31 protein-coding genes are annotated in these 45339 nt (G+C 37.8%); 25 read left to right on the forward strand and 6 right to left on the reverse strand.

Annotation, left to right across the window (positions count from 1 at the left end):
• The first annotated feature begins 231 nt into the window (after nt 1-231).
• The 10 genes from ACRD7B_RS18305 (at nt 232) to ACRD7B_RS18350 (ending at nt 17758) form a co-directional block, all read left to right on the forward strand.
• Nucleotides 232-2409, forward strand: a complete 2178-nt coding sequence (locus tag ACRD7B_RS18305; protein WP_430826074.1) for a glucosidase family protein — start codon at nt 232-234, stop codon at nt 2407-2409.
• A 202-nt stretch (nt 2410-2611) separates the two neighbouring features.
• Nucleotides 2612-3340 carry a GntR family transcriptional regulator gene (locus ACRD7B_RS18310; protein ID WP_430826076.1) on the forward strand — a complete coding sequence of 243 codons (729 nt, stop codon included), beginning with the start codon at nt 2612-2614 and terminating at the stop codon, nt 3338-3340.
• Between the two features lie 101 nt (nt 3341-3441).
• Nucleotides 3442-4377: an ROK family protein gene (locus ACRD7B_RS18315; RefSeq protein WP_430826077.1), complete on the forward strand. Its 936-nt coding sequence runs from the start codon at nt 3442-3444 to the stop codon at nt 4375-4377.
• Between the two features lie 11 nt (nt 4378-4388).
• Nucleotides 4389-5540 (forward strand): MFS transporter, encoded by a 1152-nt coding sequence (locus ACRD7B_RS18320; RefSeq protein WP_430826078.1) that lies wholly within the window; start codon nt 4389-4391, stop codon nt 5538-5540.
• Nucleotides 5541-5545: 5 nt separating this feature from the next.
• The gene (locus ACRD7B_RS18325; RefSeq protein ID WP_430826080.1) at nt 5546-7945 is read left to right on the forward strand and encodes a GH92 family glycosyl hydrolase; all 2400 of its coding nucleotides are present in this window, start codon (nt 5546-5548) and stop codon (nt 7943-7945) included.
• 10 nt (nt 7946-7955) lie between these two features.
• Nucleotides 7956-9251 (forward strand): GH36-type glycosyl hydrolase domain-containing protein, encoded by a 1296-nt coding sequence (locus ACRD7B_RS18330; RefSeq protein WP_430826081.1) that lies wholly within the window; start codon nt 7956-7958, stop codon nt 9249-9251.
• 1 nt (nt 9252) lies between these two features.
• On the forward strand, nt 9253-11013 hold the full coding sequence (locus ACRD7B_RS18335) for a class I mannose-6-phosphate isomerase (protein WP_430826082.1): 1761 nt from the start codon (nt 9253-9255) through the stop codon (nt 11011-11013).
• Nucleotides 11014-11046: 33 nt separating this feature from the next.
• On the forward strand, nt 11047-14175 hold the full coding sequence (locus ACRD7B_RS18340) for a GH92 family glycosyl hydrolase (protein WP_430826083.1): 3129 nt from the start codon (nt 11047-11049) through the stop codon (nt 14173-14175).
• Nucleotides 14176-14358: 183 nt separating this feature from the next.
• The gene (locus tag ACRD7B_RS18345; RefSeq protein WP_430826085.1) at nt 14359-17016 is read left to right on the forward strand and encodes a glycoside hydrolase family 3 N-terminal domain-containing protein; all 2658 of its coding nucleotides are present in this window, start codon (nt 14359-14361) and stop codon (nt 17014-17016) included.
• Between the two features lie 166 nt (nt 17017-17182).
• On the forward strand, nt 17183-17758 hold the full coding sequence (locus tag ACRD7B_RS18350; protein ID WP_430826108.1) for a glycoside hydrolase domain-containing protein: 576 nt from the start codon (nt 17183-17185) through the stop codon (nt 17756-17758).
• A gap of 6 nt (nt 17759-17764) precedes the next feature.
• Here the strand turns inward: ACRD7B_RS18350 and ACRD7B_RS18355 are convergent, their stop codons facing one another.
• Entirely contained in the window at nt 17765-18655 is an 891-nt protein-coding gene (locus ACRD7B_RS18355) for an AraC family transcriptional regulator (RefSeq protein WP_430826086.1), read from the reverse strand.
• Nucleotides 18656-19008: 353 nt separating this feature from the next.
• On the opposite strand from ACRD7B_RS18355, the gene ACRD7B_RS18360 reads away from it, so the two are divergent.
• The 11 genes from ACRD7B_RS18360 to ACRD7B_RS18410 all read left to right on the forward strand — a co-directional run bounded on the left by ACRD7B_RS18360 (nt 19009) and on the right by ACRD7B_RS18410 (nt 35533).
• A complete protein-coding gene (locus tag ACRD7B_RS18360; RefSeq protein ID WP_430826087.1) occupies nt 19009-21315 on the forward strand; it encodes a GH92 family glycosyl hydrolase in 2307 nt (768 codons plus the stop codon).
• A 6-nt stretch (nt 21316-21321) separates the two neighbouring features.
• Nucleotides 21322-23559, forward strand: a complete 2238-nt coding sequence (locus ACRD7B_RS18365) for a GH92 family glycosyl hydrolase (protein WP_430826089.1) — start codon at nt 21322-21324, stop codon at nt 23557-23559.
• On the forward strand, nt 23560-24843 hold the full coding sequence (locus ACRD7B_RS18370) for an MFS transporter (protein WP_430826090.1): 1284 nt from the start codon (nt 23560-23562) through the stop codon (nt 24841-24843). It abuts the gene before it with no gap.
• A 9-nt stretch (nt 24844-24852) separates the two neighbouring features.
• Nucleotides 24853-25827: a glycoside hydrolase family 130 protein gene (locus ACRD7B_RS18375; RefSeq protein WP_430826091.1), complete on the forward strand. Its 975-nt coding sequence runs from the start codon at nt 24853-24855 to the stop codon at nt 25825-25827.
• A gap of 5 nt (nt 25828-25832) precedes the next feature.
• Nucleotides 25833-28052 carry a GH92 family glycosyl hydrolase gene (locus ACRD7B_RS18380; RefSeq protein WP_430826092.1) on the forward strand — a complete coding sequence of 740 codons (2220 nt, stop codon included), beginning with the start codon at nt 25833-25835 and terminating at the stop codon, nt 28050-28052.
• Between the two features lie 509 nt (nt 28053-28561).
• Entirely contained in the window at nt 28562-29137 is a 576-nt protein-coding gene (locus tag ACRD7B_RS18385; RefSeq protein WP_430826093.1) for a glutamine amidotransferase-related protein, read from the forward strand.
• 1 nt (nt 29138) lies between these two features.
• Complete coding sequence (locus ACRD7B_RS18390) at nt 29139-29984, forward strand: mechanosensitive ion channel family protein (protein WP_430826094.1); 846 nt, start codon at nt 29139-29141, stop codon at nt 29982-29984.
• Between the two features lie 13 nt (nt 29985-29997).
• Entirely contained in the window at nt 29998-32142 is a 2145-nt protein-coding gene (locus tag ACRD7B_RS18395; RefSeq protein WP_430826095.1) for an ATP-grasp domain-containing protein, read from the forward strand.
• A 627-nt stretch (nt 32143-32769) separates the two neighbouring features.
• Nucleotides 32770-33246, forward strand: a complete 477-nt coding sequence (locus ACRD7B_RS18400; protein ID WP_430826096.1) for a hypothetical protein — start codon at nt 32770-32772, stop codon at nt 33244-33246.
• Between the two features lie 79 nt (nt 33247-33325).
• Nucleotides 33326-34258 (forward strand): response regulator transcription factor, encoded by a 933-nt coding sequence (locus ACRD7B_RS18405; RefSeq protein WP_430826097.1) that lies wholly within the window; start codon nt 33326-33328, stop codon nt 34256-34258.
• A gap of 198 nt (nt 34259-34456) precedes the next feature.
• On the forward strand, nt 34457-35533 hold the full coding sequence (locus ACRD7B_RS18410; protein WP_430826098.1) for a M20/M25/M40 family metallo-hydrolase: 1077 nt from the start codon (nt 34457-34459) through the stop codon (nt 35531-35533).
• 62 nt (nt 35534-35595) lie between these two features.
• Here ACRD7B_RS18410 and ACRD7B_RS18415 read toward each other — a convergent pair whose 3' ends face one another.
• The 5 genes from ACRD7B_RS18415 to ACRD7B_RS18435 form a co-directional block, all read right to left on the reverse strand.
• On the reverse strand, nt 35596-36642 hold the full coding sequence (locus ACRD7B_RS18415) for an NAD(P)/FAD-dependent oxidoreductase (protein ID WP_430826099.1): 1047 nt from the start codon (nt 36640-36642) through the stop codon (nt 35596-35598).
• Between the two features lie 181 nt (nt 36643-36823).
• Complete coding sequence (locus tag ACRD7B_RS18420; protein WP_430826100.1) at nt 36824-37249, reverse strand: hypothetical protein; 426 nt, start codon at nt 37247-37249, stop codon at nt 36824-36826.
• A 12-nt stretch (nt 37250-37261) separates the two neighbouring features.
• Entirely contained in the window at nt 37262-39424 is a 2163-nt protein-coding gene (locus ACRD7B_RS18425; RefSeq protein ID WP_430826101.1) for a pyruvate formate lyase family protein, read from the reverse strand.
• Between the two features lie 118 nt (nt 39425-39542).
• Nucleotides 39543-40442, reverse strand: a complete 900-nt coding sequence (locus ACRD7B_RS18430; protein ID WP_430826102.1) for a glycyl-radical enzyme activating protein — start codon at nt 40440-40442, stop codon at nt 39543-39545.
• Between the two features lie 135 nt (nt 40443-40577).
• Nucleotides 40578-41417, reverse strand: coding sequence for an AraC family transcriptional regulator (locus ACRD7B_RS18435; RefSeq protein ID WP_430826103.1), 840 nt, complete (start codon nt 41415-41417; stop codon nt 40578-40580).
• A 453-nt stretch (nt 41418-41870) separates the two neighbouring features.
• Here ACRD7B_RS18435 and ACRD7B_RS18440 point away from each other — a divergent pair, with 453 nt between their 5' ends.
• The 4 genes from ACRD7B_RS18440 (at nt 41871) to ACRD7B_RS18455 (ending at nt 45048) form a co-directional block, all read left to right on the forward strand.
• Nucleotides 41871-42998: a Fic family protein gene (locus ACRD7B_RS18440; RefSeq protein ID WP_430826104.1), complete on the forward strand. Its 1128-nt coding sequence runs from the start codon at nt 41871-41873 to the stop codon at nt 42996-42998.
• A gap of 519 nt (nt 42999-43517) precedes the next feature.
• The gene (locus ACRD7B_RS18445) at nt 43518-43739 is read left to right on the forward strand and encodes a helix-turn-helix domain-containing protein (RefSeq protein WP_430826105.1); all 222 of its coding nucleotides are present in this window, start codon (nt 43518-43520) and stop codon (nt 43737-43739) included.
• Nucleotides 43736-44065 carry a HipA N-terminal domain-containing protein gene (locus ACRD7B_RS18450; RefSeq protein WP_430826106.1) on the forward strand — a complete coding sequence of 110 codons (330 nt, stop codon included), beginning with the start codon at nt 43736-43738 and terminating at the stop codon, nt 44063-44065. Before ACRD7B_RS18445 ends, ACRD7B_RS18450 begins: the two co-directional genes overlap by 4 nt.
• Entirely contained in the window at nt 44062-45048 is a 987-nt protein-coding gene (locus tag ACRD7B_RS18455; RefSeq protein WP_430826107.1) for a type II toxin-antitoxin system HipA family toxin, read from the forward strand. Before ACRD7B_RS18450 ends, ACRD7B_RS18455 begins: the two co-directional genes overlap by 4 nt.
• The last annotated feature ends 291 nt before the right edge of the window (nt 45049-45339 follow it).

The following is a 45339-nucleotide window of genomic DNA, read 5'->3' on the forward strand; positions in this document are numbered from 1 at the left end:
TGATAAATCATTTTGCTAATTACAATGGTTAATGCCGATACAAAAGCACAGATTGATTTTTTTATCAATCGTTTTGGTTTGTAAACGGTATTACTGCTGTGGAATATACAATTAACGAGATAGTGATAAGGCCGTGAATATCCTTATGAATCAACAAAAAGATCCATTATCGGAGCATGAGTACCATCGATTGAAAACAAAGCTTTTAATCATATCATATAACAAGCACAAATGAAAAACACAAAGTTCTTATTTTTAGTTCTTTTAATTAGTATGCTTACAAGCAATATGATGCTTGCGCAAAAAGTTATAACACCTGCCCATCGGGAATACTATGCGATGGACCGAGAGGACATGACTTTTGATGACGAACAGGTTTTATTGGTCAATTATCGCGGTTTTGTTTCGCCAAGGCAACATAGTGTTACTCAATTTACCAATGTATGGTTTCTTCCTATTGGGGCACCGCGTTATGAGTTTAACCTTAACTTTTTTGATAAGGGTACAGGTCGTATTATCGAAGATGATGTACCTACTAAATGGAAATCGTGGATAGACGATGGTGAAAGCTATGATCCTCTGGGGTCTAATTTCCGTCCTAACTCACCTTCAATAATGGTGACTCAGGATGAACGCTGGCAGCCCAACCAATACGAAAGAACGGCTACCTTTCATAAAGAGTATAATCATAAATGGGTCAGTTTCTCGGCTAAGAGTTGGACTAATGTATCGTTTGAGGATGATGAGGTTTTTATAAAACTGGTTTTGAGAAATAGACTCTCCAAAGATTTAGAGATGACTCTTATGCCTAATCAGGTGGCAGAAATAATGGAATGTCATTTTAAAGTGGGCGGTACCAAAGCTGATTCTATTGATGCCTTTACTCATGGTAGTAAAATGGCGCATGCTCGTGTTTCTTCATCCATAAAAAATACAAGTGATAAAGGGTTCGAAATAAATATTGCACCTGGAGAATCTGAAACCTACTATTTTGCAGTTAAGTTTTACGAGCCGCAAAATGGAGCGCCTGAAATATATCAAGCCGACATTAAGCAGCGCATGGAGCGCGCAGATAAAAAAACGCGTGATATGTTGGCTTGGGCTTACGATAAGTTGCCACAATTTAGTAGCAGCAATAAGCAGCTTGAAGAATATTATTACCGCTGCGTATTATCGGTGTTAATGAGTCGTTATGAAAATCCGAATTATATTTCAGATGTATTTTGGGCTGTAGGTACGTGGCCATACACCATTAGTTGGGATAATTCATACACTTCGGATCTTTTGGCAATGTTGGATCCGGAAAGCTTAAAAGGAGCCATATTGACCGATTTTGAGCAGGTACAATTAAAGCGTACTTACGTTGGTTGGAACGGTGCTCACTGGGACATTCTTTATATACAAGAGCCATTTGCTCTTCAAACCATGATTGAAGCTTATATCAGACATACAGGTGATTATTCGATTTTTGATGAAGTAGCAGCAGGCAAAACAGTTTGGGAATGGATGCAAGCTTGGGTAGATGAATTACAAAGCAATTATACCAATAAGCTGGGCTTAATTGATGTTGGATACAATACTGAGAAGATTATTGAAATACGAACCGATGGTTATAATCATGCTGTACCTATTACCAATACGCTTACCATTGATTTGTTATACACAATGGTGGATTGGGCAGATAAACGTGCTGAAAAGAAACTTAAACAAAGCTATTTTAAAGATGCTGAAAAGCTAAAAGGTTTGGTAGATAAATACATGTGGAATGAAAAGTTAGGCTGGTTTGACAATTATTATCCTGATGGAAGCAAAGGAACCATATGGACTTACCATTTATTCGACCTTCTAGGAACAGATTACCTGCCAGATAACCAAGCTTTCAAATTGGTAAGTCATTTACAGGAAGGTGAGTTTTTAGGTAAATATGGTGTCTACTCCATTGCTCGTCGCGATTCAGTGCATTGGGATTTAATTGACTCTGATTGGGGAGGCGGTGGACAGTATGCTGGCATGCCTGGACGTATTTCGCGAAATTTGTATCAGAAAGGTTTTGCCGGTAAAGGCTGGGATGTATTAAAACGAAATATTCGCTATATCGATCATTTCCCATATCTACCACAAAATCCGCGTATTGATGCTCCAGAGCAAGACCGTTCATCCATGCCAGTTCAAATTGCAGCAGGTGCAGGTATGGAAGCTATTGTTTTCGGAACTTTTGGTGTGAAAATAGAAGATGATAAGCTCACTATCAAACCATTTAATCATGAGGATATAGGTGAGGCCACTTTGAAGAATATCAAATACAAAGGGCGTAGTTTTGGAATTCAACTAAAGCGTAAAACCTATTCGGTTTATGAAGATGATAAACTAATTGCCACTAAGTTTTATGGAGAAAAAGTAGAACTGTAGTTATTCTCAAAAGGCATTAATTTTTTAATTAAAGTGCCATCTATATTGTAGGTGACACTTTATTCATTTTACTCTTAAACGGCTAAAAGTTCTCCTAGGACGAGTTTCTGTTAATTGCTCTTATTTAAAGTTTTATTAGGGCGTATATTAGTATGTTCAAACATATGAACATGCAAACCAAGGTTTGTCCAGATATACGCGTATGAATTTAAGAATTGATCATAAAAGTCCGCTTCCTTTGCATGCTCAAGTAGAAGAGCTACTTCGTACTTTGATTGAATTGCCAGAGTATAAAGATGGCGGATTGCTGCCTAAAGAAGTTGATTTAGCTAAGAAATTGGGTATATCCAGAAATACTTTGCGTCAAGCAACTAATAAACTAGAGTACGAGGGTTTATTAATCAGAAAAAAAGGTGTAGGAACAAAAGTTGCGCACAAACAAGTAACCACTCACTTAAACGAATGGCATAGCTTTACGCAGGAGATGAATGATAAAGGAGTTGCTTTTACAAATGTATCCTTGAAAAGCGAGTGGGTGAATGCAAATGAAAAGATAGCTACTTTCTTTGAAATTGAGCCAGATACTCCTGTTTTGAAGTTGAGCCGCTTGCGCGGAGATGAAGATGGCCCCTTTGTCTTTTTCGAAAGCTATTTTCATCCTAAAATTGGACTAACAGAAACAGAGGATTTTACACGACCACTTTACGAAATTCTTGAGAAAGATTATAATGTAACGCCGTCTCTTTCAAACGAAAGGTTAAAGGCACGGCTAGCCTCAGAAATTACTTCGAAACGACTTAAAATCAAAAAGAATGATCCTGTATTGGTTCGAGAACGTTTTGTTTCCGATCCAGGGAATCGTCCACTAGAATATAACATTGGCTTTTACATAGCCGAACGTTTTACATATACGATAAGCATTAAACGATAAGTATGAAACGACCATACAAATTCAATCAATAAAGTTGCAAATAGGGTAAGGATTGAATTTTTAGGGAGTTCCATCTGACTATAAAAAATAAATATAAACAGATGAAAAATATTGCAATAGGAGTTGATGTTGGAGGTAGTCATGTGAGTTGTATGGCTTACGATTTAATTGAGAAAAAGCTACTAACTGAAACTTTATCAGAAGCAGATTTGAATAATCATGGTAAGTCTGATGAGGTGATAGCTGCCTGGGGTGGTGTCATAAAAAAAACAATTGAGTTGGTTGGCTTAGAAAATGTCGGTGGAATTGGATTTGCCATGCCAGGCCCCTTTGATTACGTGAAGGGAATACCTCTATTTAAGGGTGAAAATGGGAAATACGAGAATATATATGGAATAGATGTTCCAGTTTTACTAAGGTCGTTTCTAGGTATTAAAGATGATCTGCCAATTCGTTTCATTAACGATGCAACTGCTTTTGCCATTGGAGAAGACCAAGTAGGGAAAGCAAAAGATTATAATCAATCCTTATCCGTAACCTTAGGAACTGGTTTCGGCTCAGCTTTTATTAAAGGAGGTTTACCTATTGTTGAAGGTGATGAAGTACCTCAAAGTGGATGCTTGTGGCATTTACCTTTCGAAGATGGCATTGCTGACGATTACTTTTCAACGCGTGGTTTGCTAAAACGATACGAACAAGCAACTGGTCAGAAACTATCCGGTGTAAAGCAAATTGCGGATCTCGTTTCAAGCAGCCAAGAAGCTCAAGCACTCTTCAATGATTTTGGTGAGAAAATGGGACAGTTTCTAGCACCATGGATTAAGACATTTAATCTCGAAGTGTTCATCATGGGAGGTAATATTTCCAGAGCCTATAAGTTATTTGGGGATGCATTGAGTGCATACTTAAAACAAGAAGATCTACAGCTAAAAGTGGCGGTTTCAGAATTAAAAGAAACGGCATCGTTTATTGGCGCAGCAACGCTTATTGATGATGCGATTTACCAAAGTATACTTGCCGCTTTAAGAAAAATGTAATACACACACACATGAATCAAAGTAAACTATCAATCAAGTACGTTACACCTGTTCTCATCAGCTTTTTTGCAATGAGTTTTTGCGACCTAGTAGGAATTGGTGTAGATAATGCCAAAGCTGATTTTGAGCTGAGTAATACCTTGGCTCAGCTAATTCCTTTGGCCGTTTTTGCTTGGTTTTTTATACTCTCTGTTCCTGTTGGAATTTTGCAAGATAGAATAGGGAAGAAGAATATGCTTAACATTGGTATGTTGTTTACTTCCCTTGGACTCTTTCTTCCTTTTGTTGTGTATACATTTACAAGTCTTTTAATTGGTTTTGCATTTTTAGGAATTGGCAACACCATCATTCAGGTTTCGGCTAACCCTTTGCTTATTGATGTGGTGCCGTCAAATCGTGGTTCCAGCTTTTTAAGTTTGTCACAATTTATTAAAGCTATTGGCTCAATGATAGCACCTTATTTGGCAGCTTATTTTGCTTCGCATTATGGCGATTGGAAATTAGTTTTGCTTGTATTTGGGGCTATTTCCATCGCATCTGCTCTTTGGCTGCACTTTTCTAAAATTGAAGAAAGTAAAAATGAAGGCGAAAAGGCCAGCCTTGTTTCTTGTCTTAAACTCTTGGGCAACGGTTATATTGCTTTAATGGTGTTAGGTATCTTCTTTTTGGTTGGTATTGATGTAGGTGTTAATGCTTTTTCGGGTCAGTTTTTAATGGATCATATTAGAGTAGACGCTGAACCGGCTAAACTGGGAAGGAGCCTTTACTTCTTTGGTAAAATGCTTGGTACCTTTTTAGGAGCACTTCTATTGTTACGAATAGCGGCGCGCAAGTTTCTGATAATCTCCGCGATCGTTAACTTAATAACTATATTAGCTTTTATATGGTCTCCAAGCCAAACGATAGCACTAGTACTTATGTTTGCAATAGGTTTAGGGGCGTCCAATATATTTCCGCTTATCTTTTCAATTACAATAGATAAAATGCCCAAAAGGGCCAATGAGATTTCAGGGCTCATGATAATGGCTGTTTCGGGTGGAGCTTTTATACCACCTTTAATGGGTAAGGTGGCTGACTATACCAGTATTTTGGAAGCCTTGTTTGTATTAGTGTTTTGCGCCATTTATTTATTGGTTCTTTCTCTATATCCCTCTAAAAAATAAACTCTATGTTAAGACAAATGTTTCAATTCAAAAAAGCTGATGTGTATTTTTCGCTACACATCATTGTTGGCCTGATTACCTTGCACTCATGTCAACCCAAGCCAGAAGTAGAAAAAGAGTTTAACGCCGTTCAGTATGTTGATCCTCAAATAGGATCAGTGCATGCTCGTTGGTTCTTTTACACCCCGGCAGCTTTACCTTTTGGTATGGCTAAGCTGGCACCACATACCAACGCTTATGAGGGGCCCGGAGCGTGGTTGCCCGGAGGCTACGACGATAGACATCATTCCATTGAAGGGTTTGGTCATTTTCATGAATTTCAAATTGGTGGCGTGGTACTAATGCCAACACTTGGTGAATTACAAACAACTCCAGGGTCAATAGAAAATCCGGATGAAGGTTATCGGTCACGCTTTGATAAAAAGGATGAGCATTCCCAGCCAGGTTATTACTCAGTACTATTAAAGGACTATGGAATAAAGGCTGAATTAACCGCAACTGAGCGAGTAGGTTTTCATCGCTATACTTTCCCAAAGTCGGATAGTGCTCATTTCATATTTGATATTGGTCATAAACAAGGTGAAAGCAGTGATGTAACCGAAGCTTATGCCCAATTAACTTCAGAGAATGAGATTGAAGGCTATGTGGAAACCAACCCGGAATATGTTAAGTTTTGCGATCCGGGCAATAGAGTGACAATGTATTTTGTGGCACGACTAAGCAAAGCACCTGAGAGTGTTGGAACTTTTATAAATGATTTGGCAACAGAAGGTAATAGTGAAACTAAAGGAATAGGTAACGGCATTTATGTGAATTTTACAACCGATGACAATGAAGTGATTGAAATGCAGGTTGGTCTTTCGTATTGCAGTGTTGAAAATGCGCGTTTGAATTTACAAACCGAAGCTGAAAACATGACCTTTGACGAGGTTAAAAAGCAAGCTGGTAATCGATGGAACGACATGTTGGGCCGTATTAAGGTTGAAGATGATAACCTTAATAATAAGACTAAATTCTATACAGGCTTGTATCATGCTTTATTAGGCCGAGGTTTGGCAAGTGATGTTAATGGACAATACAAACTAAATGGAGAAGGTCTTGGTCAAATACCCTTAAACGATGCAGGTGTTCCTAATTACCATCATTACAATAGTGATGGTATGTGGGGTGGTTTTTGGAATTTAAGCCAACTGTGGGCTTTGGTTTATCCTGAGTATCTGAATCAATATGTTCAAACCAACATCGATTTCTCAAAGGAAACAGGTTGGCTGCACGATGGCATTGCAGCGGGTGCATTTACCAATGGTGTACAAACAAATTTTCAAGGCCTAATAATGGCCGCCGCCTATAATTGTGGCTTACGAGATTTTGACATTGAAGCGGCATACAATATTGCTCTGAAAAATGAGATTGAATACAGAGGAAGAAACTTGGGTAATGGAAAGTACGATTTAAGCCATTTCATAAGCAAAGGTTATGTGCCTTATAAAGATACAACCATATCCAATGGATGGGTTTTTAACTTCGGAGCGTCACATACGCTTGAATATGCCTTCAGCTCATTTGCTGTAGCTCAAATGGCTAAGGAACTAGGAACACAAGACGAGTATGATCAACTTATGAATCAAGCCAACTATTGGGAAAACATATTTGACGAAGAAACTCGATTTATTCGCCCCAAATTACCCAATAGTGATTTTCTTCTAGCCTTTGATCCAATGAAAGGATGGGATGGTTTTCAGGAAGGAAATGCCTACCAATATACATGGTATGTACCACATAATCCAGCTGGATTGATTAAAAAAATGGGCGTGCAAACCTTTAATGAGCGCTTGGAAAAAACCTTTGTTGAAAGCAGAAAGTCTCTATTTGGTGGAGGTAAAGAAATCGATAGCTTTTCAGGAGTTGCCACTTTATATAATCAAGGCAATCAACCCTGTCTGCATCAGCCTTGGTTGTTTAATTACTCAGGTAAACCTTGGTTAACGCAGTTTTGGACACGTACCATTTGCGATGAGTTTTATGGTGTTGAGCCACTTCATGGTTATGGTTTTGGTCAAGATGAAGATCAGGGTCAATTAGGCGCCTGGTATGTGATGGCTTCACTTGGATTATTTGATGTTCAAGGGCATGCCTCGGCAAACCCAAGTTTTCAGTTTGGAAGCCCTGTTTTCAAAAATGTAAGTATCCAACTTCCTAATGGTAAAACATTAAGCATCGAAACTACAAATAACGGATTGGAAAATAAGTATATACAGAGGGCTGAATTTAATGGAAGCCAAATAGATAACTGCTGGATCAAACGAGGAGACTTGATTAATGGAGGAACCTTAAGCTTTCAAATGGCAGCGGAGCCAAATGAAAATTGGGGAGTGAACATTGCTCCTCCTTCAATGAACAATTAAAACCAACAATATGCGATTATCAATTTTAGCACTTTTAGTTTTTGCTTTTATTGGCTGCACAAGTCAGAAGAGCAAGGATTCGGATCTATATGATCGGATTGAATCCAATGAATATTTTGCATACACCAAAAGCAAGGCTCTTGAGGTAGTCAAAACCGGCTTTAATGCAGGTGATGGCTATGGTGAAGTCTGGATACGTGATTACAGTACTTTTATTGAACTCTCGGCAGAAGTGTATCCCAAAGAGACACTTAAGGAAAATTTACGTGTGTTTTTAAGATTGCAGCGCGACGATGGTAATATCATTGATGGTTTTATTCCTAAAGATAAAGCAGTTCAAACAGAGGGAGGTTACAAGTATACTTTTTCGGATTTGGAACCGAACTATGCAGGCCAAAAAAACAATGTGGAAACCGATCACGAATCATCATTGGTACATGCAGTTTACAAGTATGTAAAGAAAACCGGTGATGCCGAGTTTTTAAACGAAAAAATTGGTGATAAAACAGTAGCTCAACGATTAGAATGGTCGATGGAATTTTTGTTAAACCATCGTTGGAGCGAAGAGCATGGCTTGATCTGGGGTGCAACAACAGCAGATTGGGGCGATGTACAGCATTGTCATCCTTGGGGGGTGTTTTTTACTGAGGATACAAAATATTGTCTGGATATATACGATAACGCCATGATGTTGATAGCTCTTGATAATATGATGGAATTAGTTCCATCAACAAAGGCTAAATGGCTTAGTATAAGAAATAGTATGGCCGAAAACACCATGAAGTATTTGTGGGACGAGCAAAATAATAAGTTTATCCCTCATGTATATCTTGATGGTTCTCCTTTTCCAAATGATTTTGATGAGAATGAAATATACTATCATGGAGGAACAGCTGTTGCTATTGAAGCCGGTTTACTGTCGAAAGAACAGATAAAAATCTCACTGGATAAAATGATAGCGAATGTTAAAGCATCTGGTGCCGGGTCCATAGGTTTAACCCTTTATCCGCCTTATCCCGAAGGATATTACGAGAATAAAGGCATGTATCCTTATGGTTATCAAAATGGAGGCGACTGGACATGGTTTGGTGGCCGCATGATTCAAGAGCTCATCAAAAACGGTTTTGTAGAAGAGGCCTATGACCAGATGCAGCCCATGGTGAAAAGGGTGAAAGATAATGATGGTTTTTATGAGTGGTATACTGTTGAGAATAAACCCGAAGGCTCTGGGACTTTCCGTGGCTCGGCTGGTGTTCTTTACAAAGCAATTTTAATGTTTGAAGAGTACGCCGAAAAACAGAATTAAGATGGAAAAAAGAAAATCAGAACAATATTTACTACCAGCAAAGAAGGAAGAATCAGCTGTAGGGATGTACGATTTATATCCATCTTTAAAGCTTGAAGAAGGAAAAATTGATGAGGGATTAGTTAGTTTGGTGCAACAATTGACTGAATATAAAACCATAATCATAGATGGATACATTGGTGTTTTTTACGATAAGATTCAGGAAGTGATTAATGCTGAGTTCGAGAAGCAAGGAAAGAAAGTAGCCTGGTTTGATATTAATTCAGCTCTAAAGCCAGAAGCAGAAATTGATAAAATGATTGCGCCTTTCCTTGGTGGCGATGATCCGATTTTTGGAACAAGAGCAACTTGTTCGTTATCGGATTTTTACGATAAACAGAAGCTTGCTGCAATGCAGCCTGATGTCAGTGCTGATGTGAACATAATTATTGGTGTAGGTGCTAGCTTAGCAGCTTGGGAAGGAACTTTACTTTACATCGACCTACCCAAGAATGAGCTACAGTTTAGGGCACGCGCAAAAAGTATCCTTAATCTTGGGGCTTCAAAAGCGGATGAGATTAAACCAATGTACAAACGATTTTATTTCGTCGATTGGATTGTATTAAATAAGCACAAACAGCTCTTGCTTAATGACGTTGACTATTTTATTGATGAGCAAAGGATAGATAGCCTAACTTGGATGAGTGGAGACGATGTACGAGATGGTCTTAAAAAGATGGCTTCTAATGTATTTCGCGTACGTCCATGGTTTGAGCCTGGAGCTTGGGGGGGGCAATGGGTAATGGATAAGATTGATGGTCTTAATAAGGATGTTCCAAACTATGCTTGGTCGTTTGAGTTAATTGTACCCGAGAATGGTTTGCTGTTCGAAAGCGATGGTAAGCTATTGGAAATATCGTTCGATTGCTTGATGTTTCAAGAAACAGAAGCGGTTTTGGGAGAACATTCTGCACAGTATGGAAGTGAATTCCCAATTCGCTTCGACTTTCTCGATACCTTCGATGGAGGGAACCTTTCCGTGCAATGTCATCCTCGCCCTGAATATATGAAAGAGCACTTTGGCGAGAATTTTACTCAGGAAGAATGCTATTATATTCTGGATGCTGGTAAAGATGCTACCTGCTATTTAGGATTTCAGGAGGGTATTAATCCCAAAGAATATGAAAAAGATTTACAGCATAGTTTCGAAAATAAGGAAGCAATAGATATCACGAAGCATGTGCAGGTTTTAGATTCCAATAAACATGACTTGTTCCTGATTCCTCCAGGTACTATTCATGGAGCTGGTATTAATAATCTTGTATTGGAAATAAGCTCTACTCCATATATTTTCACCTTTAAAATGTATGATTGGATGCGTTTGGATATGGATGGTAAACCACGTCCGATTAATATTGAGCGTGGAATGGAGAACCTTTACTTCGAACGGAAAGGAGAGTATGTTAAAGAGAAGTTGATTTCGCATCCATATGTACTAGAAGAAGGTAGTGATTGGAAGTTATATCACCTGCCAACACACGAAAAACACTCTTACGATGTACATCGCTTTCATCTAAATACAGAAGTTGAAGTGAAAACAGAAAATCGCTGTCATGTACTTTCCTTGGTTGAAGGTAAAAGCATCTCTATTGTAACTGAAAATGGCATGAAGCAACGCTTTAACTATGCTGAAACATTTGTAATTCCTGCTGCTACTGGTTCATACAGAATAATTAATGAATCAGAAGGTGAAGTAATGCTTGTTAAAGCCTTTATGAAGTAATCACATTTTAAACCAACGAATCAATATATAATCATGATACGAATTGGACTAATAATATTTGTAGGGCTGCTATTGAGCTCCTGTTCTGCAGAGAATAAAACTATTTGGCAAATAGGAAACAGTAATAATAGTGGTTCTGATTTTGCCTTATCAAATAATGAATACGAGCGTTTTATTGAAAAGGATTTTGGCTGGGAAGACAAATATTTCTTGATAGGAACTTCAAACGATAAAACAGATTGGCCCTATATTATTCCAGGTACTAGCGATACTTGGGGAGGAACATGGGGAACTTCCGGATGGCGTTCAAGTACCCTTAATATACTGTTTGGAATCGATAAATTACCTAACAAGGGAGATTGGAAACTGACCATTGATATTTTGGACTGTAACTCGGAAGACTTGCCGCTTTTTAAGGTGACTGTTAATGGCAAATCGTGGAAATATAGATTGCCAATAATTAATGATGGTTCAACTATTGATGGAGCAATACCCGATTCATCAGAGTATCTCATTGAAATTCCTCTGGAGAATACCTTGATGAAAGCAGGCGGTAATGAGATTAACCTGACGACTTTAGAAGGTTCGTGGTTAAAATTCGACCAGATTAAATTGGAAGGCCCAGGCAATGTACGATTAACTGAAAATAACAAAGTATACCTACGTGGTGTAGAAGCTGCTGAGTATGAAATTGAAACAGAGAATGGTAGATCGCAAGCTTTATTGGTTGATGTAGAGCATCTTTCAGATCAACCAGTGCTGGCGGTGAAAATTGATGGAGAAGAGGTTTTTACTGAACGCGTAGAAGATAAACGTTACACCTTTGAAGTTCCAATGCCAGCGGTTAAAAGCAATAACACCAGTAATTACGAAATACTAATTGATGGCAATAGTATTGAGTCGGGAAAAGTCAAACGTGAATCGAAGCAATTGATGACACCTGCTCAGTATATCGACACTAAAATTGGAACGGCCCATTCACGTTGGATGATTGCTCCCGGACCATGGATGCCGTTTAGCATGGTTAAGTTAAGTCCCGATAACCAGAATGACAGTTGGCAAGCAGGTTACGAACCAACTTTTGAATCGGTGGGTTGTTTCTCACATATACATGAATGGACGATTGCAGGATTAGGAACAATGCCTACAAACGGATCTTTGCAAACAGAGGTTGGAGATGAGAAAGATGTGGATAGTGGTTACCGTTCTCGTATAGATAAATCAAGCGAAGAGGCGCCTCTTGGGTATTATAAAGTGCAGCTAACGGATTATGATATTAAAGCAGAATTAACATCTACTACACGCTGTGGATTTCAACGTTATACCTTCCCGAAAGATAGAGAAGGCTCACGAGTCTTGTTGGATTTGGTTATTCCTAACGAGTATACTTATCAATCGATAGAAGCTTATTTTAAACAAACTGATGATTACACCATTGAAGGATACAGTCATCAAATTTGTCCGAACACATGGGCAGGAGGAATAGAGCAAGAGTACATTGTGCACTTTGTTGCTGAGTTTGATCAAGCTATTTCTGATTTTAAAGTATGGACCGAAGAAGGTGTTAAAGAAACCAATGAGTTCAGCATTAAAGGAGCTAAAGATGTTGGTGGTATTGTTGAGTTTGATACAAAAAAGAACAATGTGGTTCAGATGCGAACAGGCATCTCATATGTGAGCATTGCTAATGCCCAAGAAAATCTTCAAACTGAAGTTACTGAGCCTTTCGACTGGGATTTTGATGCTATCCGACAAAATAATGTGGATACCTGGGATGAATTAATGACACGCGTAAAAATAACATCGAATGATGCACGCGAAAAAATGCGTTTCTACAATAACTATTATCGCTCTTTGTGCAGCCGAAATACCTTTAGTGATGTAAATGGCGAATGGCGCGATGCGGATGAGGTGGTTCGTAAAATGGAAGATCCAAGTTCACCGGCATTAGGTTGTGATGCGTTTTGGAATACTTTCTGGAATCTCAATCAGTTTTGGAACCTGGTAACGCCTGAATGGAGCAATCGTTGGGTTAAGTCTCAGTTGGCCATGTACGACGCCGGAGGTTGGTTAGCCAAAGGACCAGCAGCAATGGAATATATCCCGGTGATGGTTGCCGAGCATGAGATACCACTAATTGTTGGGGCATATCAAATGGGCATAAGAGATTATGATGTTGAAAAAGCCTTTGAAGCAGTTAAGAAAATGCAAACTGTTCCGGGGCAAGTTGTGGGTGGCGGTTTTGCTGGAAACCGTGACTTGATTACCTACCTAAAACATGGCTATGTACCTTATGATGAAGGACGATTCTCTAATTCGCTTGAGTATTCATACGATGACTGGACGGTTTCTCAATTGGCTAAGGCTTTAGGCAAAGAGAAAGATTATAAAACATTTCTTAAACGCGGTTACTATTGGAAAAACATTATTGATGAGGAAACAGGATTTGCCCGCATGAAAGATTCAAAAGGAGAGTGGTATCCTGATTTTGATGCCTATAAATCGGGAGCCAATCATCATTATGTGGAAGGTAATGCTTGGCAGTTAACCTACTTTGTACCCCAAGATGTTCCAGCTTTGGCTGATGCCATCGGGCAGGATCGATTTATTGAGCGCCTTGAATGGGGATTTGAAGAAAGCGACAAAACACGTTTCAATGGACTTAATGACCAATATTGGAATTATCCGGTTATGCAAGGTAATCAGCAAAGCATGCATTTTGCCTTCCTGTTTAATTGGGTTGGAAAACCGTGGTCAACACAAAAATGGAGTCGCTCAATAATGGATCGATACTATGGCTATGGAGTGGCTAACGCCTACCTTGGCGACGAGGATCAGGGACAAATGAGTGCTTGGTTTATCATGGCTTCTTTGGGGCTTTTTCAAACAGATGGAGGATGTAGTGTAGAGCCTGTATATGAAATTGCCAGCCCACTATTCGAAAGTGTAGAGATAGATCTTGGAAATAAGTTTGGTAGGGGTGAAACTTTCGTTATTGAAGCTAAAAATGCTTCTCGATTGAATATTTACGTTCAATCGGCCAAGCTAAATGGGAAAGTTCTGCAAGATTTTAAATTTCCTGCAAGTGAATTATTAAAAGGCGGAAAGTTAGAGTTAGAAATGGGAAGTGAACCAAATAAAGAATGGGGAATCTTGAAGTAAACGCCTAATAAATATAAATCAAAAGAGATATAACGCTAAAGTGGAATAAACAGCATCTTAAGAGCAATAACAAATTTTCTTAAAAGGAGATGAACTTGTTAATTTTGAGATGTCTGTTAGCGTTGTTTTGACTCAAATAGAGCATAATAGTTATCACCCTTGATTGCCTAAAATTATTGACTAATGAAGAATTTATTTCCCTTTCTTTTTGCGATGCTTCTTTTGGTAAGCTGCAGTGATAATTCAAAAAGTCCAGCATATAAAAACGCTGATTTAGATATTGATACTCGTGTTGCTGATTTGGTGTCGCGAATGACACTCGAAGAAAAAGTGATGCAATTAGATATGTATTCGGCAGGTGACTTGTGTTACAATGGCCGCTTAGCAGATGAATTGGCATCTAAAACGCTGAATGCTATGAGCATTGGCTGTGTTCACGATTATTATCCTGAAGAAGCAGAATATGCCAATGAATTACAGAAATATATTATAGATAATACGCGCTTGGGTATTCCGGCTCTTTTTATCGAAGAAGCCTTACACGGTTATCAAGGAAGTAAATCTACAGCCTTTCCTGTTCCTATTGGAATGGGTAGTATGTGGGATGCTGATTTGATGGAGCGAATAGGAAAAGCTGTTGGTAAAGAAACTCGCTCTGTGGGTGTACATATGGTATTAGCGCCGGTATTAGGTATTGGACGAGAGCCTCGTTGGGGTAGGGTACAGGAAACATATGGCGAGGATCCATTCCTTGCAGCTCGTAGCGGTGTAGGATATATAAAAGGTCTACAAGGTGATGATTTAAAAAATGATGATGCCGTGGTAGCTGAACCTAAGCATTTTGGTATCCATAGTATGCCAGCAGGTGGAAAAAACACAGCTCCTGTATATGTTGGAGAACGCGAGGCGCGTAGCAACTTTTTATATGTGTTTGAAAAGGCGTTTATGGAAGCAGGCGCTTTAGGAGCCATGGCAGCATATCACGAGTGGGATGGAATTCCGGCGGCCGCCGATCCTTGGTTGTTAAATGATGTACTTAGAGGAGAATGGGGTTTTAAAGGTTTGGTATTGTCCGATTTAGGCGCTATTGCAAAACAAACCAATTCGCATGGTACAGCAGCTACACCTAAAGAGGCCATTTCAAACTCAATAAGTGCAGGCTTAGATATGCAATTTTACGACTATAAGCACGATGTATTTCAGAATGCTATTATCGAAGCGGTAAACGATAAATCACTTAGCATAAAAGATGTAGATAGAGCTGTTGCTAGTGTTTTGTATGTTAAGTTTCGCTTAGGTCTTTTTGAGAACCCATATACTGATGAGAAACTTAAGGAAGAAAGATACCACAATCAAGAACATCAGGAGCTAGCACTTGAATCGGCACATAAGTCCATTGTTTTGCTCCAGAATAATAACAGAATATTGCCGTTAAAAGCTGATGTGAAGAAGATTGCTGTTATTGGTGAAATGGCAGGAAAAGTACATTTGGGTGGATATTCACCTAAAAATGTTGAAGGTGTATCCATTGTTGAAGCCTTTAAAGAAACAGACTTTGAGGTAAACTTTGTTGACTTAAATGTACCAGCTTTTAACATGGAGCAGATCAATGAAAAGTTTATGATGACTGAAGATGGAAAACCAGGTTTATTGGCTGAATATTTTAATAATACCGAATGTTCAGGGCAACCGGTGTTTTCGCAAGTTGAAACCAGCTTAGTGAAGTACTGGCATAACCTTAGTCCTGAAGGTGGCGTTACAAGCGATAATTTCTCAGTTCGTTACAGTGGCTATTTGATGCCTGAGTTAACCGGATCATATAAGTTTGGGTTAATTGCCGATGATGTGGCTCGTTTGTCAATTAATGGTGAAGTTGTAATTGATAATTGGGACAGGAGCACCATCAATCAATGGGCACACAAGGAAATGCGTTTTGAAAAAGGAAAAAAGTACCCTATTAAATTGGAGTATGCCGAATATGAGGATTATGCCGGAGTTCAGCTAAAATGGGAGGTAGAGCCTGATGAGAGTAATAAAGGCAATATGTATGATAAGGCCATATTAGCGGCTAAAAAAGCTGACGTAGCTATATTGGTATTAGGAGAAACCGAAGACGATTGTGGTGAAGGAAAAGACAAAATGAGCCTTGAATTGAATGATAATGGCAAACGTTTATTAAGCGAAGTATCGGAAGCAGGAACACCAGTTATATTGGTGCTTCAAAATGGACGACCATTGGTGCTTACTGAAGAAGTTAAGAAAGTGGATGCTATTGTTGAGACCTGGTATGCGGGCGAAAAAAGCGGCCAGGCAACAGTGGATATACTAACTGGTAAGGTAAATCCATCGGCTAAGTTGCCTATTACTTTTCCACGTCATAATGGTCAGTTGCCAATCTTTTACAATCATAAAAAGTCAGCAACGGGTAGCTTTGTTGATGGAACCAACAAGCCCTTATTTGCTTTTGGTTACGGCTTAAATTATAGTCAATTTGAATATTCCGATTTGCAAATTGGCAAACAGGAAATTGGTACATCGGATAAACAAATTGTAAAAGTTAAGGTTAAAAACACATCCGATAGAGAAGGAACTGAAGTTGCTCAGCTCTACATAACTGATACCTATAGTTCCGTTGCAACGCCGCATATGCAGCTTCGGGGCTTTCAACGTGTTGAACTGAAGCCAGGAGAAGAAAAAGAAGTGTCTTTTACTTTATTGCCTGATGATTTAGCATTGTGGAACAGGGATATGAAACGTGTGGTTGAACCAGGAGAATTTAAAGTAAAGGTTGGTGCAGCATCGGATGATATTATGTTGGAGTCGACTTTTAAGGTGAAATAATTGGTTTTATAGTTTGTGATTTGATAGTCTGTAGAAGTTTTTCTGTGCTTGTGCAGGCTATCTTATAATATTAAAAGAGAGGTGTTGATGAAGGTATTATTTGGAATCATAGTGGTAATTACGAGTGTGATTTTAGTGTCTTGTTCAGAGTGTTCTAACGATAAAGATTACACACGATATTCCCGGTCTGGTTAATTTAATGGGAGGAAAAGAGGCTTTTTCTGAAAAACTAGACTCCATGTTTTACTCATCTTCAAAACCTGAAGTAAAAACATTGGTTTGGAATATTCATCGAACCATGGGTCAGTACTGGCACGGTAACGAGCCTTGTCATCATGTGCCATATTTATATAAATATACTGGCCAAGGGTATAAAACTGATCGAATCATCAAAACCTTGGTTGATGATTATTACCATAACCGACCCGACGGTTTAATGGGTAACGATGATTGTGGGCAAATGTCTGCCTGGTATATGTTCTCATCACTTGGCTTTTATCCTGTGAATCCCTGTGGTGGTGAGTATATAATTGGTGCACCTCAGGTTGAAGAGGCTGTTATCAATCTGCCTAACGGAAAGCAGTTTACTGTAACAGCAACCAAGCTAAGTGACGAAAATTGCTATGTGCAGACAGTTACTTTAAATGGAGCTCTTCTCAAGCGCAATTACATAACTCACGATGAAATTATCAAAGGAGGCGAACTTGTTTTCGATATGGGATCTCAAATAAATAACAATTAAAGCTCCTTAGAAAACTTTGTGGTTAATGTCACGGTATTCGTTTGGTGTCATCCCATTGTGTTTCTTAAATACCTTGTAAAAGTGGCCTATGGCACTAAACCCGCAATTGTAACAAATTGTCTTGATAGGCACATTTGTCATTGTTAACCTTTGTGCGGCATAATTCATTTTTATCTTGGTAACTGTTTCGGTAAGGGTTTGGTTAAGGCACTGTTTAATAATCTTATTCACATGGTCAGTTGTTCGCTCTGTCAGTTCAACAAAACCAGGTACGCCTTTTCGGAATAGTTGAGGTGAATTGTATTGATCGAGTGCAATGGCCAGCCATCTTGGAACGTCGCAGGAGTTTTCTTCAAATGTTTCGGTTAGCATTCTGAAAATATGCAGAACCATGATGTCAAGATGAATGTAATCTCTCTTTTTAGTTAGAATGTAATCGGTAAAGGTTGAAATATCGTTTAAATGATCAGCATTAAGCTTAACCATGTATGGCATCTTCTCATTTGTCCAGAAGAAAGTTTCAGATTCAGGAAAGTAACGATCTTTAAATAATTGAAGGCTTTCGAGGTAGAAGGCTATATTGGTAACCACAAGGCCGGTATTATTACCTGTTGAAACAAAGGTATGCGTATCCTGTGGTCGCATCAAACAGAGTGTTCCTTTCTCGATGGTGTGTTTTTCACCATTAATGATATGGATTCCGTTTCCTTCTTTAATCCAAAACATCTCTGCATAATCGTGGTCGTGATAATCCAGATTTTCATCTGCTGTAATGGTTCTCCTAACTATATGGAATACATCATTAGGTTGTATTAGAAAAGAAGGTAAGCTAATGCGGGTTTTCTTACTTGGTATCATAATTTCGAGTGTGTGCACAGCAACTGCATCGTGTAGCACACGTGCTATGTTTTACAGTTGGCTGCAATGGTGTGTGCGACAAAAGTATAAAAAATGTTAAAACGACGGTGTGAGTTCGATGTTAATTCTTTAAATGTTCTGATTTGAATTTTGTTAAGTAAATCATTAAATTAAGCAATGAAAGCTTTAGGAGTAAGTCACAATCTTGAGGTTTTTGGTTGGATAATGATTCGTACAACGGTGTAGAACAATAAATGTCAGTTGGTGCAGAACACATCTTTTTGCCAGCTTTTTTCATTTGGGGTATTTTTGTTCAACGAAAAGTTATCCGCCATTAGTAGTTAAAAGTGATTCATAATTATTCATTTTATATGATGTATACTAGAGAAAAAATGATCGCAATAGTGAGGTTTATAGCAATATTTTCTGTGATAATAGGTTTTACCGCCTGTATTGAAGAAGAGAGTCAAGTAAAGAAGAATGTTGATTATACCGAATATGTGAACCCGCTGATGGGAACTGATTCTGATTTTTCACTATCTAATGGTAATACTTATCCTGCCATAGCCCGACCATGGGGTATGAATTTTTGGACGCCAATGACAGCTAATTTTGGTGATGGGTGGACTTATAAGTACCGCGATACCAAGATTAAAGGTTTCAAACAAACGCATCAACCTAGTCCCTGGATAAATGACTACGCTGCTTTCGCTTTAATGCCGATAACAGGTGAACTTAAGTTTAATGAGGAAGATAGAGCATCGTGGTTTTCGCACAAGGCAGAAGAAGTTAAACCACATTATTACAGTGTTTATCTAGCCGATTATGATATTACGGCGGAGATGACTCCAACAGAACGTGCGGTATCATTTCAGTTTACTTTTCCTGAGAATGAAGAATCTTATGTACTACTCGATGGATTTAAAGGGGGATCCATGGTGAAAATCCTTCCCGAAGAACGTAAGATAATTGGTTACTGTCGTAATAATCACGGAGGTGTACCATATAACTTTCACAACTACTTTGTAGCGGAGTTTGATAAGGATTTTGAAATTGTTAATACATGGAAAGATTCTACTTTATTAGAAGGGCAAAAGTTTGCAGAAGCTGATCATGTTGGTGCTATAGTTGGTTTTAAAACCAAAAGAGGAGAGAAGGTTAATGTAAAAGTAGCTTCTTCATTTATCAGCCCAGAGCAAGCTAAATTGAATCTTGATACTGAGATTGGAGACAAAACGTTTGAGGCGATTAAAGAAGAAGGGCAAGCTATCTGGAATGCTGAATTGGGTAAAATAAAAGTGGAGGGTCAAAACATTGATCACATTCGCACTTTTTATTCAACCTTATATAGAGTACTACTATTTCCGCGTATGTTTCATGAAATAAATGAGCAAGGTGAAATAGTACATTATAGCCCGTACAATGGAGAAGTATTGCCAGGATACATGTTTACCGATAATGGTTTCTGGGATACATTTCGTGCTGTCTTTCCATTCTTTACCCTAATGTACCCCGAGTTGAACAGTCAGATAATGGAAGGCTTGGTTAATACTTATAAGGAAAGTGCATGGTTGCCTGAGTGGGCTAGTCCTGGTCACCGAGGTTGTATGATTGGTTCGAACTCAGCATCTTTAATTGCCGATTCGTATTTAAAAGGTATACGTGGTTATGATATTGAAACTCTGTACGAAGCCATTCTGAAAAATTCGACCAGTGTGCATGAGGAGGTTAGTTCTGTTGGGCGCTATGGGCATGAGTATTATAATAAGTTGGGCTACATTCCTTACGATGTAGGCATTCATGAAAATACAGCGCGCACACTGGAATATGCATATGCCGATTACTGTGTATGGAAGTTAGCAGAAGAACTGGATAGACCACAAGAGGAAATTGATTTATTTAAGGCAAGAGCTCAGAACTATAAAAATGTGTTTGATCCTGAAAGTGGATGGATGCGTGGTCGTAATGAAAATGGTGAATTTCAAGCACCTTTTAATCCATTTAAGTGGGGTGATGCATTTACCGAAGGAAACAGCATACATTATACCTGGAGCGTATTTCAGGATATTGAAGGACTAATTGGATTGATGGGAGGAGATGAGGCTTTCGTGAGTCAATTAGATACGGTATTTAATTTACCTCCAATCTTCGATAATTCGTATTACGGATTTACCATTCATGAGATTCGTGAAATGCAGATTGTGAACATGGGTAATTACGCACATGGTAATCAACCTATACAGCACATGTTGTACTTGTATAATTATGCTGGTCAGCCATGGAAAACACAAGAACGAGTACGAGAGGTACTAACTAAACTCTATACACCAAATGCCGATGGCTACTGTGGTGATGAGGATAATGGACAAACATCGGCCTGGTATGTATTCAGCTCAATGGGCTTTTACCCTGTTTGCCCGGGAACGGATGAGTACGTGATTGGTTCACCATTATTTGATAAAGTAACAGTTGAATTACCTAATGGGAAGAATTTACAAATACAAGCTAATAACAATTCAAAAGAGAATGTGTTTGTACAAAGCATGACTCGCAATGGGAAGGATGTGAATAAAAACTATTTCAAACAGAGTGAATTGCTTGAAGGAGGAATCATTAATGTGGAAATGTCACCAACGCCAAATAAGAAGCGTGGTAATACAAAAGAAGCTGCTCCATATTCCATGTCAACCAAGAAATAAGAACTTATGAATCGAATTATATCATTGGCTGTCGTACTTTTAGTTATTTGTCAAATCGATTTGGCACAAGAGTATACTAAGTATGTGAACCCGTTTATTGGCACTACAAATTTTGGTACTACTAATCCTGGAGCCATTGTTCCGCAAGGTATGGTTTCTGTAGTTCCTTTTAATGTAGCGGGTTCAAGCACTAATAAATGGGATAAGGATGCCCAGTGGTGGTCAACGCCCTATTCATGGGATAACCAATTCTTAACAGGTTTTTCCCATGTAAACCTTAGCGGTGTTGGTTGCCCCGATTTAGGAGTTATAATGGTGATGCCAACTACGGGAGAAATTAAGCCCAGATATAAAGACTTTGGTTCCATGATGAGCCAACAAGAAGCTGAACTAGGCTATTATTCTTGTATGCTTGATAAGTATCAGATCAAAGCAGAAGTAACGGCAACTCCTCGCACGGGATTAAGCCAATTTACCTTTCCTGAAGGTCAATCGAATATCCTGATTGATTTGGGCAATGGCTTAACAAATGAGCAAGGTGCAAGTATTAGGATAGTGAGCGAAAATGAGGTTGAGGGCTTCCGTATGACTGGAGATTTCTGTTACCATGGTCAGTCGGAGCGACCTGTTTATTTTGTTGCTCGATTCAGTAAATCGGCCAAAGAATATGGTGTGTTTAAAAAAATGCCGGAAATGCAGGCCGAAGCAAGTTGGTCGGCAAGTGCCAATGAGTTTAAGTTGTATCAATCGTTCCAGCACCCTGTTGCTGGCGATAGTATTGGAGCTTATTTCTCGTTTGATACTGAAGAGGATGAGCGCGTACAGGTACAGCTTGGTGTTTCGTATGTAAGTATTGATAACGCAAGACAGAATTTAGAATTTGAATCCACTGATTTTAATTTTCAGGCAACAAGAGAGAATGCCCAGAAAGATTGGGAATCTACTCTTTCGAAGGTTAAAGTTGAAGGCGGAACAAAAGATCAACTTACAATCTTTTACACGGCGCTGTATCACATGAATATCCATCCCAACATCATTAACGATGTGAATGGTCAATATCCATTAATGGAAAACTACGGCACAGGTTTAGTTGAAGGAAGAGATCGCTATACAGTCTTTTCGTTATGGGATACCTATCGTAATCTACATCCTTTGATGAGTTTGCTTTATCCTGAAAAGCAATTGGACATGGTACGTTCAATGGTTGATATGTACAAGGAGGGCGGATGGCTGCCAAAATGGGAACTCAATAGTAGCGAAACCTACACTATGAACGGTGATCCTTCATTTCCAGTAATTGTGGATACTTATCGAAGAGGATTAAGAGATTTTGATGTGGAAGCGGCTTATGAAGCGATGTTAAAATCAGCTACCACCAAGGAGGTCGACAATAAGATTCGAACTGTTAATGATTTTTATCTGGCTAATGCCTATGTGCCTTTTATGGCCGATTATGATAATTCAGTTTCCATTGCATTAGAGTTGTATTTGGCCGATTGGAACCTAGCTCAATTCGCTAAAGATTTAGGGCATGAGGGTGACTACAATCGCTTTATGAAGCAGTCAAAAGGTTACGTTAATTATTTCGATAAGAAGGAATTTAAAATGTTACGACCTAAAAATCCTGACGGTACTTTCTTAGCATCTTTTGATCCTTTACAAGGAGAAAATTTTGAGCCAGTGCATGGTTTTCATGAAGGAACAGCTTGGCAATATGCCTTTGGTGTACCACACGATATTAAAGGAATAATCAAACTATATGGAGGTTCTAAAAAGTTTACAAATAAACTTCAGCGTGTATTTGACGATGGTTTGTTTGATATGGCCAACGAGCCCGATATGCATTATCCTTTTCTCTTCAATAATATCAAAGGGGAAGAGTGGCGTTCACAAAAAGAAACGCGCCGCTTGATTGATACCTACTTTTTAAACACACCAGGTGGTATTCCAGGAAACGACGATTGTGGCACCATGAGTGCGTGGTTGGTTTATGCCATGATGGGAATTTACCCAGTTTGCCCTGGTGATATGGATTTTGCTATTACTACACCTGTTTTCGATAAGGTAAGTATTGAGCTGAATCAAAGGTATTATAAGGGAGAAAGTTTCGAGATTATTAAAGAAGGTAAGGGCAATATTATCAATCAAATAAAGGTTGATGGCCAAACAAGTAAATCATATTTTATCAACAATAAAACGATTATTTCTGGTTCAAAGCTGGTGATTTCAACAAAAGAAAAGTAAATGAACGAAGTGAATACATTGAAAAGAAATCCGGCTTTGTGGATACCTACGGCCTTTTTTGCCATGGGCTTACCTTTTGTTGCCATAGCTCAGGCATCAGCTTTAATGTATAAAAACATGGGAATAAGTGATGGGCAGATTGCCTTCTGGACATCACTTATTATGCTGCCCTGGACTTTAAAACCGCTATGGAGTCCTGTGTTGGAAATGTTTAAAACCAAGAAGCATTTTGTTGTTGCAACTCAGATTGTAACAGGAATGACCTTTGCTCTTGTTGCTTTATCCTTACCCTTGGATGACTTTTTTAGGTATTCGATTGCCCTGTTGGCGGTTGTGGCAATTAGTGGAGCTACGCACGATATTGCAATTGATGGTGTTTATTTGACTGTTTTATCACCAAAACTCCAGGCCAAATATATAGGATGGCAGGGAGCTGCCTATAATATCGCGAAGATCGTTTCAGGTGGTGGTTTTGTATATCTGGCTGGAGAACTGGAGAAAACCATGGGAGTAACTTACGCCTGGATGGTGGTTATGGCAACATATGGTGCAGTTATGTTTTTACTCGGTTTGTACCACATCAAAATGTTACCAAGTGGCGGTAAAGCTGAAGAAGTACAGTCGCTGAAAGAAGGGTTTCAAACGCTCAAAGATGTGATAAGAACTTTTTTTCAGAAGAAGTTTATTCTTTGGTATATCGTGTTTATTATTCTTTACCGTTTTGCCGAAGGCTTTGCCATTAAAATTGCACCATTGTTTTTTAAAGCAGCTGTTGCTGATGGTGGCTTAGGAATGAGTACGTCTGAGATAGGTCTGGTCTATGGTACTTTTGGTGCCGCTGCTTTTGTTGTAGGCTCCTTGCTGGGTGGCTATTATATATCGGCCAAAGGCTTGAATAATATTCTATTTAAATTGGCTCTTGTCTTTAATATACCTTTTGCTGTCTACTCTTTGTTGGCCATTTATCAGCCCGATAGTATTTACATTATTTCATTGGCAGTGGTGTTCGAGTACTTTGGTTATGGCTTTGGTTTCGTGGGATTAATGCTGTTTATGATGCAGCAAATAGCGCCTGGAAAATACAAGATGGCACACTATGCCTTTGCTTCTGGTATTATGAACTTAGGTTTTATGATTCCATCTATGTTAAGTGGTTATTTAAGTGATTTATTAGGCTATAAAATATTTTTCATATGGGTATTGGTAGCAACTATTCCTGCTCTATTGGCGGCTTATTTTGTGCCTTTTACCTATACCAATTCTGAAATTGACGCGAACAATTAAAAATATATTATGAGTTCAAAACAAAATATACCTTGGGAAGATAGACCGGATGGATGCACAGATGTTATGTGGCGTTATTCAAAAAATCCCATCATAGGCCGTTACGAGATTCCAACATCCAATAGCATTTTTAATAGTGCTGTGGTGCCGTTTAATGATGGATTCGCAGGCGTATTCAGATGTGATAACAAAGCCGTTCAGATGAATATTCATGCTGGGTTTAGTAAAGACGGCATCAATTGGGACATTGTACATGACCCCATTGTTATGAAAGCTGGGAATACTGAAATGATTCATTCTGATTACAAGTATGATCCGAGGGTTACTTTTATCGAAGATCGGTATTGGATTACTTGGTGTAATGGCTATTCAGGGCCAACCATTGGCATAGCCTATACTTTCGATTTTAAAGAATTTTTTCAGTGTGAGAATGCCTTTTTACCTTTCAACCGTAATGGGGTTCTTTTTCCTGAAAAGATTGATGGAAAGTATTGCATGTTGAGCCGTCCAAGTGATAATGGACATACAGCCTTTGGTGATATCTTCCTGAGTTATAGTCCTGATATGAAATTCTGGGGTGAGCATCGCTCTGTATTAAAGGTTACGCCATTTGAAGAAAGTGCCTGGCAATGTTTAAAAGTTGGTGCGGGTGGTGTGCCTATCAAGACAGAGCATGGCTGGTTATTGTTTTATCATGGTGTGATTCAAACTTGCAATGGTTACCGCTATTCAATGGGATCGGCCTTACTTGATTTAGAGCAACCAGATAAAGTGTTGTACCGTACTCAGCCTTATTTAATAGCTCCTAACGAGACTTATGAGACGAATGGTGATGTACCAAATGTGATCTTCCCTTGTGCATCTCTACACGATGATGAAGGCAAGGTGGTTGTGTATTATGGTGCTGCCGATACAGTGGTAGGCGTTGTTTTTGGTTATATTGATGAAATTATAGAATTCACGAAAAGTAATTCTCTAACATAAGTGTAATGGAAAATAAATCTCGGATAGTGGCGTTTCTTTTAATATCGATTACCCTTGGTATGATGTTTTCCTGTCAAGTGGAATCTAAATCTGATATTGAGAATGAGGTTCTAACAAAGTATGTTGATTCTTTTATTGGAACAGATGGACCAGGTAATACATACCCGGGAGCTGTTGTGCCTTTCGGAATGGTTCAATTAAGTCCCGACAATGGGTTGCCAGGGTGGGACAGAATAGCTGGTTATTTTTGGCCAGATTCGACCATCGCTGGTTTTAGTCATAAACACTTAACAGGAACGGGAGCGGGAGATTTATACGATATTCTGATAATGCCTTATAACAGCAGGTTTACTGAGAATCTAATTGAGAGTGACACGGAATATAGACCGTACTCAATGTTCAGTCATTCTCAAGAGCTTGCCAAACCTGGTTATTACTCGGTTGATTTATTAAGTTCAGGCATTAAAGCAGAACTAACCGTAACGCCGCGTGTGGGTATGCACCGTTATACCTTTCCGGAAGATGAGGATTCAAAAATATTGGTTGATCTGGGTTATTCACTTAACTGGGACGATCCAACAGAAACCTATCTGGAACTGGTAGATGAAACAACCATCGTTGGATACCGATATTCAACCGGATGGGCACCCGATCAGCGGGAGCATTTTGTCATTAATACATCATTGCCAATTAAGAACATTGATTTTTATGAGAATACCCTTAAGGTAGAAAAGAAATCGGCTAAGGCTAAAAAAACAAAACTTGAAATCACTTTTAATACCAAAGCTGATGAGCAAGTATTACTAAAAGTAGCCTTATCATCTCATTCCATTGAAGCTGCTCAAAAAAACATGGAAGCAGAGTGTCCAGCTTGGGACTTTGATGCCATTGTTAAGCAAGCCGATGAAGCATGGAATAAACAATTGAGTTCCATAAGCATTGAAGCCAGTGAGTACCAAAAGAAACTATTTTATACCAACTTGTACCATTGTTTCTTAACACCATCCTTACATGCCGATGTGGATGGTTGGTACAAAGGAGCTGATGGTGAGATGCACCAAGCGGTAGGATACGATAAATACGATACCTTCTCACTTTGGGATACTTACCGAACAGCTCATCCCTTGTATACTATTTTAGTGCCCGATAAGGTAAGTGACATGGTGGCTTCTTTTATGAGTCATTATAAGGAAACGGGTTTACTACCTGTTTGGACAATGGCGGGCAACGAAACTGATATGATGATAGGTTACCACGCTGTGCCTGTTATTGTTGATGCTTATTTTAAAGGTATATCAATGGATGCAGAAATGGCCTATGATGCTTGCAAGCAAACCGCTATGAGTGATGCCTGGAGTTTGCCCGATTATAAAAAGTATGGTTACATTCCATCCGATGACGATAGCCACGGGCATTGGAGTGTATCTAAAACATTGGAATATGCCTACGATGATTGGTGTATCGCTGTTTTTGCGAAGGCACTGGGGCATGAAGAAGATTACCTCTTTTTTAAGGATAGGGCCGATAATTGGAAGAATCTACTCGATCCTGTTACCACATTCTTCAGACCGAAGGATAAAGCAGGTAAGTTCATAAAAGACTTTGTACCAAGAGACTATTCTGAGTTATTTTGCGAGAGTAACGCATGGCAATACATGTGGCATGTGCAGCACGATATTGAAGGTTTAATCGATGAAGTGAATAAAGATGTTTTTGTGGCCAAGCTCGATTCAATGTTCACATATAAAGGAGAGACTGATGATGTGTTACCAATATTTTCAACAGGTATGATTGGGCAATATGCCCACGGTAACGAACCTAGTCATCATGTGGCATACCTGTACAATCAGTTGGGACAGCCTCACAAGACGCAGGACTTGGTTCGTCAGATTCTGAATGAGCAATACACCGATAAGCCAGATGGCTATTGTGGTAACGAAGATTGTGGCCAGATGTCGGCCTGGTACATCATGTCCTCGCTTGGTATGTATCCGATTAATCCGGCCGATGGGATTTACGCACTTACTTCACCCTTGCATAAAGAAGCAACTATTCATTTGAGCAATGGCTTGGAGTTTAAGGTGAGCACTGATTTGAATGGTAAGGATAATGTTTACATTCAATCGGTAACATTCAATGATAAACCTTTGGATGAACTAACAATCACTCATCAGCAAGTTATGGAAGGTGGTAATTTGCATTTTGTACTAGGTGATACGTATTAGATTAAATACAATCTGTATATTTTAAGTTTAGGGGATCTATTTTAGGTTCCCTATTTTTATATTCTATAATTTCGTTTTTCAATAGATTTCTATTACCACTCAGCGTATCTTATTTTTTTTTTAAAACAATTATTTAATTCAAATTTTAATCTATATTTATCCCGATATTTTTTTGTGTTTAAACCATTTCAATCCTTAAATAAATGGGCTGATATTTTATTATTCCGAAGTTTGGGAACATATTTCTTGACCACTATTCTTATATGTCAAATAACTTCAATTACATGGAATAATAAATCTCGATTGATAAAAGTGGTTCCCTATTTTTTGTTCAAATTTTCATTGCGATTAAAGAATTGTATTTTTTCTTATTCGAAGTTTATTAATGGCTTTTAATAAAACTAGAATGTAATATTAGTTTTTTGAATTAAAAATGTCCAACTTGATAGATGCCGTACTTAAAATAAAACGACAATTCTTTAAAAATAAGTAGTTTAAACGAAACTAATATGTTGCTAATTATCGATAATCAAAGTGCGTTTATTAAGAAATTCAAGCGCCAATACTTAGCCGAACAAGATTTCGACTATGTATTTTTTGATCACAATCAGCCAATTACCCTATCGGCTAAAGCCAAGATAAAGGGAATAATTCTATCTGGTGGTAAAGGAAATCCTTATGAGCCTTTGAACCTTACTTCAAATTATGTAGCATTAATGAATTTTAATGTCCCTGTTTTAGGATTTTGTTTAGGGCACGAAATAATTGCAGTGGGTTATCGTGGAAGAATTAAAAAATTACCTGATTATCATGGTAAGAAAGAGCTAATTACTATAACTAAACCAGAAGATCCAATTTTCGAAGGTCTCGATAAAACAGAAGTATCATTGGTTAAGAGGCATTCTTTTCATGTTTCAGAATTGCCATCTGCTTTTGAGAGCATCGGAACTTCTGATACATGCTTACACGAAATAATAAAGCACAAAACCAAACCAATCTATGGGTTTCAGTCTCACCCTGAAGTATCGGGCGAAGATGGAATGATAATGGTCAAAAACTTTCTTAAACTTTGTAATATTATATAAAATGGACTGGAGATATTGGTTGGTGGTTTTGGCAATAATAGTTGGAGCACAAGTTATTTCTACCTTAATTAGAAAGCTGTTGAGCATATTTATTAAGCGTCAATCTAGGCGTGTGAATGTTGATCCAACCAATTTCTCATTTCTTAAAAACTCAATTTCTTTTGTCATATATACGGCTGCCTTAATTGCAATATTCTTTATAACCCCGTCGCTTAAATCGGTGAGTAAAGCATTATTTGCAAGTGCTGGTATTTTTGCAGCAATTGTTGGTTTTGCTTCACAAAAGGCTTTTAGCAATATAATTGGAGGCATTTTTATTCTTATTTTTAGGCCTTTTAGGGTAACCGATGTAATTGAAATTGGAACCATTAATAAAGGAATTGTTGAAGAAATAACACTTCGCCATACTATTATTCGTAATTATGAGAATCGTCGTATTATAATACCTAACTCAGTAATAAGCGACGAAACAATAGTTAATAGTAACTTAATTGACGAAAAAATTAAGAAGTTTGTTGAATTTGACATAAGCTATGAGTCAGATATGGATTTAGCCAAAAAGATTATTTATGAGGAGGCAATTAAACATCCATTAGTTCATGACAACCGTTCTGAAGAAGATATTAAAGAGAATAGACCTATGGTGATTACAAGAGTGATCCGCTTAGGCGAATATAGCGTAACCATACGGGCATATGTTTGGGCGAAATGCAACGACGACGCGTTTATTATTAACTGCGATATGAATGAATCAGTTAAAAAACGTTTTGACGAAGAGGGTATCATTATCCCATACCCGCACAGAACAATCGTGCATAAAAATAAGGAATTAGATAATCACCAGTAAAACAAATAAAGAAATGAAAGTAGCTTTAATATACAATAAAGACATTCATGGGGTAATCAATACCTTTGGAATGCAAAACAAAGAATTCTATAATGAAAATACAGTTAAAAAAGTTGCTCAAAGTCTTGAGAAAGCAGGACATAATGTTGCTGTATTGGATGGAAATAAACAGATTATAGAACGCTTAGAAAATTTCATGCCAAGTGTTAACGAAGGGGAACAGATGGGCATGGTTTTCAATATGGCCTATGGTATTCAGGGCGAAAGCCGTTATACGCATATTCCTAGCATGCTTGAAATGTTGGGCTTGCCTTATGTTGGTTCATCTCCATCAGGACATGCCTTAGCCCTTGATAAAATACTAACAAAAATTATTTGGAAGAACAATAATTTACCAACACCTGATTTTTGGGTTTTTAATACGCCTGAGGAAAATATGGAATCGGTTAAATTCCCTGTAATTGTAAAACCAAAAATGGAAAGTGTATCTTTTGGATTAAAGGTAGTTTACAATCAAGAAGATTTACGTGAAGCGGTACACTTTATTGTTACGGAGTTTTCACAACAAGCTTTAGTGGAACAATTTATTCGAGGAAGAGAGTTTTGTGTTGGTTTATTAGGTAATTCACCAGTAGAAACTTTTCCTGTATTAGAAATTGATTTAGATGGTGACCCGGATGCTATTCAAACCGTAGATGATAAAAAGCACAAACCTAAGAGAAAAGTTTGTCCAGCCAATATTTCAGCTGAACTTTCCGAAAAAATGCAAAAAATAAGTGTTGATGCCTTTAAAGCCTTAAACCTTCGTGATTTTGCCAGAGTAGATATCCGACTTGATGAGGAGGATAACATTTATCTGCTCGAAATAAATTCCATGGCAAGTATGGGCGAATCAGGCTCATACCCTGCAGCAGCAAAAGTGGCTGGTTATAACTATGAATCTTTGGTAAATAAAATGCTCGATGTGGCATCCGTAAGGTATTTCACAAATACGCTACCAAGTAATGCGGAGTCCGATAAAAAAGGAAAAGTATCGCAAACAGCTCGCATGCGTACTTTTATAAAAACAAGGCAACAGCAAACGGAAAAATTCTTAAAAATATTAGTAGATACCGATACGCATGTGCGAAATGTTGAAGGCGTTAATTATTGCAGTAACCTTTTAAGTACCGAGCTTAGCCAGTTAGGTTTTACCCAAGAAATATACCCTCAATTAGAGGTGGGTAATATCATGTATTTTTCAAATTCTTTTAATCCTGAGGTTGAGTATTTAATTGTTCAGCCCATTGACAATAGAGTAAAATTAGCCAAACATGAAAATTTTCATGAGCATGAACAATACCTGGAAGGAACAGGTATTTGGGAAAATAAAGGCGGAATTGCTATACTTCTTTCAGCTTTGCAAGCACTAAAGTTTACCCGTAATTTAAAAAAACTAAACATTGGCATCCTACTGGTAACCGACTCTACTATTGATGGACGTTACTCTAAAGCAATAATTCAACAAAAATCAGAAAAGGCCAATAAAGTCATTTCATTAAGTGGCTCATCAAAAAAAGGAGGATTAATACTTTCTCGTTCTGGTTCTGCCCTATTTCGCTTCGAAACAAAGCTTTTGAAAAAAGATAGTCCCGAAAATGTTTCGAGTACTGCCATGAATTTCAATAAAACTCTGGCAGCTATTACGGATATTTCAAGAAACGACAGAAATAACATTATTGCTCCATTTGATATTGAATTTAAAAGTAATATTTTCAAAATGTATGCCTATGGTTCAGCCGGTATTAGTGTTCGCCATAATTCACCTGATATTTTAGCCGGTATTGAATCGAAGATTCAGAAGATTTTGACACAACAAAAACGTAGTAAAATATACCAGGTTCAATTTGAAGGAGGTTTAAAGCGTCCGGCAATGACAGCGTCTGAGAATTCAAAAGAATTTTATAAAAGCGTACAAGCAATAGCTAAGAAAATTGATGTGCGAATAACAGAAGAACATCGTTGGAGTTCAGCTGACATCTGCCATATACAAAAGGAGATTGCAAAAATTGACGGCCTAGGTCCTGTTGGCGAATTTTTGCCTTCAGAAAATGAACGAATCATTAGGCATAGTATAATCGAACGAGCTTTATTATTATCGCTTATTCTTAAAGCTTAAGAGTAATGTCAATTGCAGGCTCTTTGGCCGACTTGTATGGCACTAATGTCTTCAAATCTGTCCAATGAGTCTGCAATACCGATTCTTCAAATTAACAACTAGGTCTTTGTAAAAGAATAATAGGCTGGAAGTATTCCTATGAGGTAAGCAGCATTCCGAAGTGGGATTTTATTAATTTTAGAGGCTTCCAGTATAGATGCCAGCAGGGCATAACAGCAACTTTCTACTTTTACTAATTAATATTGATTAGTATCCGACTAATGAATTATATGCAACTCCCCCGATAACTATCGTGATGGAGTTGTTTTACTTAGGTAATATGGATCATCTGTTCATCTCCTTTTAATTCTGCATAAGTTGTGGTTTTCGTTTTTTAATTGGTAGGGATTTGTTTAAAAAATATTAGTTTTATGCTAATGAAGATCAAATGACAAGATAAATATAGTTAATGCGCTTTATCTACGAAAAATCAATAAGCAGTTATGATAGGGCTGTTAGACAGTGAGATATAATGGGGCAAGTCCTTTTTCATACTTTGTTCAGACCTTTTTCAACCTATAAGTTTTTCTTTACTCAAGTGTTTAGCAATAGATTTGTTTGAAAATTGTTAAACTTAAAAAATGAATTATGAAAAAAAGAACATCTTATCTAATTATTGGAATCTTATTTATTTCATTAACGGCATTAGGGCAGACTAAAGAAGAGGCATTTTTTTCAGGTAAGGATTATAATGCCAAAGAAAAGATTTTTTTTTCACCTCAGGGTTCCAGAACCAAGGTGGACATGGAAAGAACGATTGAATTGGAACATGATTCAAAAACGGAAGAAGTTTTTATCGAAATCAAAGAAAAAGACCAACAATTGCTATTAGTGATTAGTAGCTCAGTTAGAGATGGTAAACTGACCATAGAACTATATGATCCAAATAATACAAAGCAAGGAAACTACACAATTGAGACCCAATTACAATCAAAGAAGAAGGAGCAAGTCAATGGCAATATTCGAAAAGCTATAAACGAACCTCAATCTGGTAATTGGAGAGTGAAAATAATACCGAAAGATGTAACAGGAGATGTTAAAATAGTTACAGTTATTAATGAATAAGATAAATATGACCATCCCTTTTCTTAATCGTTTTATTGTATTGTTACTGTTTTATCTCTTTCATAACCCTTGCCTAATTATGGGACAGGCAAATGGTAATTCTGTAATTTCTGGGAAATTGTCAATAGATGATTCATGGGATTCAAAAATTTATATTTCCTATATTCCAACATATGATGACATGTATTTAATGTCAAATGAAATGATAGTAGCTGAGACTTACATTGATAGTCTAGGTTATTTTGAATTTAAAATTGATTATTTGCCAAAAGGAGAAAACCTGTACCGATTACATCTTGCAAAAAAGGGCGATACACGAGCTACACTAATTATTGGCGGAAAAGATGAAAACCATTTGTTCTTTATTTTAAATCATCCTTCAAAAGTTGATTTTACAAGCTTATCCACATATCCGCCATTTAAAAAGATAATCTATAAAAACTCAGGAGTGAATAATGCTTTTCAGCAAATCAGTGATATGGTTTTTATTTCTGATAGCATTGCTAGTGGGAGTACTGCGACAAAAAGATTACTGATTGAAAAACAATTACAAAATGATTTATTGTCAATTGCAGATACTTCAAGTAATTTTTTAGTTGGACTGTATGCCATCTATAAAAGCAAGTTTGAATCCAATTACCAATCAAATGCAGATTTCTATGATTCATATGTAAATAAATGGCAGAATGAGGATAATACTTACTTAAGTTCATTTGTAAGAAAGTTTCCTAAGCGTAGTAACAGCATTTTTATTTTTCTAATTGTTGTTTTCACCATAACCATAGCGGTGATAGGTTTATTTCTTGGAAGACTTTGGCTAGATCCAAATAGAAATATCAAGAAATTGAGTATTCAGGAAAGAAAAGTATTTGAATTACTTAAGCAAGGAGATACAAATCAAGAAATTGCTAATGGTCTAAATATTGGCTTGAGTACAGTAAAGTCTCATGTAAGCAGTATTTACTCGAAGTTAAATATCAAGTCAAGAAAAGAGATTACGAGCATAAAATAATAATGTGTGGTAACATGCGCTTTAGCTCACTGTATAAGTGCGCTAAGGCTTATAATTCCTTATTTCTTTCGAAAGCTCTAATTCTTCGCTGACAAATATCATAAGTATGTAAGCGTATAAAACATAGCTACATTCTTATAAAGCTCTTATATTTGAGACGCATCAGAAAACAAAATAAAACCACTAAAAATCTACAAGATGTCACAAAGAATGATAGATCAATTTATGGAAATGGTTCAAATAGATAGTGAATCGGGCAACGAGGCCAATTTCATAAACTATTTAGAAAAAGAATTCCAGAAACTGGGAGCCACAACTCAACAGGATAGTTATGGCAATTTGGTAGCTAAATTACCGGCTATTGGATGTGAAGGTAAAGATCCGATTTTACTTTCGTGTCATGCCGATACGGTTAAGCCTGGAGTAGGCATAGAGCCTATTATTGTGGATGGTGTTATTCGTTCAAAAGGCGATACCATACTAGGAGCCGATGATAAAGCTGGTATTGCTGAAATGCTTGAAGCTTTAAGAATTGCTGAAGTTCGTCCGCCTGTTGAAGTTGCCATTTGCCGTGAAGAAGAAATAGGTTTATTTGGGGTTAAGAATCTTGATTATAGCTTACTCACCGCTAAGAAAGGTTTCTTATTAGATAACGATACTTTAGATACTATCATCATAGGTGGACCATCATACTTTACCTTTGATGTTACTGTTAAAGGTAAAGCTGCTCACGCAGGTATGGAGCCTGAGAAAGGAATCAACGCCATCCTTGCTGCTTCAAAAGCAATTACTGCTTTAAGACTAGGTCGTCTTGACGAAGAAACCACAGCCAATGTGGGCATTATTGAAGGAGGAATCGTTAGAAACGGGGTGCCTGACCATGTGGTGTTTAAAGCAGAATGCCGAAGCCTGACTCACGATAAAGCGGCTAAGTTGGCTGAGGAAATGAAAGCAATCATTATTCGTGAAGTAGAATCAGTTGGCGCTAGTGTTGAAATAGATGAGAATAACTTGTGTAAGGCTGTAAATATTCCGGAGGATGCCTTTACGGTTTCTCAATCGAAAAAAGCCTTAAAAACGGTTGGCATAGATGCTAAAGCTACTTTTATGACTGGTTTTACCGATGCTTCGATCTACAATAATATGGGTATTGAAATGGCCGTTGTTGGCATTGGTGCGCGTAACGAACATTCAACAGATGAGCATATTTATATCACTGATATGGAGAAAGCTTTAGCCATGGTGGTTGAGTTATTACGTTTATCTTCGTTATAAATAATACGATCAAATATTATTACAATGGGGGCTATGTTCGAATTTGGGCATAGCCTTCTTTGCTACTGTTTTAGATAAAATCGTTGAATGTTAAGCTCAGGATTTAATGGGGCGTGGTTTAGTAAATAGTCGCAAAATTGCTTTCCTAGCAGTGGTACCAGCATATAACCCTTTGCTCCCAAACCATTAAAGATATACAATTTTTTTTCGCTTTTATGTTGACCCATTATTGGCCTTCGGTCTTTAACGGTGGGGCGCACACCAGCTTCCTGAGTTATAATTTTGGGTTCAATATCGGTAATGTACTTTAAGTTTCTTAAGAGTTCCTCTCTGGCCTCATCTGTAGTGTTGGTGCTAATGTTGTGCCATTCGTAAGTCGCACCAATTCTAAATTGTTGCTTGCCTAAAGGCAGGATAAAGCATTTGCGATTCAATGATTCGTGTTCAGGTATTCCTTCCATCTCAACTTTTAAAGTTTGTCCTTTTGTGGGATCCACAGGTAGTTCCTTAAAAAACGGATTATTGCGTACTTCAAATCCCTCGCAGAAAATAATCTTAGAATAAGTTATGCCTTTATAATTATCGGCTTCAATTTTTGTATAGTCAAAATCTTGGCGAAGAAAATTGGCATTACTTTTTAACCAAGCTTCCATCTTTTTAAAAAATGTGGCGACATCAACACAGTAAGCCGATTTTACTCTTGCCGATCCGTAAGGATTTTTGGCTAGATTATATGTTTCATCATCTTTGTTGATGGAATGCATGTAGGGTTTAAATTCATTTTGTTCTTGCTTCTTAAGCCAGTACCCACGTTCCTGCTCCGACGAAAATAAGCGTCTGATATTTAACGGGATCAGTAATTTGCTTGATGTTTCTTCTTCTAACTGTGTGTAAAACGGTATTAGGTATTCCATAACATCGTCTACCATCCAACTCTTTGTCATTCGCCTAAAAACCAACGGAGTTATTAAACCTGCAGCAATTTTCGAACTCCAATTCTTACCCTTATCTATTATGGTAACGGGCACATGGCGTTTGCTTAGTTGGTAAGCCAAACAAATACCTGCTAAACCGGCACCTACAATTATAATCCGCTCTTTTTCCTTCATTTAATAGCTATAATAATATGCATACAAGGTAAAACACATAAATGTCGTTATTACCCATGCTTTATAACTATGAGAAATGTATTTGGTTTAAATTAAATTTAAAAGGTATGGCAAAGGTGCCAGAAAAAGTACCAGCTAAAATAACCAGTAACATTCCGCCAATTATATTTATTTCCATAGTTTAGTTGTTTAAGAGTTGATTCACCTGTTGATGAAGATCCTTTTTTTCATCCTCATTGAGATAATGAAACTCATAATCGCCATCCGGCAAGGGAAGGTGAGTATTGGCATCTTCAATAATTAATACTTTAGAACCCTTATACATGGCAATGTTGTGCCATACGTCTTTACGAATATTGTAAGTGATGCCTGGTTTCATTAACTGAAGATCATATTTAATATCGTCTTGGTCTAGTTTAGCTGCAATCAAAACGGCTTTCCCTTCAACCAAAAAAAAGGCTTCATCTGTTTTGTGATGAATGTCCAATCGTTCAATGGCTTCTAACTCTTCCTCGGGCGCATGATTTAACTGTGCAACTTGCCAGGTAGGCGTTATTAAATATGGATTATAGCCTTCTTTAGTATGTTCGTATTTGTCGATTATCATAGTTAGTTCAGTTTAGCTTTCGAGTATGCGGTCAACAACTAATTGACGGAATTCAGGAGTTAGCATTGAAAAATAGGCCGTGAATCCTGTTATTCGGACAACCAATTCCGGGTATTTAGTTGGGTCTTTATGGGCATCCAATACTTTTTCTTTATCCATGATGTTCACATTGATGAGTGTACCACCCATTTTAAAATGTGCTTTAATAATGGATCCGATTAAATCAGCATGTTCCTGCTTGGCCATACTAGGATCCACTTCCCACTGCATAGGTGCGGTATTGCCATAACCTGGTTGCACACGTGCTATGGCAGATGCCATTGCCAAAGAAGCAGCATCGGCTGTAAATCCTGGATTTGGATTGGCACCGTGCGAAATAGGTTCGTGCTTTTTCCGTCCATTAGGTGTTGCACCCAATGCTTTACCAAAACCAACCGTATTGGCCCATGAAAAAAGTCCGGGAATAAAAAGGTGCTGTTTCTTTGCATCGCATTCCAGTCTAACAAAATCGGAGAAAATTAATTGTGTTTTATGAGCCCATTTGTCAGCTAAAGAGTTTCCCTGGCCGTAGCGATCACTATTTTTCATTAACAAACGAATGCGCTCACCTTCCGCCTCTTCAAAATTAGATTGTATGTGGTAATTAATTTCATCCCATGATATCTTATTTTCTTTTTCAATGCGTTGCTCCAAGGCAGCTAATGAATCTGCCACAACAGCTAATCCAGCGCCATCAATGGCTAGATTGTAATACTTGGCACCGCCATCGGCAACATCTAGTCCTTTTTCAATTGGGCCATGACTCAAAAGGTTAAGTATGAGCTCAGGTTCATTGTATTTTTGGTATTTAAGGTGGTGGCGTATTCCATTGGCAGCAGTTTCAACCGCAAGTTTAAGGTGTGATTCAAACCGATTCCACAAATCACTTGTGCTATTTGCGAGTGATTTATTATCCATCATCTCCTTGTAAGCTACTTCAAACACCTTAGCCATGTTTACTTTTACCAAATCATTCATGGTGTATTCCATGCCTGGTAACGACATCCAGTTACAACCGACGGCAATACGTTGACGTGCTGTTGAGGCATCAAAACCATTTTTCATAAAGCCATCAACCAAGGATTTATCACCTGAAAAGCGAGGCCAGGCATTTTTATTCTTAATCAAATAATGCAAGGAGCGATTAAACAATTGTTCCTCCATGCCATCGTGAACACGCACCGTAATATTAAGTGCTGTATTTATTTTATCACCTGCTTCGAGGATTAAATAGGATATGTCAGATGTTTGATCATTACCATCTTTATCGGGGCCACCCAATTGCCAGTAAATAGGATCGTTTATCAGAAAGCAGGCCAAATAATAAACGGTTTTGTCTTGATCTATTCGTCCCTCGGCCAAATCTTTTTCATAAAATGGCTGAAGCAAGGTGTCAATTTGTCCACCAGCTCCGTCACGATTGTAGGTACGTGAGGCTAAATGATACCAAATAATCCATTGACATGCTTCGCGTAATGTTTGTGGGGGGGCGGATAGAATGTTCTCATTGACCTGAAGCATCTCATTGAGATTCTCAAGCAAAAGGGGATCTTGTTCAAGAGTAATCAGTTGGTGTATGGCCTTAATGTGATTTCTTATCCAAACCTGAATGCTCTTTATGGCACGTTCATGTGCCTTGTAGAATTTTTGTTGTTCGGGTGATGTATTTATTTTCCGGTAAGTTTCTATTTTATCAAGTAGACCTTGCCAGCCAAGCTTAACGCCCATTTGGTAATCGGGAGCAAAGTGTGCATCATCGCCAATGCCTGAAATAATATCATATTTATCAATGTTCTCTTGCAGATGATCATATGGATAATCGGGGTTCCATTTGTTTGAACGCATTCGCGACATGAAATAACTCCAGCGGCCTGCAAAGGCATCATTGGGATCGATATAAACCTCATGATTCTCCATTAGATTACAGAAGTTATTTGTCCACCCATCTAAACCGTAAAACGATCCATCGGCATGATTATGGATACTCTTCCATCCGTTTTCAGGAGGAACAACACGACCATAATCATCTTCGTCTAGTAAGCCTTCTATTTTAATTTTTGTTTTGGTCTGAGCTAGTTTTTTCCTTTTCAGAACATCAATCCTTTTTTGAAATCTAAAGTTATCAAGTGCTTTCATGTGTCTATATTTTATTTTTCAATGGCCACATGGTACGATAGCTATCGTACCTCGCCACAATAGTCATTCCCCTGTGTGAGAAAACTTTTCTCATGGCTCGTTTCATATGATTGTTTTTTTAGTCGATTGCTTTTTCAATGTTATATTTCTTAAGAATGCTATCGTATTTTATTAGGTCATTATTTGTGAGACCTTTTTCATTCTGAAATGGATTATCAATTCCCAAGTTTTTGTATTTGTTTGCTCCTAAAGGATGAAATGGTAATAGTTCAAATTTTTCAATGTTCTTAAGTTCAGACACAAATGCTGCAATTTGCTCAATTTCTAGTATTGAGTCATTGACATTAGGAATAACAGGTGTTCGTAGCCAATAAGGCTTTCCGGTTTTGTCTAGCAGCTTAATATTCTCAAGTATTAAATCGTTGTTTACGCTGGTCCACTTTATATGATCAGATTTAGTAATCATTTTAAGATCGGCCATTACCAGGTCAACATGTTGAAGAACTTCCTTATAATGCGACCATTGACAATGCAGGTTAGTTTCAATAGCCGTATGAATATATTGTTGCTTACAGAGCTTAAATACTTCCTCTGTAAATTTTGCCTGAAGCATAGGTTCGCCACCGGAAATGGTGACACCTCCTCCTGATTCTTTGAAATAGGGCAGGTCCTGCTTAATTTCATCAACCAGCAACTGCGGACTTATTGTTCTTCCAATTTTGTGAAGTGCGTTGGGAAAACAATGATTAATACATTCAAAGCAGGCTGTGCACTGTTTTTTATTGAATTGTACTATTCCTGCATCGTTTGATAGTGCCTTACTATCACAAACGGGTAGGCAGGCTTTGCAATTGATACACTTATCTGCAATCCATTCAAGTTCTTCTTTCTGAGAAAAGGTTTCAGGATTGTGGCACCATCTACATCGCATATTGCATCCCTTGAGAAAGATAGTAGTTCGGATGCCTGGTCCGTCATGAATTGACATGCGTTGTATGTTGGTAATTATTCCCTGCATTCACTTGTAAATTGGTTCCTTACAAAGCTACCTGCTATGGAGTGAATAGGAAAAAATTACTATTGGGCAGAATATATAAAAAGTTGCCCTGAGGCGATGTCTCTACGGAGTTGGCTAAGATTAAAGCAATTCTGCTTAAAAAACTTTGTGATTCTTTTTTCGATATTCGGCGGGTGTAAGTCCAGTGTACTTTTTATAGGTACGATAAAAATAGGAAATGGAATCGAAGCCGCAACTGTAGCAAATTGATTTAATGGATGAGTTAGTCATGATTAACTGCTGACTGGCATGTTGAAGACGTGCTTTTATTATGGTTTCCGTGAGTGTCTGTTTAAGGTGTTTTTTTAAAACACGATTTACGTGATCAACGGAACGTTGTGTGAGGTTCACAAAAGCGGGTGTTCCTTCTTTAAGTAACTCAGGCGTCACAAAATTCTCCAATGCATAAGCGAGCCAATGGGGTAGATGTTCTTGATTGCTTTCAATTTTGCTAATTAATTTAAAAATGTGAATCATGATTGAATCCAGATTCAAATAATTGCGTGATTGACTTAGAAGTCGATCAGTAATAGCCGAAAGCTCATTGAGTTGATCGGTGTCGAGAAGCACTGTAAAAGGCAATTGATCAGTACTCCAAAAGTAGGATTTACTATTTGGAAAATAGCGATTTCTGAAGCAGCTTAGACTTTCTTTGTAAAATGCAATGTTGGTAATTACCAGATTATCCTTTGATTTTGAAAGTTTAAAAGTGTGATTGTCTTCTGGGCGAACCAAGCATAAAGTACCTTTTTCAATGGGGATTTCATTTCCATTAATAACATGAATGCCACGACCTGATTTTATCCAAAATACTTCGGCAAAGCCATGCTTATGCATGCGTAAATCATTCTGCGAACTTATCGTAGTACGCGCCACATGAAAAGCTTCTTTTTCATTATCGAGAAAGGCATTAAGTTTAAAATGTGTATCCGCCATTTTTTATTGTTTTCAAAACAAAGGAATGGCAAGTTAAGATTTATTGCATAATTATTAATATTAGTTTAGAATAGATTCTTGTTAAATATAATGTTTGTTGATTAGTCAATAAGATTTTGATGCTTTTGGTGTATATTTATGAGGGTTTTAAGGTATTAATGAATAACAGGTAGGTAATTTAGATTTAAAATACGTTTGGGAGTGGATCAGATTCAAAACAAACTTATTTCTGTAATTAAAAATAAGGCGTTGACTTTGCGCATTTTGTCGATATTTCATCATTTAAATATGAGCAAAGCAAAGGCTATTCAACTGCAGTTTTATTGGGCATTGTTTTGTCTAAAGAATATCTAAAGAGGGTTGCTGCAAGTTCCGATTATGTTGAGCAAATGAAATTCAAAAAATTGAATTTGCGACAAATAATGTGTATTTTCGTTGCAAAACATGCATCGAATGAAAGCTTTTATACATCAATTAGATAATTGGCCAGAGTTTAGCTGGAGCAATGATGACATTTTGAACTTGTTGAGTGAAGCCAGAAACTTACAAGGTAGGCTTATCGGAAAAATGCAGACCTTAGGCTTTGACTTAAGAAATGAAGCTTTGCTAGATACACTGACGCTTGATGTATTAAAGTCATCAGAAATTGAAGGGGAGTTCTTAAACCCCGATCAGGTACGTTCTTCGATTGCTCGTCGATTGGGGATGGTAATAGCTGGCTCGGTGGAATCTGATAGAAATGTTGAAGGTGTCGTTGAGATGATGCTGGATGCTACCCAAAACTGCTTTAAACCATTGACAGCGGAGCGATTATTTGACTGGCATGCTGCCCTTTTTCCAACAGGAAGAAGTGGTATGTATAAAATCACTGTTGCTGATTGGCGAAAAGATACAACTGGCCCTATGCAAGTTGTTTCCGGTGCAATGGGTAAAGAGAAAGTTCATTTTCAGGCTCCTGACTCGGAAATAATAGAAAGTGAGATGTCTCACTTTTTAGATTGGTTTAATGGTAATACAACAATAGATTTGGTCATTAAAGCTGCTATAGCCCATCTCTGGTTTGTAACTATTCATCCTTTTGATGATGGAAATGGAAGAATTACCCGGGCATTAACAGATATGTTGCTTGCTCAATCGGATAAGAGTAATCAACGCTTTTATAGTATGTCAGCGCAAATTAGGAATGAACGGAAACAGTACTATGCAATGTTGGAAAAAACACAAAAAGGCAGTTTGGATATTACAGATTGGATTGTTTGGTTTTTAACTTGTTTAATTAACTCTCTTCAATCAACCGACTCCGTTTTAACGAAAGTTCTATTTAAAGCTGAGTTTTGGCAGAAGCATTCGGATACCATTCTGAATGAACGACAGAGAAAATTACTTAATATGGTAATTGATGGATTTGACGGAAAACTAAGCTCATCTAAATGGGCCAAAATTGCCAAATGTTCAAAAGATTCTGCGGTTAGGGATATTAACGACCTGATAAGCAAAGGCATTTTTCAGAAAAAAGCTTCGGGAGGAAGAAGTACGAATTATGAACTGATAGGTTTAGCAGTTGATAATCCTAAGTTATAAGCCCTTTGATAAATAGTGTTTCAAATATAATCCCAGCCTTAAAGGCTTAAACCACTTTTTTTCAGACTGTCAAATAAGTCAAGGTTGAGGATGATATTTGTTGATTCCAAAGCTCTACCTTATCAAGAAATATCATTTTCACTCGATCCCGCATATTAGTGACCACTTATGGAGGAACGGAATTAGTGGCACTTTATCGGGAGACCTTTACTATTTGTCAGGCTGGGAGAGCTTCGTTTAAGGATTTGAAGGCGTACCTCGACTTTCTCGGTAACCTTACTTCGACTTCGTTCAGCAACCGTGAATGTGAGATTTGTGATGTTCGATGTGAAGAGCTGGTGTGAAGTAAGGTTGAGATTGAAGCGTGTTATGTTATTTTTGTTTTTAATAGTGTAGTTTAATGCACTTTTATAATATAAGACAGTGTTATAAAGTCAGAATATTACTTAAAGTGCATTTTAATGCTCTTTTCTTGGGAGGAATTGAATTATTCTTTACATTTGAGGAAAATAGAGCATTATGTTGCACTTTTTAGAGTTAATAAAAACCATTAAAGTTCGCAGAGAAATGTTACAGGTCAACCAAGAAATGCTAGCAGAACTTTCTGGAGTAAGTCTTAGAACCTTGAAACAGTTTGAAAGTGGGAAGGGTAATCCGACCTTACAAACGATTAGTAAATTAGCTGATGCACTAGGTCTAGAACTCACATTGCAAGTAAAACAATTAAGACCTGGTAAATGAGACAAGCTAAGGTTCTTTATAAGAATGAGGAGGCAGGTTTGATTACCCAATTAGATAATGGAACATTTGTGTTTCGATACCATGATACATGGTTTAATGCCTCAGACAAACCATCTATTAGTCTAACGCTGCCAAAAAATCAGCAAGAATACCAATCCGATTATTTGTTTCCGTTTTTCTATAATATGTTGCCGGAAGGAACCAATAGACAAGTAGTTTGCCACGCCATGCGTATTGATAAAGAAGATCATTTTGGCTTATTGCTAACTATTGCTAACTATGACACAATTGGAGCTGTTAGAATTATTAAAATTGCTGATGCATGAGTTTACCTGATATCAAAAATTGTCCCGGCACATTAAAAGAAGGGAATAAAACCTATTCATCAACCGCTTTAAAACGAGTTTTTAAAGGGAAAAAGGTTAGTCATCTACTATCTTATGAGTCGCCTGCCACAAACGAAATGACTAATGAACTGTTTGAGGATAACCGAAAAAGGATGTCTATTTCTGGTGTCCAGGAAAAGTTCTCCGTTTTGCTGGACAAAAACAAATTACGCCTCATTAATGAAGGTGAACAAGGACAATACATACTTAAACCTAAACCTGATGCAGGTAAACATCCTGAAATGATGCCAGCCAACGAGCATTTAACGATGCAACTAGCCAGACAAGTTTTTAATATAGAAACAGCTGAGAACGCACTTGTTTTTTTTAATAATGGAGAACCAGCTTATATTACTAAGCGATTTGATGTCAGAGATGACAATACTAAATTGGCACAGGAAGATTTTGCTGCACTAGCGCAAAGAACACCACAAACGCATGGAACAAACTATAAATATCTTGGAAGCTATTTTGAATTATTTGAGATAATGAAAAAGTTCGTTCCAGCCTACAATATCGAAGCTCCTAAGCTCCTAAAGATAATATTATTTAACTACTTGTTTTCCAATGGTGATGCACACTTTAAAAACTTCTCACTCATACAAACTGAGTTTGGAGACTATAAATTGAGTCCAGCTTACGATTTACTAAATAGTCGCATCCATATTCATGATAATGATTTTGCTCTTGATGATGGTTTATTACCACCAGCACAAGCGAAAGGAAAAGTGAATGAACAGTTTTATAAGCTTGGGGAGATGTCTGGAATACAAACAAAGCTGATTGATGCTATTTTTACTCAGCTAACTTCCCAAAAGGATGAAGTCCTTCGTTTAATTAGCCACTCTTATTTGTCTGATAAATTGCAACGAAACTATGAACAGGCGTATTTAACCCGATTAAAAAAGTTAAGCAGGAAATAACTGTAAGATTGAAATAGACTTCTAAAATTTCAAGTGCAGCATGTTCATAATCAAGATAATTGATTTGAGATGTTTGGGTGTCAGAGGATAGGTTCAAGCGCCTGCGGCAAGCGCCCCGATTGGGATCGGGGGATGGAAGCGCAAGAAGTCCTTCGGCAAGCTCAGGAACCGTCTCGAAGAGCGGTGGATGAGCTAACGTAGGCGGATTGCGGTGGAATGGCGGGTCGAGCCGACTGCGAGTGGAGCAAGGGTGGCAGATATGGAGGAGTGAGGAACGAACTACGGAGGATG

Origin of the sequence: Carboxylicivirga fragile (genome assembly GCF_050589805.1) — a bacterium.
Classification (GTDB): Bacteria; Bacteroidota; Bacteroidia; order Bacteroidales; family Marinilabiliaceae; genus Carboxylicivirga; species Carboxylicivirga fragile.

Excerpts from the sequence above, each read along its gene's own strand:
- ACRD7B_RS18305 (WP_430826074.1), top strand. The coding sequence starts at position 232 with ATGAAAAACACAAAGTTCTTATTTTTAGTTCTTTTAATTAGTATGCTT.
- ACRD7B_RS18310 (WP_430826076.1), top strand. The coding sequence starts at position 2,612 with ATGAATTTAAGAATTGATCATAAAAGTCCGCTTCCTTTGCATGCTCAA.
- ACRD7B_RS18315 (WP_430826077.1), top strand. The coding sequence starts at position 3,442 with ATGAAAAATATTGCAATAGGAGTTGATGTTGGAGGTAGTCATGTGAGT.
- ACRD7B_RS18320 (WP_430826078.1), top strand. The coding sequence starts at position 4,389 with ATGAATCAAAGTAAACTATCAATCAAGTACGTTACACCTGTTCTCATC.
- ACRD7B_RS18325 (WP_430826080.1), top strand. The coding sequence starts at position 5,546 with ATGTTAAGACAAATGTTTCAATTCAAAAAAGCTGATGTGTATTTTTCG.
- ACRD7B_RS18330 (WP_430826081.1), top strand. The coding sequence starts at position 7,956 with ATGCGATTATCAATTTTAGCACTTTTAGTTTTTGCTTTTATTGGCTGC.
- ACRD7B_RS18335 (WP_430826082.1), top strand. The coding sequence starts at position 9,253 with ATGGAAAAAAGAAAATCAGAACAATATTTACTACCAGCAAAGAAGGAA.
- ACRD7B_RS18340 (WP_430826083.1), top strand. The coding sequence starts at position 11,047 with ATGATACGAATTGGACTAATAATATTTGTAGGGCTGCTATTGAGCTCC.
- ACRD7B_RS18345 (WP_430826085.1), top strand. The coding sequence starts at position 14,359 with ATGAAGAATTTATTTCCCTTTCTTTTTGCGATGCTTCTTTTGGTAAGC.
- ACRD7B_RS18360 (WP_430826087.1), top strand. The coding sequence starts at position 19,009 with ATGATCGCAATAGTGAGGTTTATAGCAATATTTTCTGTGATAATAGGT.
- ACRD7B_RS18365 (WP_430826089.1), top strand. The coding sequence starts at position 21,322 with ATGAATCGAATTATATCATTGGCTGTCGTACTTTTAGTTATTTGTCAA.
- ACRD7B_RS18370 (WP_430826090.1), top strand. The coding sequence starts at position 23,560 with ATGAACGAAGTGAATACATTGAAAAGAAATCCGGCTTTGTGGATACCT.
- ACRD7B_RS18375 (WP_430826091.1), top strand. The coding sequence starts at position 24,853 with ATGAGTTCAAAACAAAATATACCTTGGGAAGATAGACCGGATGGATGC.
- ACRD7B_RS18380 (WP_430826092.1), top strand. The coding sequence starts at position 25,833 with ATGGAAAATAAATCTCGGATAGTGGCGTTTCTTTTAATATCGATTACC.
- ACRD7B_RS18385 (WP_430826093.1), top strand. The coding sequence starts at position 28,562 with ATGTTGCTAATTATCGATAATCAAAGTGCGTTTATTAAGAAATTCAAG.
- ACRD7B_RS18390 (WP_430826094.1), top strand. The coding sequence starts at position 29,139 with ATGGACTGGAGATATTGGTTGGTGGTTTTGGCAATAATAGTTGGAGCA.
- ACRD7B_RS18395 (WP_430826095.1), top strand. The coding sequence starts at position 29,998 with ATGAAAGTAGCTTTAATATACAATAAAGACATTCATGGGGTAATCAAT.
- ACRD7B_RS18400 (WP_430826096.1), top strand. The coding sequence starts at position 32,770 with ATGAAAAAAAGAACATCTTATCTAATTATTGGAATCTTATTTATTTCA.
- ACRD7B_RS18405 (WP_430826097.1), top strand. The coding sequence starts at position 33,326 with ATGGGACAGGCAAATGGTAATTCTGTAATTTCTGGGAAATTGTCAATA.
- ACRD7B_RS18410 (WP_430826098.1), top strand. The coding sequence starts at position 34,457 with ATGTCACAAAGAATGATAGATCAATTTATGGAAATGGTTCAAATAGAT.
- ACRD7B_RS18415 (WP_430826099.1), bottom strand. The coding sequence starts at position 36,642 with ATGAAGGAAAAAGAGCGGATTATAATTGTAGGTGCCGGTTTAGCAGGT.
- ACRD7B_RS18420 (WP_430826100.1), bottom strand. The coding sequence starts at position 37,249 with ATGATAATCGACAAATACGAACATACTAAAGAAGGCTATAATCCATAT.
- ACRD7B_RS18425 (WP_430826101.1), bottom strand. The coding sequence starts at position 39,424 with ATGAAAGCACTTGATAACTTTAGATTTCAAAAAAGGATTGATGTTCTG.
- ACRD7B_RS18430 (WP_430826102.1), bottom strand. The coding sequence starts at position 40,442 with ATGCAGGGAATAATTACCAACATACAACGCATGTCAATTCATGACGGA.
- ACRD7B_RS18435 (WP_430826103.1), bottom strand. The coding sequence starts at position 41,417 with ATGGCGGATACACATTTTAAACTTAATGCCTTTCTCGATAATGAAAAA.
- ACRD7B_RS18440 (WP_430826104.1), top strand. The coding sequence starts at position 41,871 with ATGAAAGCTTTTATACATCAATTAGATAATTGGCCAGAGTTTAGCTGG.
- ACRD7B_RS18445 (WP_430826105.1), top strand. The coding sequence starts at position 43,518 with ATGTTGCACTTTTTAGAGTTAATAAAAACCATTAAAGTTCGCAGAGAA.
- ACRD7B_RS18450 (WP_430826106.1), top strand. The coding sequence starts at position 43,736 with ATGAGACAAGCTAAGGTTCTTTATAAGAATGAGGAGGCAGGTTTGATT.
- ACRD7B_RS18455 (WP_430826107.1), top strand. The coding sequence starts at position 44,062 with ATGAGTTTACCTGATATCAAAAATTGTCCCGGCACATTAAAAGAAGGG.